The organism is Thermostichus sp. MS-CIW-23 (assembly GCF_054059455.1).
On record NZ_JBSSCC010000027.1, the window covers coordinates 1 to 43907 of the forward strand.

The following is a 43907-nucleotide window of genomic DNA, read 5'->3' on the forward strand; positions in this document are numbered from 1 at the left end:
ACCTGGGGATGGAAGTGATGCACGAGCGGAATGCGCACAACTTCCCGCTGGATTTGGCGGCGGTGGAGGTAGCGCCTGCGGTGCGTGGCTGATGGACTGACCTGACGCTTCAACAGCATTGGTGGATCCCCCGGCTTGGTCTGGGGGATTTTTTTGTTCTCTTTGCTGGGGTGATCTTTCCCAGAGCTTTTCTAGAGTTAAATTGGGGCCATTGCCTCTGTGACTTAGGGATATGGCAATCATTTCTTCTCGGGATACAGGCCAGAACGCTGAGGGCCCCAAGCGGCGGCAGCAAAAGTCTTCAGCCTGGAGAAAAGAAGGCAGAGAGTTGAGCTTTGCTGGGGAAAGGGGAGCGGATCCCTCTGCCCTGTTGCAGCCGCAAGCCCACCCTGGCGAAGCCCAGGAAGAATCCCTGCGCCCGCGCACCCTGGCGGAATATATTGGCCAGACGGAACTTAAAGAAGTGCTCTCCATTGCCATTGCGGCGGCCCGCGCTCGCCAAGAGCCTCTGGATCACCTGCTGTTCTACGGCCCGCCTGGTCTAGGCAAAACCACGGTGGCAGCAGTGCTGGCGGCAGAAATGGGATCCCAGTTCTACATGACCACCGCGCCGGCTTTGGAGAGCCCCCGCGACATTGCCGGGTATTTGGTGCGCTTGAAGCGGGGGGATGTGTTGTTTATTGACGAGATCCACCGCCTGCCCAAGGTTACAGAAGAATTGCTCTATCCGGCGATGGAGGATTTTCGTCTTGATATCACCATTGGCAAAGGTCGCTCTGCTCGCATCACCTCTCTGCCCTTGGAACGCTTTACCCTCATCGGGGCCACAACCCGCATTGGCGCCCTCACTTCTCCGCTGCGGGATCGCTTTGGCCACGTGCAACGGCTGCGCTTTTACGAGCCTCACGAGCTGGTGCAGATCGTGCTGCGCACGGCTCGCCTCTTAAATGTCTCCACCGATCCAGAAGGGGCTGCAGAGATCGCCCGCCGTTCTCGGGGCACGCCCCGCATTGCCAACCGCCTGTTCAAGCGGGTGCGAGATTACGCCCAGGTGCGAGGGGATGGCCACATTAGCCAAGAAGTGGCAGCAGCCGCTCTGGAGCTGTTCCAGGTGGATCCCATGGGTTTGGATTGGATCGATCGCAAGCTGCTGACGGTGCTGGTGGAGCAGTTCGGTGGAGGGCCAGTGGGCTTGGAGACGATGGCCGCGGTGACGGGTGAGGATCCCCAAACCATTGAAGAAGTGTATGAGCCTTATCTGTTGCAGATCGGCTACTTGCAGCGCACGCCCCGGGGTCGAGTGGTTACCCCTGCTGCGCTACGGCATCTGGGCTATGAAGCCCAGTCTCCTCTGCCTTTGTGGAGCTAATTTGTCTTTTCCCTCTCCCACAAAAGGAGAGAAGGGGTTGAGAGCATGCCTCTAACCCCCAAAACCCTGAACTTTGCTGAATTTACTGAGCTTTAGGCGGTTTGGCAAAAGTCATTGAGAGGGATATAGTAGACCAAGTTTCCCCCTGATCCTTGAGTCCACCGCAACGGTTGCCGGGAAGTGAAGGGGGAAAGCGCTCGGGGGGTATTCCTCAGGGCTTTGCGGGATACCGCCTTCCTGCTCAGAGATAGGCAGGATGCGATCGCTTCTTTCCTGAACCATGTTCAGGAGAGTTCAGCGTGAATGTATCAGCTCCATATCTAGCTGCGGTCATTGCCCACAGGGCTGAAGCTGGGCACCACCAGCTCGCGGTTTTGCTTGGTAAGGCGACCGTACAGCTCCTGCGTGTTGGGGAAGTTGGCCGCCGGCAGGGTGGGGAAGCGGCGATAGGGCACCGTGTCCTCGCCGAAGAGATCCCGATACTCCTGGGTGTTCAGCAGGGCGCGCACAAAGGCTTTCACCCCCTGGGTGGCCAAGATCTGGTTGTACTTGCGGATCTCCTGCTGGTTGAGAGGAGCACGGCCCAGGAAGTGCTTGGTGCCCAGCTCGATCACCTTGGTGTTGGGATAGGGGGCATAGAACTCGGAGCGGTACAGCTCGGAACACCCCAGGGCCTCGATGAACTCCTTGACGGTGATCTCGCCGTTGCGCAGCTTGGACTCGGCGGAGCTGAGCTCGGCGCTGATGTTGTAGATGTCCATATCCCGCTCGAAGACCTGCCGGTAGGCGGCGCGGATGAGGTTGTTGACTTCCGCTTTGTTGGCCAGGCTGGTGAGCTTGAAGACAGGGATCTCTTGGCGTACCTTGGGCACCCCCTGCTGGGCCCGCCGCTGGATTTCCAGCTCGCCGGAAGGCATATCCCGAGGCTGACCCAACTTGACAAAGAGAGGGATGTCGTCGTCGGTGCGAATGGGCTTGGTTGCAACAGCCATGTCGGTGGAGCCGGGGCGCATCCGCCGCAGCGCCAGGCCGCCGGGGGTGAGGTAGCGCTCATAGGGCACGATATCTTCCCCGAAGACCTGCTGGTACTCCTCGCTGTCGAGGATGGCGTCCACGACGGCGTAGAACCCCTGCTTGGAGGCAATGTCAAACAGGCGGTTCATCTCCTGGCGCCCGTAGGTGGGTCGGCCCAGCAGCTTGCGGTGGATGAACTCGATGGCTTTGCAGACATACAAGCTGGACCAGTACTTGTTGCGGAAGAGATCCGACTTGGCCAGTTGGCGCACAAACTCTTTGACGGGAATTTCCCCCGACTCCAGCTTGATCTCCCAGCGGGTCAGCCGTTGGCCTTCGTAGGGCACATAGCCGTATACCTGTTGGTAGCAGGCGCGGATCACCGCCTGGGTGGATCCCTCGCTGCCGACAATGCCGGCCCGCACCCCCGGCCGTCGGCTGCGATCTCCCGGAGTCTGGGTGAGCTTGAAAACCTTCGGGCCAAGGCTGCCGGGATCCCCTGCTGCTCTGGGATTGGTGCGCTCGTTGGTCAGGGCAAAGCCGCGCCGGATGAGGATGCGCTTGACATCTTTGTTGAAGGGAGCAGGGCGGGCGCTGAGGGAACGGGTTTCCTTGGGGAAGATGGCCCCAAATTGGATCTCCAGCGGGTCGTTGCCGGAGCCATAGGCATGCTGATCCGGCAGAGGCCGGTTGTAGCGGGCAAAGAGGGTAATGAACTGGGGCACCTTGCGGCGCGGGGCAGCGTAGGTGTAGAGGTCGAACTTGGCTCCCCAGTTGGCGCTGGTTTGGGCTTCTATCCCCAGCTTGCGCAGGTAGGGCACCGTCTCCTCGCCGAAGTAGTCCCCGTACTCGCGGCTGTCCACCAGGGCGTCCACCAGGCCGGCCAGGCCCTTGCTGGAGACGATGGAGAAGTAGGTCTGCACTTCCTCGCGGGTTTCAGGGGCCCGGCCCAGGAAGTGGCGGAAGGCCAGCTCGACAACGCGGCTGTTAATGTAAGGCTCGTAAAACTGCTTGCGGTAGAGCTCCGATTTGCCCAGGCGGCGAATGAACTCCTTCATGGAGATCTCGCCGTTTTTCACCTTCGACTCCAGGTCGGAAAGCTTGAGGCCGTAGGCGCGGCGGATATCCCGCTCAAACACCTGTCGATAGGCGGCCTTGATGACTTCTTCTTTCTCGGCGTTGGACAGCCCCGGCTTCATGGCAAAAACGGGAACTTTTTCGGCAGCCAAGTTGTAGATCTGGGGTAGCTGCAGCCCTTGCAGAGGGATCCCGTCGGCGGTGCTGGCATTGCGCTGCCGCAGCTTGTCGGAAGGGGCGGGGGCGATGAACTCGCTCAGCAAGACATCGAAGTATTGGTTGATGATGGCAACCGCTTCGGCATCTTTGCGGAAGTAGCCAGCCGCCGCCCGTTTCATCTCTTGAATGGCGACAATGGTGGCCTCGGCGGAGCAGGCGTTTTCGATGATCTCCCGCAGGCCGCGGGTGTTGACGGCGATGATGCTGGGATCCCCGGCCACCAGGGCGTAGGTAACGTAGCGCAAAAACCAGCTCAGATCCCGCAGCGATTTGCGCATGTTGGCAGCTCCGTAGCGGGAGATGTTGATGGGGCGGAAATTGGGGGGAATCTCCACACCGCTGGCGCTGAAGATGTTGCGGATGGCCTCAATGAATCCGCCGGTGGATTCCACGTAGAAGGCAGTACCCAGCTTGAAGGCTTCTTTCTCGTCTTGGGTCGCTTCTGGCCGCTCCAGATAGGCCATGGGCGAGCCCCCTGTGAAGATGCGGTTGGCTGCCCGGCTGACGATGATTTCCGAATTGGCCGCAATGACCTCGGCAATCTCTAGCCGTTTCAGGCCGCTGGAGAAAAAGTCCTCGAGGCGATCCAGCTCGGTGCGTCCCAGATAGCGATCCTGCTGTTCCGCCTGGGAGATGGTCGATACAGGCACGGTTTGGTAGAGACGGGGGTTGGAAACGACTGCGCCAGCGGATACGTTGATACCCATCGATCTTTTAAACTCCGTTTTGATCGAAAAAACTGCCGACAAAGGCCGAGGACAGTGCCATCGAAGGGGGTGAAGAGGCTGACCCACGACTGGAGGAGCATCCCTCTCTGAGCTGAGAAGGATCGATGCCCGATCCCTGAGGGGGAAGCCAAGCCTAGAATACTAGGGGCACGGGCCCAGAGTGGGGAGGTTGTTGCAGTTTGTAACACTGTTTCTCATCCACAAAGACATGGCTCTCAACCCAGCTCTACCCTCCCATCTGTTGTCTTCTGCTTTTCTCCTTGAGGATTGGGAGCAGGGGCATTACGAGCACGTCATTCAGGTCTTGCAGCAGCGGCTCGAGCAGGGATCCCCCTCTCCAGAGCTGTATTGGGAGCTGGGAGCCGCCTATCTCCTGCTGGGTCGGGAACTGGAGGCGCAGCTGGTGTGGCAAGAGGGCTTGGCGATGCTGCAAGCGGGGGGGGTGGCCGAATCCGAGGCCGTCTACCACCTGCTGAGGAGCTTGCAGGCTTTGGCGGAAAGCCTGTGGGAGAAGGGCCATTGGCCGCAGGCAGCAGCTCTGTATCGGCAGCTTCTGGAGTTGGGGGATGGACAGCTGGAGCTGTCTTCTGGCCAGGCTTTGGCTGCTCACCGCATTGGCCTGACCCAAGAGCGGAGCCGGCTGTGGGCTGCGGCAGCGGAGTGGTTTGAGCGGGCTTGCCAGCAGGATCCGGCGGCAGCAGAGAGTTTTTGGCGCTGGGGCTTGGCCCTGATGAAGCTGGGCCGTTTGCGAGAGGCGATTTCCCCTCTGCAGGAGGCTGCGCGGCTGCGCCCTGAGTGGGGGGATCCCTGGGTACAGATGGGCCTGGCGTGGCTGGATCTGCAGGATCCAGTTCAGGCTGTGGGGTGTTTCCAGGCGGCTGAGGCGCGGGGCACCGGGACGGCGCAACTCTACAGCTACTGGGCGGAAGCGGAAGTGCGGCTGGATCACCCTGAGGCCGCTTGGGAGAAGGTTTGCCGAGCGGTGGCAGCGGAACGGAATTGGGTGCAGGCGTGGTGCGAGGGCAGCGGCGGGGAAAGCCCTCTGCGATCTGGACTGGAGCAGGCATGCAGGGGAGAGGGATCTGCGAGGATCCCCGATTTCCTGTATTCGGCTTGGCGGCAGCGTTGGGCTCCAGAAGGCGTTGCCCTTCAAGCGGACTCTTTTTCCCAGAACACCCCCCCTACAACCGACTTCTGGCCGGTGCCAACCCAGGGTTACCTCACCACCCGGCAGTGGCATCAGGCCACGGGCGAAGGGGACTACCAACCCCTGGATCCGGTGGGGGTTCTCTGTCTGAAAGCGCCCCCTGCGGCTGATCCCGACATTTTGCAAAAGTTGCGCCCGCAGCGCATCCCCTTGGCAGAGACCTTTGTCGCCCAGATCCCCCGAGGATCCGTCCACGTGGGCCACTATCCCCGCCACCTCTACGCCAGCTTTGCCAGCGGGGTGCTCACCCGCCGGGGAGAATTGCTCGCCGATCTATCCCTGAGCTTGCCGCCGCCGGAGTTCCTCGACTGGGACTACAGGCCAGATCACCTGCGACACCACCCCCTGCTGGGCTTGCCCCATCTCCCCCCACCGATCCCACTGGATGGCCCCGTTGCCCTTTTGCCCTTGGGGGCAGTTAATTACTTTCACTGGATGGTGGATATTCTGCCGGCCCTCGATATCCTGCAGCGGTCGGGCGCCCTGGAAAAGGACATCCCCATCTTGATCCACGGGTATCAAAGAAAGCCCTTTCAGGTGCAGAGCTTGGCTGCTTTGGGGATCCCAGCCGAGCGCATCCTCAGCTTTGAGCAGTTGGGGGGATCCCATCTGCAAGCCCAGAACCTGATCGTGCCCTCGGCAGGCGCTCCGGTGGGGTGTTTGACGCCCAGGGGATTGGAGGTGCTGCGGCAACTGGCCCAGCCGAGTTTATCCATTGACCCCTTACAACCGCGGCGAATTTACATCAGCCGTCGGTCTGCCCGCTGGCGGCGGGTGATCAACGAAGCGGAGGTGCTAGCCTGTTTGCACCCTTGGGGATTTGCACCGGTGCAAATGGAAACCCTTTCTCTTCAAGAGCAAATAGCCCTAATGCAAGGGGCAGAGGCGGTGATCGGGATCCACGGGGCGGGCCTGACCAACCTCGCCTTTTGTCCACCCGGCACCACCGTCATCGAGATCTTGCCCAGCAATGCAGTGCTCCCCTATTTTTGGATCATTGCCCAGGTGGCAGGGTTAAGGTACTTCCCCTTGGTGGCACCTGTTTGCGATCCGGCTTTGGTGGCTCTTCTTTCCAGCCCCGATTTGGATCGAGAAGATGCCTGGGTTCGGATCCCGGACTTGCTGAATGTGCTGGAACAGACAGGGATCAAGGGATGATGGGATCGGAGGGACTCGAACCCTCACGTTCTTGAGGAACAACGGATTTTAAGTCCGTAGCGTCTACCATTCCGCCACGATCCCAATCTGTCGGCAATAGCCGTACTACTCTACCAAACTGCTTGCCTTGGGGGGGCAAGTCTTTAAGTTGGTTCACCCAGCCCTGCAGTGGAGGGTATGAAGTAGGGGATTGCTGCCCCTGCTGATGGGATCCCTGCTGTGCCCGCTGGCTTGAAGCTCCTACAACTTCTCTTTCAAAAAAACGTTGGCCACCCAGATCCCCACCACCGCCAAGGCGGCCATCCCATAAAAGGTATAGCTATAGCTGCCCAGCCTATCGCGAATTTGCCCCGCGATCATCTTTCCCACCAAGGCCCCAACTCCATAGGCGGTAAACACAATGCCGTAGTTCTGGGCGTAGCGTTCGGGATCAAACAAGCGCAGGGTCAGGGCGGGAGCCATGGCCAGCCACCCCCCCAGGCAAAACCAAAGCAAGGAAAAAGTTACCCAGTAGGCCAGAAGGGATCCCTGAGGAGGCAGGAGCATTAGCCCACAGGCCAGCAGGATGAGCCCATAGGATCCCGTAGTGACCTGATGGGGATGTAATCGATCGGCCAACCAGCCAAACAGAGGACGGCTGAGCCCGTTGAAAATGGCGAAGAGAGCCACGCTGTTGGCAGCCGCAGGGGGATCCAGGCCGATCAGCTCTTCCCCCACAGGACCAGAAATCCCAATGGCGCTTAAACCAACCAGGGTGCCGATGGCGTAGCAGATCCACAGGCCATAGAAGGAGGGGTTTCTCAGCAGAGGGAGAGAGCGCCTAGAAGCCGGTAGAGGGTGATCTGGGCTGTCCGTGGATTTTCTTGGAAAAGATGGGGAAGGGATCCAATCGGGGGGAGGAAATCTCAGTTGGGTTGCGATCCCCAGGATCACTGCCGCGAAGAGGATCCCCAAAATCAGCAGCGTAGGCCGAGCCCCCAGTGCCTCGATCAAGCAGTTGGCCAGGGGAGCAGTGAGCAGGGGGGATAGGCCAAAGCCGACAATGGTGGATCCCACGGCCAATCCCTTGCGATCCGGGAACCAACGGGCTGCCACGGCCATTGGCACTCCATAGGCTATTCCCACACCGCTGCCGGCAATGACTCCATAGCAGAGGGCAATCCACCCAATGGAGGGGGCGAAGCTGGCCAGCCCATAGCCCAAACCCACCAAGCTGCCCCCCAGAGCCAGTACTCGGCGGGATCCCCAGCGGGGGATGACAAACCCTGTGATGGGCATGAGGGTAGCGTAAAACACGAGGGCAACGGTGTAGGGCAGCAGGCTCTCACTGGCCCCGATCCCCAGCTCTGTTTCCAGAGGCTTGCGGAAAATGCTCCAGGAATAGACGGTTCCCAGGCAAAGAAGAACCAGGAGCCCCTGGAGGATGAAAAGCCATCTCCCCATATGGGCCGGTTGTCCATACAAAGTAACGGGGAATCCAACCCTTTTCATGGGTATTTGGAGCTTGTTAGCTTGTGGGGGCGTGGGGTAGCTAAGCCCCGCACTGTAACCGTAGCATCAGTGTCGGGATACAGATACCCCCACATGGTGTATGATGCGAGTAGTTGTACAAAACGGCGTTGCCGGAATCTGGTACAACTACGCGGTAGGGCATTCCGTGTCTGCGCGTGGAGGGTTCTTGCGAAGGCTCCCCGATGAAGCGCGAAGCCCACGCTGTACCTGTAGGGTCAGCGATGGGAGTATGTCACAGCTGAGTTCAACCCATTCTCTCAGCCCTTTCGAGGATGAGCCAATAGGAATAGAATTGCTTGAATTGTTCAGCCAACCGTTGGCTAGAGGCGTTTGGCATCTACCGTCTTGGGCAGAGACAAAGGCTCCGGCAGCTCCGGGATGGACAATTCCCAACCGTTGCTCAAGGTGAAAATGGTTTCCCCGGCCTCTGAACGGGTGGCCACAACCGATTCTTCCAGATCTTTTTTGGGAACGTAGACCATCAAATGCCCGTAGGCACTTTCGTGCAGGATGACTTTCATAGCCCTTTCTCCACAAGTTCCAGCTCTTGGGCACGGCACCCCACCACCAAGCCTTTGGCCAAGCAGTGGACGGCATAGACGTAAAACCGTTGTAGAAAGGTGCCAATGGAAATCACGTAACCTTCGTCGCCCGGAACGGCCAAGATTTTCCCCACCGGCTGGCCGAAGAAGGTGCCATCGTTGCGGATGACCTTACGGATGCGGACTTTGTCGCCCAGCTCAAATTGGGGAGGGCGATCCAGCTCCAGTTCGTCGCTCATGGGGTACCTCCTGTGATTTCTGCCAGCACCTGACAAAGCTCTTGGCGGGTTAGGCTGCGGCCTACTTGGCGCGCCCGTCGAGACACGGCTGCCAAAATGGCCTGAGATTTGGAAGTTTCCTTTCCGGACAAGCGGTTAGACAACATCGGGATGGCTCTCCTCTGGGATGGGTTCTGGAGTGTGTTGCGCCCATTGCGTCAGCGTTGCGCGGCAATAACGGGCCAGTTCCGCCGGTGGGATCGGATGCTTGCAGTGGGTGACGTGCTGCCGCACCTGTTCCAGGAGCTTTTCCAGTTGGCCAGGTGGGATCTGCTCGACAGGGATCCCCTGTTCCTTGAGGATCTGGAGCAGCAAATGCCGGCCGGAGTGTTTGCCCAACACCAGCCGCCGCTGGCCGCCCACGGCTTCTGGTGGGAAAGGCTCATAGGTCTGGGGATCCCGTAGCACCCCTGCAGCATGAATGCCCGACTCGTGGGCAAAGGCGTTGTCGCCAACGATGGCCTTCCAGGGAGGTAGGGGAGCACCGCTGGCCCGCGCCACCTGTTGAGACAGCTCCCGCAAACGGCGGGTATCCACCCCAACATCGATCCCCAAGGTGTAGCGCAAAGCCATCACCACCTCTTCCAAGGGGGCATTGCCGGCCCGTTCCCCCAAGCCGTTGACGGTGGTGTTCACCGACTGAGCGCCGGCGCGGATTCCGGCCAAGGCATTGGCAGTGGCCATGCCCAGGTCGTCGTGGGTATGCATCTCCACAGGGATATCGATGGCCCGCACCAGACGGCGAATCTGCTTGTAGGTGCTAAAAGGATCCAAAATGCCCACCGTATCGCAGTAGCGGAAGCGCCGACAGCCCCAGCTCTGGGCCATTTGGGCCAGCTCGATCACCTGCTCCAGGGAGGTGCGGCTGGCATCTTCTGCCCCCACCGAGACCCACAGCCCCTGCTCCAAGGCCATCTCCACGCATTGGCGCAACTGTCGCAGCAGCCGAGGGCGATCCCCTTGGAACTTAGCGGCCATTTGCCGATCCGAGACCGGCACGGAGATGTGGATCCGCTTGAGGCCGCAACGAATAGAGGCGAGGATATCGCTGGGCACAGCCCGGTTCCAGCCCAGCAGCTGAGCCCGCAGCCCCAGGCTGAGCATGGCGCGAATGGCTTCCGTTTCCACGGCGCCCATGGCCGGGATCCCCACCTCAATTTCGGGTACGCCAATGGCATCCAAGAGGGCGGCAATGGAGATTTTCTCGGGGATTTGGAAGGCTACCCCTGCCGCTTGCTCCCCATCGCGTAGGGTGGTGTCGTTGATGGTGATAGAGGAATTCATGGGATCCATCCTCCAAGACCTACGGCCTGACAAGGCAATCGGTAACCGTCGATGGTGCTCCGCACCGCTGGCGCGACCCCGGTTGCGTCAGGGCAATCATGTCCAGGGTAGAAAGCTCAACCAAGTTGCCGCAGAATTCATCAGATTCCTGTAAGGCTTGGCTGTTCCTCTTAGCGGGGTGGAGTCTTTGGAGCAGGGGATCCTTGACAAAGTCCGACAAAGTCCGGCCTTTGGGATCCCGCTGCTCTGGCCATCAACGAATTAAGTCGAAGGAGATGTCGGTTTTGCCGGGGATGATGCTGCGCCGATCTGCCTCATCCAGAATGGTGTTGACAATCCAGTTAAGGAGGTTGAGCGCCCCCACATAGCCATAGGTGGGATAGCGATGCAGATGGTGGCGGTCGAAGATGGGGTAGCCGATGCGCACCAAAGGCGTGCCCGTATCCCGCCACAGGTATTTGCCGTAGGAATTGCCGATCAGCAGATCCACCGGCTCGGTGAACATCAGAGAGCGCAGATGCCAGAGATCCTTGCCCCCCCAGACGGTTGCCCCCTGTCCATAGGGACTGGAGGCCAGCAGTGCCCGCGCCTCGGCTTCGAACTCCTCGTTGCTGTTGGTCACCACCACATGGATCGGCTCCGCTCCCAGCTCCAGCAACAGGCTGAGCAAGCCCATCACCAGATCCGGATCCCCATACAGGGCTACCCGCTTGCCGTGGATCCAGGCTTGGGAGTCGGTGAAAGCATCCACCGCCCGGCCCCGCTCGATCTCCAGCTCGGGGGGAATGGGCTTGCCGGTTAGCTGAGATAGCTGCATCAAAAACTCATCCGTGCCCCGAATACCCACTGGCCGCGCCGTCAGGGTGGGCCGACCCGAGGCCTCTGCTAGAAACTCCAGGGTCTTGGGCGTGGTGTAGCGCTGGAAGGAAAAAGTAGCCTCGGCGTTGAGGCATTGGGCAGCCGCCTCCAAAGGGGTTCCTCCGGGATACATGTGGAAAGTGCCGTCGTTGGGCGAATCCAAATAGTCGGAGTTGTCCGCCAGCAGGGTCAGCGGGATCCCGAATAAGCCGAAGATGCGCTTGATCTCCCGCAAGTTGCCCATGTAGGTATCGAAACCGGGGATGACGTTGATGTAGCCATTGCTACCCGTGCGGCCCACCGGCTCGGTGAGGGTGCTGAGAATGCTCTTGAGCATGTTGTCGTAGCCGGTGATGTGGGATCCCACAAAGCTTGGCGTGTGGGCATAGGGCACCGGGAAGTCGCGGGAAATCACTCCCTCATTTCTGGCCGTGGTGATGAAGGCTCCCAGGTCATCCCCGATCACCTCCGCCATGCAGGTGGTGCACACGGCGATCATCTTGGGCTTGTAGAGGGCGTAGGCATTTTCCAGTCCCTCGATTAGGTTTTTGAGGCCGCCAAACACCGCCGCATCTTCCGTCATCGAGGTGGAGACCGCCGAAAAGGGCTCCTTAAAGTGGCGGGTGAGATGGGTGCGAAAATAGGCCACGCACCCCTGGGATCCATGGACGAAGGGCAAAGTTCCCTCGAAGCCGACAGCGGCGAAGATGGCCCCCAAGGGTTGGCAGGCTTTGGCGGGGTTTACCGTCAGGGCCTCCCGTTGAAAGTTCTTCTCCCGGTATTCCCAAGATTTTGTCCATTCGGCCACCCGAGCCACTTCTTCTGGGGAAGGGAGATCTTCAAAGGTTTGCTTGCACTGCAGAAGCGCCTGATATTCCGGATCTTGAAACAGGCGGGCGTGATCTTTGATGTCTTGGATATCTTGCGGCATGGTCGGTCTCCTAATGAGGGGCAGGGGAAGGAAGGGCCGTTGGCGCCTGGGATCCCGGCGGCAAGCTAGGATTTCCAGGGGGCTTTGACCAGATCCCAGGTGGGGCTATTCAAAGCTAAATCCATATCGCGGGCGAACACGGCAAAGCCGTCGTAGCCGTGGTAGGGGCCGGAGTAGTCCCAAGAGTGCATCTGGCGGAAGGGCAAAGCCATCTTTTGAAAGACGTACTTCTCCTTGATGCCGGAGGCGATGAGATCTGGCTTCAACCTCTTGGCAAATTCTTCAAACTCGTAGCCGGACACGTCATCGTAGATGAGGGTGCCGTCGTCGATGTACTGGGTGGTGCGCTTGTAGTCGTCGCCGTGGCCGAATTCGTAGCCGGTGGCAATCACCTCCATGCCCAGCTCCCGGAAGGCCGGGATGACGTGGCGGGGCCGCAGTCCGCCCACCATCAGCATCACCCGCTTGCCCTCCAGGCGGGGACGGTACTTGGCAATGATGGCCTCGCTCTGGGGCTTGTACTTGGCGATCACCTGCTCTGCCTTGGCCTGGATGGTCTCGTCAAACCGCTGGGCGATGGCCCGCAGGGATTTGGCAATTTGGGTGGGGCCAAAGAAGTTGAACTCCAGCCAGGGGATCCCGTAGGCTTCCTCCATGTGGCGGCAGATGTAGTTCATGGAGCGGTAGCAGTGGATGAGATTCAGCTTCACCCGAGGGGCAAGCAGCATCTCGTTCCAGGTGCCATCGCCGGAGAACTGGGTCACTACCCGCAGGCCCATCTCCTCCAGCAAAATCCGGGAAGACCAAGCGTCGCCGCCGATGTTGTAGTCCCCAATCAGGGCCACATCGTAGGGGCCGGGCTCAAAGTTGAGGGATCCCTCCTTCGCTTTCTTGTCGGCAATGGGCAGAACCCAGTCCCGCACCGTATCGTTGGCGATGTGGTGGCCCAGGGACTGGGAGACCCCCCGAAAGCCTTCGCAGCGCACCGGTACCACCGGCTTGCCAATTTCTTTGGAAACTCTCTTGGCCACTGCCTCGATGTCATCCCCGATCAAGCCGACGGGGCATTCGGACTGGATGGTAATGCCTTTGGCCAAGGGGAAGAGTTCGCTGGCTTCTACCAAGAGTTTGGCCAGTTTTTTGTCCCCCCCGAACACCACATCTCGCTCCTGGAAATCGGAGGTGAACTGCATGGTAACGAAGGTATCTACCCCGGTTGTGCCGACGTAGTAATTGCGCCTTCCCGACCAGGAGTAGTAGCCGCAGCCCACGGGGCCGTGGCTGAGGTGGATCATGTCTTTGACCGGCCCCCACACCACTCCTTTGGAACCGGCGTAAGCACAGCCGCGGGTGGTCATGACGCCGGGGATGGATTTAATGTTAGATTTTACTCCGCAATCTGCTTTGCCCTCGTCATAGACGTTGAGGTGCTTAGCTCTCTTTTTCTGAGCTTTTTCGGGGTAGGTTTCCAGAACCTCCGTTACGATTTTCCGGGTTTCCTCTTTGAGGGTACTTTTCAGAGTAGTCATGAGAACCTCAGCTATTGGGTGTCATGGATAAAAGCCACAGTGCGAAGGGGGGCTGAGGGAGGAAACCAGCTACCCCCAGCCCGTCTTTTCGGGGATCAGACAGGGGCCAGCTCTTTTTCGGTTTTGCCGATGAGGTGGGCGATTTTCTGGTCGTCGTCCAAAACGCCGAACTCTATCAACAACTGCTCCAGCTCATCCATAGAGATGGGGGTGGGGATCCTCAGATCCGTGTTGTTGATGATTTTTTTGGCCAGGGCGCGGTACTCGTCAGCTTGGTTGCAGTCGGGGGAGTACTCGATCACCGTCATGCGGCGCAATTCTGCGTGCTGAACCACATTGTCGCGGGGGATGAAGTGCAGCATCTTGGTGTTGAGCTTTTCGGCCAGAGCCTCGATCAGCTCGATCTCGCGATCCACTTTGCGGCTGTTGCAGATCAAGCCACCCAAGCGCACGCCGCCAGAGTAGGCGTATTTCAGCACGCCGCGGGCGATGTTGTTGGCCGCATACATGGCCATCATTTCGCCGGAGCAAACAATGTAGATCTCTTGGGCCTTGCCCTCCCGAATGGGCATGGCAAAACCGCCGCAGACCACGTCCCCCAGCACGTCGTAGCAGACAAAGTCCAGATCCTCGTAGGCACCGTTTTCTTCCAAGAAATTGATGGCGGTGATGATGCCTCGTCCGGCACAGCCAACACCAGGCTCGGGGCCACCGGATTCCACGCAGCGCACCCCTCGGTAGCCGGTGAGAACCACTTCTTCCAGCTCCACGTCTTCTACGGATCCCCGCTCAGCCGCCAGGTGAAGGACGGTGGTCTGGGCTTTGCAGTGCAACATGAGGCGGGTGGAATCGGCCTTCGGGTCGCAGCCGACGATCATGATCCGCTGCCCCAATTCGGCCATACCGGCAACGGTATTCTGACAGGTGGTGGATTTGCCGATACCGCCTTTGCCGTAGAATGCAATTTGTCTCATGGTTCAGTTCTCCTAATGAAGACTTGAGGAAAAACTTGAGGGCGACTTAAGGGTTAGAAATCTCCTGCCAATGGGCGCAACTGGTCGCATTAGCGAGACGGGATCCTTACTGCAAAGGATTTCAGCTCGCGGGAAGGCAGCCTTGGATCCTGGGCAGGATCTGGAAGCAAACCGGTTGAACGGTGGGGCTCTCCCGAATCGAGGCAGGAGATGGGGGAAGCGACGGGGAGTAACAGTGGGGCAGATCATAGGGCTCTCAGGCTTATCGAGAATGGGGAACTAGAGGGCATGCACGGTTAAAGTGGGCCACACCTGTTCTTGCAGGCGGGTTTCGATGAGCAACCGCAGGGTGTTTTGCTGGCTGGGGCAGGTGGTGCAGGATCCCTTGAGGCGTACCCACACCTGATCCCCTTCCAGGTCGTACAGCTCCACATCGCCGCCATCGGCCAACAGCAGCGGGCGAACTTCCTCGTCTAGGACGGCCTGAATGCGGGCGATCTTTTGCAAGGTGGTGAGGGGAGAGGGAGCAGCGGGAGAGGGCTCTGTCTGGTTTTGGGAGTTCCCTTTTGAATTTCTTGAATCTTCTGAAGGGGTTGCGTCAGTCTCGGCCAGAACAGCGGCGATCAGGTCTTCAATCTGGGCCAGGCAGGAGCCACAACCGCCGCCCGCTTTGCTGTAGGCTGTTACTTCCTCAACGGAGGTGAGGCGGTTTTCCCGGATCAAGCGGCGGATCTTTTGCTCGCTGACGCCAAAGCAGGAGCAGACCAAAGCGCTGTCATCATCCGTGTGGTCAGGCAGAGGAAGGCCGCGATAGCTGTAGATGGCTGCCTCCAGAGCCTCTTGCCCCATCACCGAGCAGTGCATCTTGGCGGGGGGCAGGCCGCCCAGGTAATCGGCGATTTGGCGGTTGTCGATCTGCAGGGCTTCATCCAGGGTGAGGCCGGTGATTAGCTCCGTCAGAGCCGAGGAAGAGGCAATGGCGCTGGTGCAGCCGAAGGTTTGGAAGCTGGCAGCCAAGATGCGCTCGCTGGCCTCGTCCACCTTTAAGTAGAGCCGCAGGGCATCGCCACAGGTGATGCTGCCCACTTCTCCCACCACCACCCGAACACCAGGCTCGGAGCTGGGATCCATTGCCCCTTGGTTTTTGGGGTGGTAGAAGAGTTCCAAAACTTTTTCGCTGTAGTCCCACATGGCTGGATCCTGAGTTGAGGATGCGAACGGTCGAGGGAAGATGAGTTTGAGGGGGGTCAGCGGTGAGCCAGTTCCCGCTCCTGCTGTTGCAGCCAGTCTTCCGCCTCGTGGCTGAAGGGGGAGATGGCCCGCAAATGCTCGATGATCCCCGGCAAAACCTCCAGCACCCGCTCCACCTCTGCCGGCTGGGTAAAGCGAGAGAGGCTGAAGCGGATTGAGCCGTGCAAAACGGTGTAGGGCAGGCCCATGGCCCGCAGCACATGGGAGGGCTCCAGGGATCCGGAAGTGCAGGCGGAGCCGGAGGAGGCGCAGATGCCGTATTTGTTCAGCCAGAAGAGGATCGCTTCCCCTTCCACGAACTTGAAGCCCAAGTTGGTGGTGTTGGGCAGCCGCTGAGTGGGGTGGCCGTTAACCTGGACATCCGGGATCCGCTGTAGCAAGCCCTGCTCCAAGCGATCCCGCAGCAGCCGCTCATGGGGATCCCCGAGGTGGGCTTGGGCCAGCTCCGCTGCCTTGCCCAGAGCGATGATGCCCGGCACATTTTCCGTCCCGGCGCGGCGGCCTCGCTCCTGATGCCCTCCCAGCAGCAACGGACGGAAGCGCAAGCCCCGCCGCACATAGAGAGCGCCGATCCCCTTGGGGGCATGCAGCTTGTGCCCGGAAAGGGTGAGGAGATCCACCGGCAGGCGCTGCAGATCGAGAGGGATCTTGCCCACCGCCTGCACTGCGTCCACATGGACAACAGCCCCATAGCTGCGAGCCAGGGATCCCACCGCCTCGATGGGGAAAAGCACGCCCGTCTCGTTGTTGGCGGCCATGCAGCTCACCAGGGCAGTATCGCCGGTCAGGGCTGCTTCCAACTCCAGCAAGTCCAGGCAGCCTTGCTCATCCACCGAGAGGTAGGTGACGCGGTAGCCTTGCTTTTCCAGGTGCTTGCAGACGTTGAGCACCGAGGCGTGCTCTACCTGCGTGGTGATGATGTGGCGCTTCTGGGGTTGGGCTGCCAAGGCTGCATAAATGGCCGTGGTGTTGCCTTCGGTGCCGCCACTGGTGAAGACGATCTCCGTCGGGTCGGCTCCCAGAAGGGCTGCCACCTGTTCGCGGGCTTGGTTGAGGGAACGCCCCACCTGGCCGCCAAAACTGTGCATCGAGGAGGGGTTGCCGTAGAAGGTCTGCAAATAGGGCAGCATCGCCTCCAGAACCAGGGGATCCACGGCGGTGGTGGCGTTGTTGTCCAGGTAGATCACGGGGTTCATACAGGCTCCGAATCGATACAAGGTAGGGGTTGGGCAACGTTAAACGGCTTGCGGAGCGTGGGAATGGCACTGCTTTGGGCAAATGCGGGCGCAAGCCTGACAGCCGATGCAGAGGGCGGCATTGAGGATGGTCATCACTTTGCGCTCACTTTCTTCTTCCTCTTCGTTGTCGACAAACTCGCCGTCTTCGTTGAGGGCTCTGAGGGCGAACACACCCCGGCCACAGACTTTGAGGCAACGGCTACAGCCGAGGCAGCGGCTGATATCCAGGCTTTCGATAAACTGTGGGATCCAGGGCAGTCCGCCTTTGGTGAGAGCAGTTACAGTAGCCATGGCCGCGTCTCCAAAAGATGAGGTCTCAAGATCGGGAAGATTTGCTGTCCAGGGCCTGGTTGACCAACCAGGTGCGGTAAAACTTGAGGGCCACCGTTTCAATGAGGTCGTAGTCTTCCACCACTTCGATGCCGGCCTCGCGAATACGCTTCATGGGGCAATCGCCGATCTTGGAGACCAGCACGGCTCGGCAATCCCTGATGAGATCCAGGATTTGCTCTAGGTTGTTGTCCTCCCCGGATCCCCCGTGGCAGTACTGCGGAACCTTGCGGTGGCCGACAAACTGCGCCCCACGGGCGTTGACCTCGTAGATCAAAAACTCCCGTGCATGGCCGAAGTGGCGATTGACCAGGCCGCCGCCTTTGCTGGCTACGGCCACCAGGATGGAGGGGCTGTCGGGAGGCAGGTCGGCTGTCCAGTGGGTTGGGGTTGACTGCTGCTGAGCTTGCAGTTGGGCAATGCTTGCCTGGACCTGGCGGCGTTTTTCGGGGTCGTATTCGGGGGTCATCTGCATAAAGCGCTCCTTGGTAAACTCTTGGCTGCGGTCTTCCCCCAGCAGGCCCACCGCGTCCGCCCGACACTGGCGACAGTGGCGCATCATCCGCATGTTGCCGGAGCACCGATCTTGCAGGGCTTTCAACTCCTGAGGGGTGGGGCCCCGCTGGCCGATAAGGCCGAAGTAGGTGCCGTGTTCAGGCGCCGAGATCAGGGGCATGATGTTGTGCAAGAAAGCCCCTTTCTCCTGGATCACCCGGTTCACTTCCAGCAGGTGGGTGTCGTTGATGCCGGGAATGAGAACGGAGTTGACTTTGCAGAGGATGTCTGCCTCCCGCAACAGATCCAGGCTTTCCATCTGCCGTTCGTGCAGGATGCGGGCTGCCTCCACCCCTCGAATGCGCTTGCGTCGCCAGCGGATCCAGGGGTAGATCCTGGCCCCGATCTCCGGATCCACCATGTTGATGGTCAGGGTGACGTGGTCAATGTTCAGCCGTTTGATCTCGTCGATGTAGTCCGGCAACATCAGGCCGTTGGTGGAAAGGCAGAGCTTGAGATCCGGAGCTTTCTCGGCAATGCGGGCAAAGGTCTCGAAGGTTTGCTTGGGGTTGGCCAAGGGATCCCCAGGCCCAGCAATGCCCACCACCGTCAGTTGCGGGATCTTGCCGGCAATCACCAGCACTTTGTGGGCGGCTTCCGCCGGGGTAAGCAGCTCGCTGACCACACCGGGCCGGCTCTCGTTGGCACAGTCGAACTTGCGGTTGCAGTAGTTGCACTGGATGTTGCAGGCGGGGGCTACCGCCACGTGCATGCGGGCGTAGTGATGGTGAGCTGCTTCGCTGTAGCAGGGATGGGTGGCGATGCGTTGCTGCAGATGAGGGGGGAGAGCCTGGCGGGGGCTGCTGCTGCAAGCGCAGGCCGATGGGGAAGGGGATCCCTGGCGGGGCGGAGTTGAAAGGGGCGGCATAGTGGGGTCAACCAGGGGATAGAACGTTACTGGCGGTTATATCAACCGCCCTCTGCCCGCTCCGTTGCACTCAGCCCGGTAGAACTGATCGAGTTTATTGGCTTTGTACTCAAGACCTGCAAAGCCTGATGGCAGGCCAAATCCAACTTTTTTTAGGGGTCAAGGGTCTGGTTTTTCAAGGCCGGGGATGCCGTATTTTGACCCAAAGGGGCGGGGGATCCGGCTGTGGGGAGGATCCCCGGAATCCCTGATTCGACAAGGGCTTGGGGCAATGCTTAGGAAATACTAAAAATCTGCTCAGATGCACTCAAGCGCCGCAGCCTCGGCTGCGTTTTGCATCAATTGCTACGATTTAATATCGTATCAGCCCAAAAGTGTATTGAAAATAGCCGTTTGAGTTTGAGGAAAGATCCCCCTGGGGCAAAGTCCTCGCCAAGGAAGTGAAGACTACTGCGGCGGCAGGCCGTCGGACTTTCTTGTTGTGACAGGGGGGATGTACTCGCTCAAATACCCATACCCTTCCCCAAAAATACCGGATCCCTGCGGGCAAAAGACTCAACCCCCTGCCCTCAGAAAAACTTTTTTTGCCCTCTGGGCCAAGCTTCCAGGGTTTGAGTACATCGGCAATAACTCAATCAATCCTGATCGCCCGCTGCCAAGCCTGAGCCCCTGCAGCCGCTTGCTATAAGCGGGGGATATAAGCGGGGGAACAGAAACCCAACGGTTCTGCCCTCTGCTGAGACTCCCTCCTGCTTCCCAACCGGTGAGCTTATGTCCCCCCTTGTTTCTCCCCCACCGAAAACGGCTGAAGTGCTGCAGGTGCCCCGTTGCGATCGCTGGCGGATTCTCTACCGTCTGCAGGAGCTGGATTTGACCTGTGGCTGTACCCCGACCGGCCAACTGTGGGTGATGATTCGCACCCCCACCGAAGCCCTCCTCGTCCACAGTGTGCTCCGCCTTTTCGCCCTTGACCGCTCTGGCTGGCTGAATTGGTTGGATCGCTGCTGGTCTCTCCAGACCTGGGATCCCCCTGAGAGATCTGCAGGAGGGGATGACCACCCCTGAACCTCTGCCGTTTGCCTCCTTGCTTCTCCTGTTCACCTCGTTTTGGTAGCGCCAATGAGCACTCCATCCCCCTCGACTCGCTCCTTCCAACAAGTCCGAGACAACCCCGTTCACCTGGGACGGGAGATCACGGTTCCCATCTGCGAGGGCCTCAACCTAGTTTGGGCCAGTCTTCAGGGGCTGTATTTGCAGTATCTGAAGCACCATCTGGTTGTCGAAGGAGCAGAGTTCTACTCAATTCACCAATTTTTCAACGAAAGTCTACAGGAAGTTCAGAACCACGCCCATGAGGTGGGGGAGCGCCTGAACGGCCTGGGTGGGATCCCGGCCTCCAGCTTTGCCAAGCTGGCGGAGCTGTGCTGCTTCAGTCCAGAAGGGGACGATGCGTTGGCTGTGCGGCCCATGCTGGAAGCGGATTTGCGGGCCGAGCAAAGCCTAATCGATCTGCTGCGTCGCCAGGCGGCTCTGGCGGAAAGTGTTGGGGATCGCGCCACCCGTCACCTCTACGAGCAGATTTTGCTGCGGACGGAAGAACGGGCCTTTCACCTGGCCCACTTTCTGGCTGCCGACAGCTTGGTTTTGGGCTTGTCCCCATCCTAGCTTGCCCATCTACGCCCACCCCTCGTTTTGGGAGACTCTGCCATGCTTACCCCCGATCGGGCGCCGCTGCTGCAGTTTTTGCAAGTTGAGCTTGGGATCCCGGAATCCGCCCTCACCTTCGCCCTGAAACGGCATGGGTGTGAACAGGGCCCTTTGCCCATGATTCTTTGGCATTACGGGCTGATTTCCTTGGAGCAACTGGAGCAGATTTTTGAATGGTGTGCTCCCCCTCCTCTTGTTACCAATTCTACCCATTCGGAGGTTTAAGCCATGACTTATCCCTACCCTTCTCTTCCCTTTCCCAGAGTCGGCAACCCTTTGGGATGGCTCGGCCTGGTTTTGAACTCAATTTTCAGATCCGCCCTGAAGTGGCCGCGCCGCTGGCTCAACAGCATTGAAATTCGGGGATCCCGGCAGGCCCGTTGGATTTGCCGTTTGATCCCGGCTTCCTGTCCCTTTGAGCGGGATATCCGACTGGGATCCCGCACCGTCCACATTCCGGCCCTCTGTCGCATCAACCCCCTCTACGAGGAGATCATCGCCCTGCGGCTACGGGCGGCGGCTTATCTGGCCGAAGCTGCGGCTCAACCCCAGCCCCCCTCTTCTCAGGAGATCCCATCATGCCTTTGATCAGCCGGACTAAAGTGGCGGAGCTGCTCAACGAGACCGCCTGCGAGCACAACCACAAGAAAGACGGCAAAGGCAAAAACAAAGTCTGTGCCGAGCAAGCCAAGCCAGGAGGAGCGCAGGGAGGCTGTGCCTTTGACGGGGCTTCGATTGCCCTGGTGCCGATCGCCGATGCCGCCCATCTAGTACATGGGCCAATCGCCTGCAGCGGCAACTCTTGGGGGACGCGGGGCAGCCTCTCTTCTGGCCCCCAGCTTTATCGGGTGGGCTTCACCACCGATCTGAGCGAGAACGAGATCATCTTCGGTGGGGAGGAGAAGCTGTTCCAGGCCATCCTTGACTTGCAGGCCAAATACCAGCCTGCCGCCATTTTTGTCTATCTCACTTGTGTAACTGCCCTCATTGGCGACGATGTGGAGGCCGTGTGTCAGCGGGCCAGCCGCCAGCTTGGGATCCCGGTCATTCCGGTGAATGCGCCCGGCTTTGTGGGCAGCAAAAACCTAGGCAACCGTCTGGCCGGAGAAGCCCTGCTGGACTATGTTATCGGCACCGCCTCCCCGGAGTACACCACTCCCCGCGACATTAACCTCATCGGCGAGTACAACATTGCCGGCGAGCTGTGGGATGTCTTGCCTCTGTTTGACGAGCTGGGGATCCGCATCTTGGCCAAGATCACCGGCGATGGCCGCTACCGCGAGATCTGTACCGCCCACCGGGCCAAGCTGAACGTCCTCATCTGCGCCAAAGCCCTGCTCAATGTGGGCCGCAAGATGCAGGAGCGCTACGGGATCCCCTACATTGAGGCTTCCTTTTACGGGCTGCAGGAGATGAACCACTGCCTACGGGCCATTGCCCAAGGGCTGAAGGATCCCGAACTGCAGGAGCGTACCGAGGCCCTCATCGAGCGGGAAACTCGCGCCACCGAGGCGGCTTTGGCCCCCTACCGGCAGCGGCTGGCGGGCAAACGAGTTGTCCTTTATACCGGCGGCGTGAAAAGTTGGTCGATCATCTCTGCTGCCCGAGATCTGGGGATGCAGGTAACGGCCACCAGCACCCGCAAAAGCACCGAAGAAGACAAAGCCCGCATCCGCGAGCTGCTCGGCCAGGATGGCATTCTCTTGGACAAGGGCAGCCCTCAAGAGCTGCTCAAGGTGGTGGAGCGCACGAAAGCGGACTTGCTCATCGCCGGCGGACGCAACCAGTACACCGCCCTCAAGGCCCGCATCCCCTTTCTGGACATCAACCAGGAGCGGCACCATGCCTATGCCGGCTATCGCGGCCTGGTGAACTTGGCGCGGGAGATCGATGCCGCCCTCCACAGCCCCATCTGGGAGCAGTTGCGACGGCCTGCCCCCTGGGAGACTCCAGCCGAAGAGGAGGTGGGATGATGGCCCAGCTCATCCAAGAACGCAAGCCTCTCAGCGTCAACCCCCTCAAACTCAGCGCTCCGCTGGGAGCGGCCCTGGCCTTTCTGGGGATCAAGGGCTGTCTGCCGCTCTTCCACGGTTCCCAAGGCTGTACGGCCTTTGCCAAAGCGCTGCTGGTACGTCATTTCCGCGAGGCCATTCCCATGTCCACCACTGCCATGTCCGAAGTGGACACCATCTTGGGGGGGGAGGAGAATGTCGAAGCTGCCATCCTCACCTTGGTGGAGAAGGCCCAGCCGGAGCTGATTGGTCTTCTGACCACCGGCCTCACGGAAACCCGCGGGGACGATATGCCGCGCATCCTGCGGGAGCTGCGCCGACGCCAGCCGCAATTGCAGGATCTGCCCATCGTCTTGGCCTCTACGCCTGACTTTAAAGGATCCCTGCAAGACGGCTATGCCATCGCCGTCAACAGCTTGGTCAGCACCCTGCCGGAATCGCCGTCGGGATCCGTCCACCCTGCTCAGGTAACGGTGCTGTGCGGGCCTGCCCTCACCCCCGCCGATGCCCAGGAGATCAAGGAAATGGTGGAAGCTTTTGGCCTGGAGCCAATCTTGGTGCCGGATCTCTCAGGCTCCCTAGATGGCCACTTGGGCACTGGCTTTAGGGCAACCCCGGACGGCGGCACCAGCCTCGAGCAACTGCGGCAGCTGGGGCGATCCGGCCTCACCTTGGCCATTGGGGAGAGCATGCGCCCTGCCGCTCAGATCCTGGCCCAGCGCTTTGGCACCCCCTATCGGGTTTTCCCCCACCTGACCGGTCTCAAGGCTGTGGATCCCTTTTTGGCAACCTTGGCCGACTACAGCCAACAGCCGGTGCCCCTGCGCTACCGCCGCCAGCGCAGCCAAGTCCAGGATGCCCTCCTGGATTGCCACTTTTTCTTCGGCAACCAGCGGATTGCCTTGGCCCTAGAAGCCGATCTGCTCTGGGGGTGGGTGGACTGGCTGCTGGATATGGGCTGTCAGATCCAGGCGGCCATCAGTCCCACACCGGATCCCCACTTGAGCACCCTTCCCATTGAGGCGGTGCGGGTGGGAGATCTGGGGGATCTGGAGGAGCTAGCACCCGGGGCTGACCTGCTGGTGGGCAACTCCCACGTGGCGCGCCTGGGCAAGCGGCTGGGGATCCCAGTGCATCGGATGGGGATCCCCATCTTCGACCGGCTGGGGGCCAACCACCTCTGTCAGGTGGGCTATCGCGGCACCCTATCCCAACTGTTTGCTGTCGGCAACCTGCTGATGGAGCAGGAGGAAGCCCGTCACCCCAGCCCACCCCAGGTTTCTGGGCATGGATTCTAAGGGATCCAGAGCTTCGAAGGGCAGCCCAAGTGCCCCTAGCTCCCCCAAACCCTCAAGTTCACGTTTCTAAGGAGAACCCTCATGCAAGTGGCCTTTACAACCCGCGACGGCAAGCACGTCAACGCCCACTTTGGTTGGGCCAACCAGATCGACCTCTACGAAGTCACCCCCGAAGGCTACCGCTTCTGCAAAACCCTTACCTTTGGGGGCAACTTGGAGGCAGACGGCAACGAGGACAAACTGGTGCCCAAGCTACAGGCTTTGGCCGATGTCACCCTCATCTACGTTGCCGCCATCGGCAGCAGTGCCGCCGCCCGCCTGATCAACCGCCGCATCACCCCCATCAAAGTGCAGTCGGAGGAAGAATCCATCGAGAGCTTGTTGCAGCGCCTGGTATCCACCCTGCACAACCCTCCCCCCTGGCTGCGCAAAGTGCTCTTGGCCGAGCGCGCCCGCAAAGCCGAAGCCCCAAATCCCTCTACTTCCCCTGCGGAGGTTTAGCCATGACGGTTACCCCTCTTTCCCCCTCGACCAGCCCCATCTTGCAAGAGATCGTTCGCCAGATGCGGGCGGCGGATCCCTACGGCACCTACCGCGCCTGGAGGGATGAGTTGCTGCTCAAGCCCTTTGTCGTCACCAAAGCCCAGAAGCGCCAAATATCCCTGGAAGGGGAGGTGGATCCGGCAGTGCGGAGCCGCATCCTCATCTACTACCGCGCCATTGCCGCCCTGATCGAAAAGGAGACGGGCCTCCTGGCTCAGGTGGTGCTGGATCTCAACAGTGAAGGTTTTGGTTGGGTGCTGGTCTTCTCGGGGCGGCTGTTGTTGGTGGTCAACACCCTGCGAGACGCCCATCGCTTCGGTTTCGAGTCTCTCGAACAGCTCACTGAAAAAGCTACTGCCCTTATCGACAAAGGGATCCAACTGGCCCGAACCTACCCCGAGGTGGGCCGGCTGTAGCCGCCTGCCTCCCCTTTTGTCTGTGCAGCAATTTCTTTAGCCATCAGGAGTGCCTTGCCCATGTTGAATGAGAGGGATGTTGAAAATGTTGTGAACGACCTGGCTTTCGAGCCCTTCGAACACCTCTCTGCCGACCAGCTCCGCAGCGAGATCAAGCGCCTAAACAGCAAAGCAGGCCAACTGAAAATGGATCTGCACGATCTGGCCGAGGGGCTACCCGACGGGTTCGAGCGACTCCCCGACTTGGCAGCCCGCACCTATGCCCTGTTTGCCCGGCTGCACACCCTCAGACAACGCTTGAAAACCCTGGAGACCTGCCGATGAGTTGGAACCACAACCGCCGTTGGAAAGACTTCCAAGCCCTGATCAATGCCGAAGATTATTTCGCTTTTTTCGAGCTCCCCTACGATCCGCGGGTGGTCAACGTGAATCGCCTGCATATCTTACGCAAATTTGCTCAGTATCTGGCTCCTCTGGAGCACTTCCAGGGCAGCGAAGAAGAGCGATTGGAGCAAGCCCGGCAAGCGCTGGAAAAAGCGTACCAAACCTTTCTCACCTCTACTCCGCAGCAGGAGAAGCTATTCCGAGTCTTTCAAGACTACGGTTGTCCAGATGCTGTCGGCGGCTGTGCCGGCTGCAGCTCTTTGGGAGAGCGGGGCGAATGCAGCCCTGGGATCCCTGCCTAAGCTCCCTTGTTTACCCCTCGTCAACTCTCTGGAGATCTCATCATGGCTACCTACACAGTTCACTTGGTTAACCCAAAACGACGGCTCGACACCTATATCTCAGTAGATGAAGATTCAACCATCCTAGAAGCGGCTGAGGATCAAGATGTGGACTTGCCCTCTTCCTGCCGCTCCGGTAGTTGTTCCTCTTGCGTGGCCAAAGTGGTAGAAGGAGAAGTCGATCAATCGGAGCAAACCTTTCTGGATGAGGAGCAAATAGCCAAAGGATTTGTGCTGCTCTGCGTGGCTAAACCTCGCTCCAATTGTACGATTCGCACTCACCAGGAAGCTTACTTGTTTTGATAGACGGCTGCTCTCCAGTTGCTCGCCGCTAGGCTTAAGCAGCCTTTTTTCTATTTTTTTCTAGAATTAGGGATCCCTATATGTTGGCACCGCCCACCGTCCCTAAGATCTCAATAACCATATCTCCTCTCCAACTCATGAAGGTTGGAGAAGAAGGTCGCATCTACCAACTGCGCGGATCCGAAGCTGCTTGCGCCCAATTGCAGCAAATGGGTCTCACTCCAGGTACCTATCTCCAGGTTATCCAACGTCACCCTGAGTGGATCCTACTCCTACCCAGTGGCCAACTTTCCCTTCCTGCTCATTTAGCTAAACCCATCTGGGTTTACATGGATCCCCGTTGCACCCTAGCGCCTCCCCAAGAACCGAATAAGAAAACAATCTTAAATTTGCCAAGAGCCTTCTAAAATGTAGTCTATTTACCCAATTTTTAACTTGCAATGAGAGACACTCAAGGTAAGCACATCTCTTCATAATCTATCTTGATTTGGGAGCAAAGCTATGAACACCTGTTTGCTACACCTGGGCTCCATCCTTAAAGCTGCTGAAGAGCTTAGCCTTGTGGAAAAGCCATTTCCCAAGTTGCAACACATTCAACTCTGCACAGGGCTCAGCCCAGAAGAAATCGTGCGGGCGCTGGAGCTAGAACCCAATCCCTTGGGTTGGCATCTAGAGCCAAGCCACAACCTTGCCGATGAATCGACGTATTGGGTGGGCGGACGACCTTGTGTCGGCTTGGTTATTGAGCGTTTTGCCTGACACTTGCTGCAGTTCGGATCCCTAAAAGGCTCTCAAGGGGGGAGGAGTAGCCTGCAAAGCCATCTCAAAAGTTCACTGCAAACATTAGAAGTTAAGAGAAAACAAAGCTTTCCAGAAGGTTCACCCTAGACCAAATCTCCCTGGCCTGCCGGGGATCTTTTGAGGTATCGTTCAATCCAGTTCACGAATTGAGCTTAGGAAACAGACCTTAAACTAAGGTCTCTCGCCGGGCTGACACGGCTTTGCGAGGAAGGTCTCCATGGCCGGGTTTAGGGTTTTGCAGATGCGATAGCAGGCGTGAACAAAGGAGAGCTACAGGGAAACGTTATGGAGTTTGAGGGCTATGGCTTATCAAATCTCAGGGGATTGTATCGGTTGCCACGCTTGCGTAGATAGCTGTCCTACAAAAGCTATCGTTGTCCAGGATGGGGAATACTGGATTAATCCTCTGTTGTGCAACGACTGCGAAGGTTTCTTCCCAGAACCTCAGTGCGTTAGCCTGTGTCCCGGTTCTGCCCCGCAGCCTTATGAAGCCATGAAGGGGCGCAACCGCACGGTCACGGCCCGCATTCGCAGCAGTCCACCTCTATTTTTGAACGGCCATAGCCAGGCTTTTGCTTCGTCAATTGTGGTCTGGGAAGCTTGCAATTTCCTATCTCAATTTCAATCTCTCAATCTGCAAAAGCAGGGAGATAACCAGGTTTGCTATCAGAAATCTGTTGGCCACAACCAGGGATCTCTGACCCTAACTCTATGTTTGGACGGGATCCCACAAAGTGCTCCGATCGATGTGCGAACTGCCTGTTTGCATCTTATTTTTGCTGCCTATGCCGCCGGGTTGGATAGCCCCTGGAAGGAATCCTTTGTTTTCACCGACTCACAATTGGAGTCCTATTTGGGCTGGGATAAACGTAAAGATCTGAGCAAGATGACCCGTCTCCACCTGTTCATGACCTGGATAGAGCAGCTCTGTCGGATTCAAGTCTCCATCGATTGGCCGGATCAGGGGCGGGTGAAGGGGTTTTCGGTACCGGCTGGCCCTCTGTGGAGGCTGCTCAAGATGCATCGCCACTTTCAAAAAGATGAGCAGGGCTGCAACCATCTGGTGGGCCTGACTTGGGCGATTCAGCCCGGCGAATGGACACGGTACTTTCTCAATCGACAAGGGTGCCGCCAGGGGCAAGCCTTTTATCAGTACAGCAGCCTGCCCCTATCCCTGCTGCAGGCCGTGATGAGCCATTGGCAACACCATGAAGGAGCCATGCGCCTGCTGCTGTGGCTGTTGTTCAAAGTGAGGATGGGGCGGCAACAGCGTCTGACGGTGCCCACCCTGATGCGAGTGGCCTACGGGGAAGAGCGACTGCAGGAAGCTTATCTCAATCTCCAAGAACGCAAACGGCTGGTGCGCACCTTTGAAAGCGATCTGGAGGTTCTCAACCACTACGGCCTCAAGCCGGAGTTCGATCCCCTCACCTATCCTTCTTCCATTCAACCCCTGTGGGCTCGCCTGGAAGCTGTGCCCGAGGATGCGGACGAGGCATTGAACTTTTGGATTGAAGATGCCAACAACGGTGGCTTGCTGACGGCTGCCGGGCCGCGGGGCAAGTGGGGACTCTTGATGCAGGCTCGCATTCAACGATTTCATCTGCCCTCCGACTGGCATCGTCGAGTAGTTCAAGAAGCCAGATCCCCAACCCGAGAATCGGGATCTCGGCGGCAGCGTAGGGCAAAGTCTGCGCCTGTTGCAACAGACTCGGATCTCCCTGGCCCTCCCGAAAACCCAAAAGACTTCCCCTCAAGCAAAGCTTTGCGTGGAGCGGATATCTCGGCGGCACGCCAGCAAAAGGGAATCAGCCAGCGGGAATTGGCCCAGAGGCTGGGGCGCAGCCAGAGCTGGGTGCGGGATGTAGAGAATGGGCGGCTTCAGATCAGCCTAAACGATCGCCAGCGCCTTATCAAAGCCCTGTATTTGGATCCCAGGCAACAGCAAGTCTAGGCCAGTCACTCAATTTGCTAATCCACCACTAATCCACGGCGATGACCACATCTGAGGCTTTAATGGCAGCATACGCTTCTTTTCCAACTGCTATACCCAACCGTTCGGCAGAGTGCTTAGAAATAATGGCTGTTATTTCTATGCCTGGTGCAACTTCCAGAACAATTTCGGCATTGACCATGCCCACCTGGAAGCTTTTTACAGTTCCTTTAAAAAAGTTGCGAGTGCTGATTTGCATGACTTCTCCTTTGTTGAACAAGCAGAGCAACAGGGGTGTTGACCGAACTGAACAAGAGAGGAGCTTGCCGGATGGTCATTCAACACCGGTTTCAATACTATCAGATGCTTATCGTTGCCTCTGGGGAGGAAGGGCTGCCAATAGTCTAGATTATGTATCCTGAAGATACAAACTGCAACCTCTAATGGTCAAAGTACCGAGCGATTGGTGGATTTTCCTGTTCTGAAAGTCGTCACGGGTCAAAGAAGAATGGCTATGAAACGAAGAACTGCAATGTTATTCCTGGGGATCCTAGCCGCTCTGGCTTTGAGGTGGGGGTCGGCTCCCGGCTTGGCGCAATCTCAGCCCATTTTGGTGGGGGCTGCGGTGAGCTTGCAACCGGCTTTAACGGAAATCGACCGGTTGTTCACCGCCCGCTATCCCGACATCAAGGTTGAGTACAACTTCGCCAATTCCGGCTCTCTCCAGCAACAGGTGGAGCAGGGGGCTCCTTTGGACGTGGTATTTTTCGCAGCCGCCTCTTTTATGGACGCCCTTGCCAAGCAAAACCTGCTGGTGGAGGGATCCCGGCGAGATCTTCTCAGCAACCGCATGGCTTTAATTGTGCCTGCCAATGCCAGAACCAAGGTTCAGGATTTTGCCGACTTGGTGGCGGAAGAGATCCGGGTTCTGTCCATTGGGGATCTGCAGGCCATGCCCGCTGGACGCTATGCCCAGGAAATTCTCACGCAAGCAGGGGTGTTTGAGACGCTGCGGCCCAAGATGGTGTTTGCCAGCACGGTGCGGGAAATTTTGACGGCGGTGGAGCAGGGCAATGCTGACGCTGGGATCCTGTTTACCTCGGATGCTCAGCTTTCAAATCGGGTGCGGGTGGTGGCTACGGCGGATCCCATTACACCGATTGTCTACCCGGTGGCATTGGTGCGCGATACTCCCGCCGGACAGTCTTACTTGGAGTTTTTAACCTCAGGGGAAGCGGCAGAGGTGTTTGTGAAGTACGGCTTTATCCGCCTGTAAGGGATCCCTCTGCAATTGCCCAGATGAGCGACTACGACCTATCCCCGCTTTGGATCTCCCTACGGATTGCCGGCTTGGCCACGGGCATCACCTTTGGGGTGGGGACGCTGGCGGCTTACGGGATGTTGCACTACCGAGGTCGCTGGCGCTCTCTCATCGAGGCCCTCTTGTTGGCGCCGCTGGTGTTGCCGCCCACCATGGTGGGCTTCCTGTTGCTGCTGCTGTTTGGCCGGCGAACCCTTCTGGGACAACTTTTGGCCTCGCTGAACTTGTCGGTCATCTTCACCTGGTATGCCGGGGTGATCACGGCAGCGGTGGTGGCCCTGCCCCTGATGTACCGCACGGCCCTGGGAGCTTTCCAGCAGATCGACCCGACGCTGGTGGCGGCAGCCCGCACCCTGGGAGCAAGTAGGGCCAAGATTTTTACGCGGGTGCTGATCCCACTGGCCTTGCCAGGGATCCTAGCGGGGGTTACCCTCAGTTTTGCTCGCGCTCTGGGGGAGTTTGGCGCCACCTTGATGCTGGCAGGCAATATCCCGGGCCGCACGCAAACCCTGTCCATGGCCATCTTCTTTGCCGTTCAGGCGGGGGATATGCGGGGGGCGGCCATCAGCTCGGCCCTGGTCTTGGGGTTGTCCTTGGGGGTGATGACGGCAGTTAACCTTTGGTTTCAGCGACAGCCTCTGCAGCAGCTTCCCCCTCGCCCCCTGCGGGTTCTGGCCAGAAGGGATCTGGATTTCTCAACTCCGGCCCCCCGCCTCTGGGTGGACATTGACAAGAAGCTGCCCCAATTTGAGCTGCAGGCGCAACTGAGCTGCGACGGGCGGCCATTAGGACTGCTGGGGGCCTCTGGATCCGGCAAAAGCCTACTTTTGCGCTGCATTGCCGGGATCGAAACCCCGGATGGTGGGCGCATTTTGCTCAACGAGCGGGCGTTGTTTGACGCCGAACAGGGGATCCGGCTGCCCCCCGCTCAGCGACGGGTAGGGGTGATCTTCCAGAACTACGCTCTGTTTCCCCATCTCACCGTCGCCCAGAACATCGCTTTTGGGATCCCTGCGGGCTTGAGCGAGGCCGAAAAACAAGAGCGGATCCAGGCCCAGCTGCGGTTGGTCAAGCTGAAGGGCTGGGAAAACCGCTATCCCACGGAGCTCTCCGGAGGACAGCAGCAGCGGGTGGCCCTGGCGCGAGCCTTGGCTTCTGAGCCGGAGATCTTGCTGCTGGATGAGCCTTTTTCTGCTTTGGATGCCCACCTGCGCAGCCAACTGGAGCAGGAGATGGGGGAAATCCTAGCGGGCTACAAGGGAGTCACGCTTTTGGTAACCCACAACATTGAGGAAGCCTTCCGCCTCTGCGGGGATCTGGCTGTAATGGAGCAGGGGCGAATCATTGCCCAGGGGGACAAGCGTCAGCTATTTGAGGCTCCCCCCTGCCTTAGTGTGGCGCAACTGACGGGTTGCAAAAACATCTCGCGGGCCAAGCTCCTGGGCCCTCAACGGGTGCTGGCCTTGGATTGGGGCTGTGAGCTGCAGGTACAGGGATCCCCAGCGGGAGAATACATCGCCATCCGCGCCCACCACCTCACCTTCAGGCCCGACGGGAAGCTGCCCAACACGTTTCCCGCTTGGCTGGTGAAGTGGAGCGAGACCCCCCACCGACTGACTCTCTTCTTTAGGCTGGGCGGTCCTCCTGCCCACCGCCAGGACTATCACCTGCAAGCTGAGGTGTGGCGGGAGCGCTGGCGCGAGGTGGAGACTTGGGGATCCCCCTGGTGGCTACAGTTGGATCCCCGGCATCTGAGGGTGTTTTGAGTCTGGAGCCCAGGAGTCAGGTGGGCTCGCCCAAGCGGTAGCCCCGCGGGGTAATCAGCCGCTCCCCATGGCGAAAGGTCTGGGAGTTGCCGATAAAGACCAGGGTGAGCATGTCCACCTCCTCTGGATCCAGCTCCCCCAGGGTGGTAAGGCGGAGAGTTTCGCCAGGGCGGTAGAGGTTGCGGGCCAAAGCCACAGGGGTATGGGCGGGCCGGGCCTGCAAAAAGATCTGCAGAGCCTTGAGGAAGGGATCCACCCGCTGCCGGGAGCGGGGGTTGTAGAGGGCCACCACAAAATCGGCAGCTGCAGCCGCCTGAAGGCGTTTTGCAATCACTGGCCAGGGGGTAAGAAGATCCGAGAGGGAAATGGCGCAGAAGTCGTGCATCAGCGGAGCCCCCAGCCGGGCAGCAGCCGCCTGGAAGGCAGAGATCCCCGGCAGCACCTCCAGAGAAGGGCGGATCCCATCCCAGCCAGAGCGGACCAAGCACTCCAGCACCAAGCCCGCCATGCCGTAAATGCCGGCATCCCCCGAAGAAATCACCGCCACCTTCAGCCCCTGCTGCGCCCAAGCAATCGCCCGTTCGGCTCGCTGCAGCTCTTGGGTAATGGGAGAGGCCTCCCGGATTTGGCCGGGGTGCAAAAGGGGATCCACCAGATCCAGATAAAGCTGGTAGCCAACAACCACATCGGCCTGAGTTAAAGCCATACGGGCAGCCAAAGTCAATTGACCCAGATCCCCAGGACCAGTGCCGATGAGCCAGAGGTGGCCGCTGCGAGGGGAATACTCCTGCGCCGCGCGGGCAATGGCCAGGGTGCAGGCCCCTTCGGTTTCTGACGTGAAGACCTGCTTGGGGCAGAGAAGAGTTGCCTTCCCCTCCGCAACGCAAGAGGGCCTCTCAAAAGCTCGGTCACCTCTTCCCCAGATCTGAGCCGCCAAAAGAGCAGCCGCCTCCGCTACCGAGGGAGTGCCCACCGCCTGCCGCACCGCCTCCGAAGGGTGGGGAACCGGGATCCCGGCCAAAGCCTCTGCCGGGAAAAACTCAATGGGCCAGCCGTGGGCCTGAGCCAGCTCCAAAAGACCCGGCTCGTCTTGCTTGAGCTCTAGGGTGGCCAAGCCGGCAATGGCCTCAAAAGCCAGCCCATGGGCCTGCAACAGGCGGCGCAGGGATCCCTCTAGCCAAGCGCGGGTGGTGCCCCGCTCGCAGCCCACCCCCACCCACAGCACCCGCGGATGCCAGTGCACTGTCGGGATCCCCGTGGGAGGGGAGAGGTATTCCCCAATCCAGATCTGGGCAACGGGATGGGGAGGAGAGGAGGCCACTAGGGGATGATCTGCCGGCCAAGCTTGTCGCCAAAGCCGCGTGCCGCAGGTCTGGTGAACGGCCACCGGCTCTCCCCGCGTCAAGGCGGCTGCCACCCCGTTCCAATCTCCAGCGCCCCGCCGCCAGCCGTAGGGATCCCCCAGCAAATCCAAAGGCGGGATCCCCAGCCCCTCGGAAGCAGAGGTGAGAACCGGCTGGGCTCCCAAGGTAGCGGCCACCTGCCGCGCCAGGGCATCGGCCCCCCCCACATGTCCCCCGCACAGGCTAATAGCCCAGCGACCGGCTTCGTCCACCACCACCACCGCTGGATCCCGCTGCTTGTCCTGCAAGAGGGGGGCAATGAGCCGCACCACCGACCCTGCGGCCAAGATGAAGAGACAGCCCTGCACCTGGGGCCAGGTTTGGGCAACGGCTTCTGCTAGGGAGCCTGGCGCTGTGGGATCCTTGGGATCCCCGTAAGCCTGCCAGGGGGAGGGCAGCCCCTGCGGGTCAGCTTTGCTCCAGCAGCTCACCTCCTTGCCTAGGAGGGGGATCAGAGAGTTGGCCAACCGGCGGGCGCGCGGGCTGGGGGCAAACAGAGCAAGCTTCATCGAGCGTGGGCCAAGGCCAGGATTCTCCCCGGATCCTATACTGGACATAGAGCCACCCGCGAAGGGACAAGTGCCGATGGTCATCCCACCTGGACTGATGCTGCCCCTAATCCCCCTGGAGGTTTTGCTCTCCACGAAGGGGCTGATGTTTTTGCTGCTATCGGCCTATGGGGGGGCCATGTGGACATTCTTAAGCGGCGCTCCCCGCGTCCACACCATCATCGTGCCGGACTTGGAGCAGGCCAGAGGGTTTTACGAGAAGGTGTTGAAACTGCCGGAAGCGGAGCTGCCCCTGCAGTACTACTACGGCTACGAGCAGAGCATGGTCGGCTACAGCCTAGGATCCGCTTACTTTCCAGGGGATATTGGCCTCAGTCCCCGCTTCGATGCCAAAGCCCGTCCCACCTCTGGGCCCACCCAATTGGATACCCCCGGACTTTGGTACCAACTCTCCGACAATGTTCAATTGCACGTGATCCCTGGCTCTACAGATCCCTATGCGGGGTCCGGTTCCTACGGCAACGCCTCTAGGCCTAGCTCCTCATCTGCTTCTGCTTACGGGACTGTACCGGCAGCGGGCCGCAGCAGCGGCGTTCGCTATCGCCATGTCAGCTATGAGCGGGAGTCCCTTAAGGCCCTTCTGAAGCGAATCAACAAACAAGGGATCCGCAACAGCATTCGCTCCGAGAAGCCCTTCGTCTTTTGGGTGCGGGATCACCAGGGTCAGATTATCGAATTTGCCGAACTGAAAGGCTGACGGGATCCCCTAAGATTGTTAAAAGAAAGCCAAAAGTCGGCGGTGGGGGGATGCCAACGATGAAACGGGTGCTGCTGCTGGTGCTGTGTTTGCTGTGGCTCGGGGTGTGGGGCGCCCAGCCGGCCGTGGCTCTGTCGCGGGCCAAGGACAATCCGGTGGTGAGCGTGCAATCCCCAGCCAAGGACTTCATCACCACCGAGTCGGGATTGCAATACTACGATATTGCTCAAGGCAGTGGGCCTTCGCCTCAGCCGGGGCAAACGGTGGTGGTCAACTACGTGGGCAAGCTACAGGATGGCACCATCTTCGATAGCTCCTACAGGCGCAATCAGCCTTTTGTCTTCACCTACGGAGTAGGGCAGGTGATCCGTGGCTGGGAGGAAGGGCTGGCCACCATGCGAGTGGGGGGCAAGCGCTACTTGCGCATTCCGCCGGAGTTGGCCTATGGCAGCCGCGGGGCAGGCGGGGTGATCCCCCCCAACGCCACCCTGGACTTTGAAGTGGAGCTCCTGGCCATCCAGTAGATTCAGATCTTGCAGAGACCGAATATCCAAGCGGCATTGGGCTTGTGCAGGAACTCCCTTCCCCGGAACTGTCTTCTTCTTGGCGGCCCAGTTCTCTGGCAGCAGATCCTGCCCTAGAAAAAGCTCGCCTGCGCCAGCACTTTCGCCAGCTACGGCAGAGGTTGGACAGATCCCTTATCAGCCAGAAGATCGTGGCTCATTTGGCCTCTTGCCCCCAACTTTTGGCCGCCAAAACCATCCTGGCCTATGTGGCCTTCGGCTCCGAGGTGGACTTGGGATCCCTGTTTGCCCTTTTTCCAGAGAAGCAGTGGGGGATCCCCCGTTGTCTGCCGCGGCGGCAAATGCAGTGGCACCGCTACCAGCCGGCTGAGCTTGTCCCCAACTGCTGGGGCTTGCTGGAGCCTTCTCCCGGCAGCACAGTTATCGACCCTGGCAAGGCGGATTTGATCCTGGTGCCCGCTCTGGCCTGCGATCGTTGGGGAAGGCGTTTGGGCTATGGCGGCGGCTATTACGACCGCTTTTTGGCCGCTTTGCCGGATCCCAGTGTGCCCAAGTGGGGCATCCTCCCCCAAGCCTGCTTGCTGGAGCAGCCCCTGCCTCAGGATCCTTGGGATCAGCGCCTGGATGGGATCCAAACCGAGGAGAGGTTCTACGAGACGGGGATCCCCTAGACTAAAGAGGGTGGGCCTTGGAGGAAAAACGATGAGCCAAGTTTGGAAGCCGGCGCAGTGGCTAACCCAAAAGCTGCGTCTTGTCTGCATGAGCTTTGGCTGTGTGGCATTGGCGGTGCTCTTGATGGGCTTTGGGGCGATCCCCCTGCAACTGAAGGATCTCCACGTCACCCCCTGTCCCGATACCCCCGAATACACCAACCTGGTGACCAGTAACGGCAACCCCATACCGGCCAGGTGCCTGTTCGTCGAAGGCACAGTGGTCAACCGCTCCAAAAATACCCTGCTGAACGCGGATGTCTTCGGTCGGCTTTACGATGCCAACGGCAACGAGGTTCTGCCGGAGCGTACCCGCCTGGGGGCCATTGCAGAAGTTCCTCCCGGCGAGAGCCCTTTTTCAATTCGCATCTCCGTGCCGGTGACCAGCCCCCTGCCCCTCACCCTGGAGCAATTCAAAGCCAGCGGCTTCAGCGGCACCGTGCGTCGTTAACGTCTAAAGCTGGCGGCTGAACTCCACCTGGGTGGGGCGCTCAGGCAAATGGAGTTGCGCAACCACAGGCGGCGTTTGGGCGATCAGCCGGCCCCGGCGGAAGACATACAGGCAAGCCGGTTTCAGGCGAATGGCTTCGACGGCATCAGCAGCCTGGAGCACCACCAGATCGGCATAGCAGCCGGGTTCCAGGCCGTAGCCTTCCAACCCCAGAATGCGGGCCGGGTTTTCTGTTACCGCCAAAAAACACTGGCGCATCTGCTCATAGCCAGTCAGTTGGGCGGCGTGGATGGCCATGTGGGCCACCTCCAGCATGTTGCCGCTGCCCAAAGGGTACCAGGGATCCATCACACAGTCATGACCAAAGGCCACCGTCAAGCCTGCGGCCATCAGCTCGGGCACCCGGGTCAGCCCCCGTCGCTTGGGGTAGGTGTCGTGGCGACCTTGGATGACCATATTGACCAGCGGGTTGGCGATCACCCCCAGCTCTGCCTCGGCCATCAGGGGGATCAGTTTGCTGACGTAGTAGTTGTCCATCGAGTGCATGGAAGTTAGATGGGATCCGGCTACCCGCCCCTGCAAGCCCAGCCGCAGCGTTTCGTAGGCCAAGGTTTCCACATGGCGCGAAAGCGGATCGTCGGTCTCGTCGCAGTGCAGATCCACCCGCAGACCCCGCGCTGCTGCAATTTCACATAGGGCCCGCACCGAAGCTGCTCCCTCGGCCATCGTCCGCTCGAAGTGGGGGATCCCGCCCACCACCTCCACCCCCAAATCCAGAGCCTTCTCCAGAAGCTGCACCGCCCCTGGCGAGCGATAGTAGCCATCCTGAGGAAAGGCCACCAGTTGCAAATCCAAGTAGGGAGCCACTTTTTGCTTGACTTCCAGCAGCGCCCGCACCGCCAACAGGTTGGGATCGCACACATCCACATGAGTGCGGATGGCCAGGATCCCACGCGCCACTGCCCAGTCGCAATAGGTCAAGGCCCGCTCCATCACCGCCTCGGGGGTCAACAGCGGCTTCAACTCCCCCCAGAGGGCGATCCCTTCTAGCAAGGTGCCCGACTGGTTGACGCGCGGGATCCCATAGGTGAGGGTGGCATCCATGTGAAAGTGGGCATCCACGAAGGGGGGCGACACCAAGCGGTTGCTGACATCAATTTCTTGGGGGGCAGTGGCTTGTAAGTTGCTTTCCAGAGCCACAATGCGATCCCCCTGGATACCGATATCGATTCCCTTGCGGCCATCCGGCAAATTGGCCCGGCGCAAAATGAGATCCATATGTTGTGGCTATTTGTTTGAACTTAGGATGGAAAGAAGCAACTACAGTTGACTGAATGATAGGCCAAATCAGATAAAGATGTCTTAAATTACCTCAAAGCCCGAATTTAGGAAACCAGTTGATTGGGTTATTGCTCACTTTATAAAAGAGGGCTGTAGTCCCCAACAGCATCCGGTTGTGCAAGATATCAACCAAGTAGTCAGAGGGATAATCTATCGAGAGCTGATTTGAGAGGACTTGGCCCTTACATCCATTCCAACCGTCAGCGAAACTTCGTTGTCCATTACAAACAAGCTCCTTCTCAAAAAATTGTATTTCAGGATACATATTTTCAGGGATCTCCCCCTTAGGGTAAGCCGAGCAGTAACCCGATCTCGAACTAACCTCAACAGAAGCGACTATGGCACGTTTAGAACTCTCCCGGCGGGACTTCTGCCTGCGTTCTGGGGCTTTCGTGGCTGGCTTGATGGGGAGCCGCTGGTTGGTTCGCGATGCCACGGTGGCTCAAGGAACCAAGCTGAAAGTGGCTGGGGTTTATACGGTTCCCATTGAGCAGCAGTGGGTGAGCCGGATCCATAAAGCGTTGATGGCTGCCCAGAAGCGGGGGGATATTGACTACACCTGGTCAGAGTCAGTTTCCAACACCGACTACCCACGGGTGCTGCGTCAGTATGCCGAGAGCGGCGTCCAACTGCTGGTGGGTGAGGTCTTCGGGGTGGAGCGGGAAGCGCGGGAAGTAGCCAAAGACTATCCCAAAGTCAGCTTTTTGATGGGATCCAGCCTCAAGCCGGATCCTGCCCTGAGCAATTTTGCCGTGTTTGACAACTACATCCACGAGCCTTCCTAAGCGGTGGCGACCCAGAACTTCTTGATATTCTCTGTGTCTCTTGTGATACACCTCAGCCACTACCTCACCAGAGGGAGAACCACGTTATCAATCCAAAGCACCGCTGGAAAAAAGTTGGCCACCTGCCTTGGGAGGATATCAACAGTTGGCTAGACAACCCTGAGAATCTCTGGGGCACTGGCGAGAGCAGCTATGCTGGGTGGAACAACCGGTTAAGTGTCGGGCGAGAAAGCGGAGTTTCTCTTTACCTTGTACCGGTCGAGCATTTGCGTCTGTTGGTTGGTTACAAGGCACCAGGATACCCGAATTCTAAGCGTAGAGTACGCGGCGAGTTTGTATACAAGGGAGTAAAATACTGCATGGATGTTACCGATCCTGTGATTGAACGGGATTTCCTAATGGGCGAAGACGGTCAATATGACATCCCCGATCCGGTGCTGTGTGTTAGCCTTAGCGATCCCTACTTGGGCTATTACTACAAGCTGATAGCGGCTGTTCTCTACTCAGGTCGACTCATATGAAATCAGAGATCTACACGATTGGTCACTCAAACCACGAGATTGATTTTTTCATAGACTTACTGCGCCAGTACAACATCACTGGTATTGGCGACGTTCGCTCACGTCCATATAGCCGTTACGTCCCTCAATATTCACAAGAAAAGTTGAAAAGTGCTTTAGCGTCAGCAGGTATTGCTTACGTCTTTCTGGGCAAAGAATTGTGAGGACGTAGCGAAAATCCGAGCTGCTATGATCAGGGTAGGATTCAGTATGAACGACTGGCAAATGAGCCAGCCTTCCTCGAAGGGATCGACCGCCTGATCCAAGGTTCTAGTCGGTATCGGATCGCACTGATGTGTGCTGAGAAAGACCCTATTGAATGTCATAGATCGTTGCTGGTGGCGCGTAAATTTTTTCAAAGTGGGATTCCGGTCAACCACATCTTGGCCAATGGCTCTTTGGAGACTCATGAGGCTCTAGAATCTCGTCTTCTTGCCCTTTGCAAACTTCCAGAGGGGGACTTGTTTAGAAGTCGGGAAGAGTTTATAGCCGAAGCCTATCTCATTCAAGGCAGGCGTGTCGCCTATCGAGATGAGAAAATGTCAAAAAATGATGAGCGGAGCGCGAGGCCATGAAGATATTTACGATAGGGTTTATGAAGAAAAGTGCAGAGCAATTTTTTAATCGCTTAAAACAGCCTGGTCTGGTTCAAGTTGTTGATACTCGACTTAATAACACCTCACAACTAGCGGGATTCACGAAAAAGAGGGATCTAGAGTTTTTTCTTCACGAGATCTGCAAGCTTGGATATGTTCATTTGCCGGAACTTGCACCAACTCAAGAGATTCTCGATGCTTACAAAGCCAGTGGTGAATGGTCTAACTACGAGAGACAGTTTTTGTCGCTGATGGCCGAGCGTCGCATTGAAGATCAAGTGGATAAAAGTATTCTCGATGGAGGATGTCTGCTTTGTAGTGAAGCTACACCTGAGCACTGTCATCGTAGGCTGGTTGCTGAATATTTGCGCAGAAAATGGGATGATGTTGAAATCGTGCATCTATGATAACTGAGAGCTGGCACTACGGATTTTTCCGATTTATGCAGCTACTCCGAGTTGCAGCAGGATTCCGGCAACACGGAGCGAAAGGGATCCCTGACTGCCCAACCGATTTGGAAACTCTCTCACCGACAGCAAGCTCAATACAGGGATCCCCGCTTGGGCAGATCCAACACTGGGCCAGTGTTTGCCACCGTTGCTTTTGGATCCCAAGTTCCTGCTGTCAGCTAGCGTGTATGGTAGATGAAAGCTTGTTTTTGGGTCTTTCCCCGTCCCTATGCCCAGGGCTAGCACCTCTTGCCATCAGACCGACCCCCGCTTCAGCTCTGCTATCGCTACGCGAGGCTTTCGCGAACAGGCCAAAGGGTTAAAGCCCCACCAACAAAAGCAACTGCAACGGCTTTACCAACTGCGCCTACCCCCCAACCGCCTGGTGACGGTGGAGTTTGCCCAACGGCTGGGATCCCTGACCCAAGAGTTGGAAGGCCGGCCCATCAGCGTTTACCTCAACCGGCGCGGCCAGGTGATCCGCGTAGGGGTGGGATCCCCTTTTGAAACCCAGATTCCTGCTTGGGAATTGCCCCGCCAGGGGGCCGAGCGCCTATCCGGGATCCGCTGCATCACCACCCAAATGGGGGAGGGGGGCCCCGGTCAAAAAGCGCTGACGGCCATGGCCCTGCAGCGTTTGGATGCCCTCATCACCCTTTCCGTGTCCAAGTCAGGAGGGCACCGACGCCGGGGAGGAGCGGCTACGGGCTTTGTTCACCGGGCCTATCTGGCCCATCTGCTGCCGGAGGGAGAGCGCCGTTGGCAGGTTTCTGAGCCTTTGCCTTTGGGGATCCTGGCAGAACAGGATCTGCAGGAGCTGGTGGCGGAGCTGGAGGATGGGTTTCGGCGCCAGTTGACCGCCCGCCAGGTGGATCTGGATCAGGATCGGGCCATCCTGGTGGGGCTGCAGGAGTCCGGGCAGAGCTACGAGGATCTCATGGATGGGTTGGCGGAGCTGAGCCGCCTGGTGGAGAGTGCCGGCGGACAGGTGCTGCAAGCCCTCTGGCAGAGGCGGGAAGGCCCCAATTCGGCCACGGTAATCGGATCCGGTAAGGTGCAAGAGCTGGCTCTGCTGGTCCAGGATCTGGGCGCTAACTTGGTGGTGTTCGACCGGGAACTTACCCCCAGCCAGGTGCGCACCCTGGAAGAGGCCCTGGGAGTGCGGGTGGTGGATCGCAGCGAGGTGATCCTGGATATTTTTGCCCAGCGGGCCAGAACCCGGGCCGGAAAATTGCAGGTGGAGCTGGCCCAACTGCAGTATTTGCTGCCTCGCTTGGCCGGTCGAGGGCGCACCATGTCTCGGCTAGGTGGGGGCATCGGCACCCGTGGCCCGGGGGAAACCCAACTGGAAATGGAGCGGCGGGCCATCCAGCGGCGCATCGGCAAGCTGCGGCAAGAGGTGGAAGAGCTGCGCCGCCACCGCCAGCGGCTGCGCCAACGGCGCGAGGCATCCCAAATTCCCGTGGTGGCCCTGGTGGGCTACACCAACGCCGGCAAATCCACCCTCCTCAATGCCCTCACCCATGCCCAGGTCTACGTGGCCGACCAACTCTTTGCCACCTTGGATCCCACCACGCGGCGGCTGGAGCTGCCCGACCAGCAGGCGGTGCTGTTGACCGACACAGTGGGATTCCTAACCGAATTACCAGACCAACTGGTGGATGCCTTTCAAGCCACCCTGGAAGAGGTGACGGAAGCGGATGCCCTGCTGCATGTGGTGGATCTGTCTCACCCCAACTGGGAGGGGCAAATCGAGGCGGTGGAAACATTGCTGGACGAGATGCCCTTGGCCACCGGCCCCCGGCAACTGGTGTTTAACAAAATCGACCGCCTGGATCCCGAATGGGTAGAGGATGTGCGCCTGCTCTACCCCAAAGCCCTGTTTGTTTCCGCCACCACCGGCCAAAACCTGGATCAGTTGCGCCACACCCTGGCCCAATTTGCTGCAGTTCTAAGCCCCAACCCCTTCGATAGTCAGGAACCCAAGGATCCCTAAAAGCATTCCATAAGGATTTCCAAACCTGCATAGCTCATCTTCATCCGCCGTCAACATAAACATTCAGTTACATTGAGATCAGGATTGTGACCCGACTTAAAGTTAGGGAGAGAACATGGCCACCACTGCAGTTGCACCTCAAGTCGCACCTCGCCTGGCCCAACCCCATCTGACGCTGCAAACTCTGCCTATCGGGGCCGACACCCTTGCCATTCGCTCCCAAGATTGGGATCGGGATCGATTTGACATCGAATTTGCTCTGGAAAATGGCACCACCTACAACTCCTTCTTGATTCGCGGCGAGAAGGTGGCCCTCATCGACACCTCTCACGAGAAGTTTCGCCAGTTGTACCTGGATTGCCTGCAAGGGATCCTAGATCCTGCCCAGATCGACTACCTGGTGGTCAGCCACACCGAGCCAGATCACAGCGGCCTAGTCGGTGATCTGCTGGAGCTGGCGCCCCAGATGACGGTGGTGGCCTCCAAGGTGGCGGTGCAATTTCTGGAAGATCTGGTGCATCGGCCCTTCCGGCGGCTGGTGGTGAAACAGGGAGATCGCTTGGATCTGGGCAAGGGGCATGTCCTGGAATTTATCTCTGCCCCCAACTTGCACTGGCCCGACACCATCCTCACCTACGACCACGGCACCCAGATCCTTTACACCTGCGACGTGTTTGGGATGCACTACTGCGACGACTTTGCCTGGGACGAACATCCCCACCTGTTGCAGGCCGACTTCAAGCTCTACTACGACTGCCTCATGGGGCCCAACGCCCGCTCGGTGTTGTCCGCCCTGAAGCGCATGGAAGCCTTGCCTCCCATCGCTGCCATTGCTACCGGCCACGGCCCCCTACTGCGCCATCACCTGTCCGACTGGGTGGAGCACTACCGCACCTGGAGCCTGGAGCAGGCCAAAGCTGAACGGATGGTGGCAGTGTTCTACCTGTCGGGATATGGCAAGGCGGAAGCGTTGGCCCAGGCCATTGCCCGCGGGATCCAAAAAACCGGCATCCAGGTGGAGCTGGCAGATTTGCGGCTGGTGGATGCCCACGAGGTGCGGGAGCTGATGAGCTTGGCCGCCGGTGTGGTGATAGGCATGCCGCCCCAATCAGGGCCTGAGGCCGCCACCACTCAAGTGCTGCTGAAAACCCTGCTGGCCTCTGCCCACAGCAAGCAGGGCTTTGGCCTGTTCGAGTCAGGGGGAGAAGACGACGAGTCGGTGTACCTCTGCCGCAACACCCTGCAGGAGATCGGCGCCAAAGAGGTGTTTGCCCCCATTCTGCTCAAGCAGCCTGCTGGCGAGGCCCTGCTGCAACTGGCCGAAGAAGCAGGTACCGATCTGGGGCAGTGGCTGACGCGGGATCGCAGCATTCAGCAGATGAAAGCCTTGGATGCCGACCTGGATCGCGCCCTGGGCCGCATTAGCAATGGCCTCTACATCATCACTGCCCGCAAAGGGCAAGCCACCAGCGCCATGCTCGCCTCCTGGGTAGCCCAAGCCAGCACCGATCCGCCAGGGATCAGCATTGCGGTGGCCAAGGATCGGGCCATCGAATCCTTCCTGCAGGTGGGAGATACCTTCGTGTTAAACGTGCTGCAAGAAGGCCATTACCAACCCTTGATGCGCCACTTCCTGAAGCGATTTCCACCGGGAGCCGACCGCTTTGCCGGGATCAAGACCTACCCTGCTGCCAACGGATCCCCCATCTTGGCCGATGCTTTGGCCTACCTGGAGTGCCGCGTGGTGAGCCGCCTGGAAACCAGCGATCACTGGGTGGTGTACAGCACCTTGGAAGCCGGTCGGGTCTCCAGCCCAGAGGGCCTCACCGCCATCCACCACCGCAAGGTAGGGAATCATTACTAGGTTGTGTTGATCTTTCATTTGAGCCAAAAGAGAGCACTGACGAGATAGAGAAAACTCAAGAAGTTCCTGGCCAATTTGTCAAAACGAGAAAATAGATGCCGGTACTGCTTCAACTTATGAAAAAAAGCATTCGATTAAATGCCTTTCTTTATATAAATGCTTGTCATAATACCGCTGCGTCTTTCTATTCCTTTTAGGCGGAATAACCGCTTGAG

42 protein-coding genes, 1 tRNA gene and 3 pseudogenes are annotated in these 43907 nt (G+C 58.9%); 28 read left to right on the forward strand and 18 right to left on the reverse strand.

What is annotated here, in order from left to right; translation table 11 throughout:
• Window positions 1–232 precede the first annotated feature (232 nt).
• Window positions 233–1369, forward strand: a complete 1137-nt coding sequence (gene ruvB / locus ACVW0B_RS10045) for a Holliday junction branch migration DNA helicase RuvB (protein ID WP_011430641.1) — start codon at window positions 233–235, stop codon at window positions 1367–1369.
• A 320-nt stretch (window positions 1370–1689) separates the two neighbouring features.
• On the opposite strand, the gene ACVW0B_RS10050 is transcribed toward ruvB, so the two are convergent.
• Window positions 1690–4386, reverse strand: coding sequence for a phycobilisome rod-core linker polypeptide (locus ACVW0B_RS10050; RefSeq protein ID WP_457491597.1), 2697 nt, complete (start codon window positions 4384–4386; stop codon window positions 1690–1692).
• A gap of 193 nt (window positions 4387–4579) precedes the next feature.
• Between ACVW0B_RS10050 and ACVW0B_RS10055 the strand changes: the two genes are divergently transcribed.
• Window positions 4580–6772, forward strand: coding sequence for a glycosyltransferase 61 family protein (locus ACVW0B_RS10055; RefSeq protein WP_457491598.1), 2193 nt, complete (start codon window positions 4580–4582; stop codon window positions 6770–6772).
• Here the strand turns inward: ACVW0B_RS10055 and ACVW0B_RS10060 are convergent.
• The 13 genes from ACVW0B_RS10060 to nifB all read right to left on the reverse strand — a co-directional run bounded on the left by ACVW0B_RS10060 (window position 6773) and on the right by nifB (window position 18922).
• Window positions 6773–6856, reverse strand: a tRNA-Leu gene (locus tag ACVW0B_RS10060).
• Window positions 6857–7012: 156 nt separating this feature from the next.
• Entirely contained in the window at window positions 7013–8215 is a 1203-nt protein-coding gene (locus ACVW0B_RS10065) for an L-lactate MFS transporter (RefSeq protein WP_457491599.1), read from the reverse strand.
• A gap of 389 nt (window positions 8216–8604) precedes the next feature.
• On the reverse strand, window positions 8605–8805 hold the full coding sequence (gene nifT / locus ACVW0B_RS10070; RefSeq protein WP_457491600.1) for a putative nitrogen fixation protein NifT: 201 nt from the start codon (window positions 8803–8805) through the stop codon (window positions 8605–8607).
• Window positions 8802–9065 (reverse strand): nitrogen fixation protein NifZ, encoded by a 264-nt coding sequence (locus ACVW0B_RS10075; protein ID WP_011430646.1) that lies wholly within the window; start codon window positions 9063–9065, stop codon window positions 8802–8804. The genes nifT and ACVW0B_RS10075 overlap by 4 nt, the downstream gene beginning before the upstream one ends.
• The gene (locus tag ACVW0B_RS10080; RefSeq protein ID WP_011432085.1) at window positions 9062–9211 is read right to left on the reverse strand and encodes a hypothetical protein; all 150 of its coding nucleotides are present in this window, start codon (window positions 9209–9211) and stop codon (window positions 9062–9064) included. Before ACVW0B_RS10080 ends, ACVW0B_RS10075 begins: the two co-directional genes overlap by 4 nt.
• A complete protein-coding gene (gene nifV, locus ACVW0B_RS10085; RefSeq protein WP_457491601.1) occupies window positions 9201–10388 on the reverse strand; it encodes a homocitrate synthase in 1188 nt (395 codons plus the stop codon). Before nifV ends, ACVW0B_RS10080 begins: the two co-directional genes overlap by 11 nt.
• A 253-nt stretch (window positions 10389–10641) precedes the next feature.
• Entirely contained in the window at window positions 10642–12177 is a 1536-nt protein-coding gene (nifK, locus tag ACVW0B_RS10090; protein WP_457491602.1) for a nitrogenase molybdenum-iron protein subunit beta, read from the reverse strand.
• Window positions 12178–12242: 65 nt separating this feature from the next.
• A complete protein-coding gene (gene nifD / locus ACVW0B_RS10095) occupies window positions 12243–13706 on the reverse strand; it encodes a nitrogenase molybdenum-iron protein alpha chain (RefSeq protein ID WP_457403730.1) in 1464 nt (487 codons plus the stop codon).
• 95 nt (window positions 13707–13801) lie between these two features.
• The gene (gene nifH / locus ACVW0B_RS10100) at window positions 13802–14680 is read right to left on the reverse strand and encodes a nitrogenase iron protein (RefSeq protein WP_011430651.1); all 879 of its coding nucleotides are present in this window, start codon (window positions 14678–14680) and stop codon (window positions 13802–13804) included.
• A gap of 279 nt (window positions 14681–14959) precedes the next feature.
• Window positions 14960–15871 (reverse strand): Fe-S cluster assembly protein NifU, encoded by a 912-nt coding sequence (nifU, locus tag ACVW0B_RS10105; protein ID WP_457440177.1) that lies wholly within the window; start codon window positions 15869–15871, stop codon window positions 14960–14962.
• Window positions 15872–15927: 56 nt separating this feature from the next.
• On the reverse strand, window positions 15928–17127 hold the full coding sequence (gene nifS / locus ACVW0B_RS10110) for a cysteine desulfurase NifS (RefSeq protein WP_457388653.1): 1200 nt from the start codon (window positions 17125–17127) through the stop codon (window positions 15928–15930).
• A 39-nt stretch (window positions 17128–17166) separates the two neighbouring features.
• The gene (gene fdxB / locus ACVW0B_RS10115; protein WP_011432079.1) at window positions 17167–17460 is read right to left on the reverse strand and encodes a ferredoxin III, nif-specific; all 294 of its coding nucleotides are present in this window, start codon (window positions 17458–17460) and stop codon (window positions 17167–17169) included.
• A gap of 25 nt (window positions 17461–17485) precedes the next feature.
• The gene (gene nifB / locus ACVW0B_RS10120; RefSeq protein WP_457440175.1) at window positions 17486–18922 is read right to left on the reverse strand and encodes a nitrogenase cofactor biosynthesis protein NifB; all 1437 of its coding nucleotides are present in this window, start codon (window positions 18920–18922) and stop codon (window positions 17486–17488) included.
• A 771-nt stretch (window positions 18923–19693) separates the two neighbouring features.
• Between nifB and ACVW0B_RS10125 the strand changes: the two genes are divergently transcribed.
• The 14 genes from ACVW0B_RS10125 (at window position 19694) to ACVW0B_RS10190 (ending at window position 28681) form a co-directional block, all read left to right on the forward strand.
• Window positions 19694–19987: an Asr1405/Asl0597 family protein gene (locus ACVW0B_RS10125; RefSeq protein WP_011430657.1), complete on the forward strand. Its 294-nt coding sequence runs from the start codon at window positions 19694–19696 to the stop codon at window positions 19985–19987.
• 54 nt (window positions 19988–20041) lie between these two features.
• Window positions 20042–20587, forward strand: coding sequence for a ferritin-like domain-containing protein (locus ACVW0B_RS10130; RefSeq protein ID WP_011430658.1), 546 nt, complete (start codon window positions 20042–20044; stop codon window positions 20585–20587).
• 42 nt (window positions 20588–20629) lie between these two features.
• Complete coding sequence (locus ACVW0B_RS10135; RefSeq protein ID WP_011430659.1) at window positions 20630–20854, forward strand: DUF2949 domain-containing protein; 225 nt, start codon at window positions 20630–20632, stop codon at window positions 20852–20854.
• Between the two features lie 3 nt (window positions 20855–20857).
• Window positions 20858–21217 (forward strand): Mo-dependent nitrogenase C-terminal domain-containing protein, encoded by a 360-nt coding sequence (locus ACVW0B_RS10140; protein ID WP_414342051.1) that lies wholly within the window; start codon window positions 20858–20860, stop codon window positions 21215–21217.
• Entirely contained in the window at window positions 21208–22602 is a 1395-nt protein-coding gene (nifE, locus tag ACVW0B_RS10145) for a nitrogenase iron-molybdenum cofactor biosynthesis protein NifE (RefSeq protein WP_011432073.1), read from the forward strand. Before ACVW0B_RS10140 ends, nifE begins: the two co-directional genes overlap by 10 nt.
• A complete protein-coding gene (gene nifN, locus ACVW0B_RS10150) occupies window positions 22602–23939 on the forward strand; it encodes a nitrogenase iron-molybdenum cofactor biosynthesis protein NifN (protein WP_457491612.1) in 1338 nt (445 codons plus the stop codon). Before nifE ends, nifN begins: the two co-directional genes overlap by 1 nt.
• Window positions 23940–24020: 81 nt before the next feature.
• Entirely contained in the window at window positions 24021–24440 is a 420-nt protein-coding gene (nifX, locus tag ACVW0B_RS10155; RefSeq protein ID WP_011430663.1) for a nitrogen fixation protein NifX, read from the forward strand.
• A gap of 2 nt (window positions 24441–24442) precedes the next feature.
• Window positions 24443–24898 carry a NifX-associated nitrogen fixation protein gene (locus tag ACVW0B_RS10160; RefSeq protein ID WP_457491603.1) on the forward strand — a complete coding sequence of 152 codons (456 nt, stop codon included), beginning with the start codon at window positions 24443–24445 and terminating at the stop codon, window positions 24896–24898.
• Window positions 24899–24958: 60 nt separating this feature from the next.
• A complete protein-coding gene (locus ACVW0B_RS10165) occupies window positions 24959–25222 on the forward strand; it encodes a CCE_0567 family metalloprotein (RefSeq protein WP_099813097.1) in 264 nt (87 codons plus the stop codon).
• Window positions 25219–25584, forward strand: coding sequence for a nitrogenase-stabilizing/protective protein NifW (gene nifW, locus ACVW0B_RS10170; RefSeq protein WP_457444051.1), 366 nt, complete (start codon window positions 25219–25221; stop codon window positions 25582–25584). The genes ACVW0B_RS10165 and nifW overlap by 4 nt, the downstream gene beginning before the upstream one ends.
• Before the next feature lie 42 nt (window positions 25585–25626).
• Window positions 25627–25926, forward strand: coding sequence for a 2Fe-2S iron-sulfur cluster-binding protein (locus tag ACVW0B_RS10175; RefSeq protein WP_011432068.1), 300 nt, complete (start codon window positions 25627–25629; stop codon window positions 25924–25926).
• 137 nt (window positions 25927–26063) lie between these two features.
• A complete protein-coding gene (locus ACVW0B_RS10180; protein ID WP_414390678.1) occupies window positions 26064–26333 on the forward strand; it encodes a ferrous iron transport protein A in 270 nt (89 codons plus the stop codon).
• A gap of 94 nt (window positions 26334–26427) precedes the next feature.
• Entirely contained in the window at window positions 26428–26685 is a 258-nt protein-coding gene (locus tag ACVW0B_RS10185) for a hypothetical protein (RefSeq protein ID WP_011432066.1), read from the forward strand.
• Between the two features lie 343 nt (window positions 26686–27028).
• On the forward strand, window positions 27029–28681 hold the full coding sequence (locus tag ACVW0B_RS10190; protein ID WP_414419367.1) for a helix-turn-helix domain-containing protein: 1653 nt from the start codon (window positions 27029–27031) through the stop codon (window positions 28679–28681).
• Between the two features lie 28 nt (window positions 28682–28709).
• On the opposite strand, the gene ACVW0B_RS10195 is transcribed toward ACVW0B_RS10190, so the two are convergent.
• Window positions 28710–28919, reverse strand: coding sequence for a TOBE domain-containing protein (locus ACVW0B_RS10195; protein WP_011430671.1), 210 nt, complete (start codon window positions 28917–28919; stop codon window positions 28710–28712).
• Between the two features lie 255 nt (window positions 28920–29174).
• Between ACVW0B_RS10195 and modA the strand changes: the two genes are divergently transcribed.
• Both modA and modB read left to right on the forward strand, forming a co-directional pair.
• Entirely contained in the window at window positions 29175–29936 is a 762-nt protein-coding gene (gene modA, locus ACVW0B_RS10200) for a molybdate ABC transporter substrate-binding protein (protein WP_457491604.1), read from the forward strand.
• A 23-nt stretch (window positions 29937–29959) separates the two neighbouring features.
• Window positions 29960–31747 carry a molybdate ABC transporter permease subunit gene (gene modB / locus ACVW0B_RS10205; RefSeq protein WP_457491605.1) on the forward strand — a complete coding sequence of 596 codons (1788 nt, stop codon included), beginning with the start codon at window positions 29960–29962 and terminating at the stop codon, window positions 31745–31747.
• A 16-nt stretch (window positions 31748–31763) separates the two neighbouring features.
• On the opposite strand, the gene cobJ is transcribed toward modB, so the two are convergent.
• Entirely contained in the window at window positions 31764–33659 is a 1896-nt protein-coding gene (cobJ, locus tag ACVW0B_RS10210; protein WP_457491606.1) for a precorrin-3B C(17)-methyltransferase, read from the reverse strand.
• Window positions 33660–33735: 76 nt separating this feature from the next.
• Between cobJ and ACVW0B_RS10215 the strand changes: the two genes are divergently transcribed.
• From ACVW0B_RS10215 to ACVW0B_RS10230, 4 genes are read left to right on the forward strand one after another with little or no spacing between them, the layout of a single operon-like run.
• On the forward strand, window positions 33736–34416 hold the full coding sequence (locus tag ACVW0B_RS10215; RefSeq protein ID WP_011432060.1) for a VOC family protein: 681 nt from the start codon (window positions 33736–33738) through the stop codon (window positions 34414–34416).
• 59 nt (window positions 34417–34475) lie between these two features.
• Entirely contained in the window at window positions 34476–34940 is a 465-nt protein-coding gene (locus ACVW0B_RS10220) for an FKBP-type peptidyl-prolyl cis-trans isomerase (protein ID WP_457491607.1), read from the forward strand.
• Between the two features lie 44 nt (window positions 34941–34984).
• Window positions 34985–35611: a 5-formyltetrahydrofolate cyclo-ligase gene (locus ACVW0B_RS10225; protein WP_414427761.1), complete on the forward strand. Its 627-nt coding sequence runs from the start codon at window positions 34985–34987 to the stop codon at window positions 35609–35611.
• Between the two features lie 31 nt (window positions 35612–35642).
• Window positions 35643–36101, forward strand: coding sequence for an FxLYD domain-containing protein (locus ACVW0B_RS10230; protein WP_457398282.1), 459 nt, complete (start codon window positions 35643–35645; stop codon window positions 36099–36101).
• Between the two features lie 3 nt (window positions 36102–36104).
• Here the strand turns inward: ACVW0B_RS10230 and ACVW0B_RS10235 are convergent, their stop codons facing one another.
• Window positions 36105–37379, reverse strand: a complete 1275-nt coding sequence (locus ACVW0B_RS10235) for an amidohydrolase family protein (RefSeq protein ID WP_457491608.1) — start codon at window positions 37377–37379, stop codon at window positions 36105–36107.
• Between the two features lie 401 nt (window positions 37380–37780).
• Here ACVW0B_RS10235 and ACVW0B_RS10240 point away from each other — a divergent pair.
• From ACVW0B_RS10240 to ACVW0B_RS10265, 6 genes and pseudogenes are all read left to right on the forward strand, one after another.
• Window positions 37781–38224: pseudogene (locus ACVW0B_RS10240) on the forward strand (BMP family ABC transporter substrate-binding protein); the annotation flags it as partial.
• Between the two features lie 29 nt (window positions 38225–38253).
• Complete coding sequence (locus ACVW0B_RS10245) at window positions 38254–38748, forward strand: dual OB domain-containing protein (RefSeq protein ID WP_414342098.1); 495 nt, start codon at window positions 38254–38256, stop codon at window positions 38746–38748.
• Window positions 38745–39362, forward strand: a pseudogene (locus ACVW0B_RS10250) (DUF488 domain-containing protein). The gene ACVW0B_RS10245 and the pseudogene ACVW0B_RS10250 overlap by 4 nt, the downstream one beginning before the upstream one ends.
• Window positions 39359–39790, forward strand: coding sequence for a DUF488 domain-containing protein (locus tag ACVW0B_RS10255; protein ID WP_457491609.1), 432 nt, complete (start codon window positions 39359–39361; stop codon window positions 39788–39790). The pseudogene ACVW0B_RS10250 and the gene ACVW0B_RS10255 overlap by 4 nt, the downstream one beginning before the upstream one ends.
• 271 nt (window positions 39791–40061) lie before the next feature.
• Window positions 40062–41828: a GTPase HflX gene (gene hflX / locus ACVW0B_RS10260; protein ID WP_457491610.1), complete on the forward strand. Its 1767-nt coding sequence runs from the start codon at window positions 40062–40064 to the stop codon at window positions 41826–41828.
• A gap of 115 nt (window positions 41829–41943) precedes the next feature.
• Window positions 41944–43692, forward strand: coding sequence for a diflavin flavoprotein (locus tag ACVW0B_RS10265; protein ID WP_457491611.1), 1749 nt, complete (start codon window positions 41944–41946; stop codon window positions 43690–43692).
• A gap of 14 nt (window positions 43693–43706) precedes the next feature.
• Here ACVW0B_RS10265 and ACVW0B_RS10270 read toward each other — a convergent pair.
• Window positions 43707–43907 (reverse strand): annotated as a pseudogene (locus ACVW0B_RS10270) (IS5-like element ISSoc13 family transposase); the annotation flags it as partial.

Coding starts and splice junctions, on each gene's coding strand:
- ruvB (WP_011430641.1), top strand. CDS start 233: ATGGCAATCATTTCTTCTCGGGATACAGGCCAGAACGCTGAGGGCCCC.
- ACVW0B_RS10050 (WP_457491597.1), bottom strand. CDS start 4,386: ATGGGTATCAACGTATCCGCTGGCGCAGTCGTTTCCAACCCCCGTCTC.
- ACVW0B_RS10065 (WP_457491599.1), bottom strand. CDS start 8,215: ATGGGGAGATGGCTTTTCATCCTCCAGGGGCTCCTGGTTCTTCTTTGC.
- nifT (WP_457491600.1), bottom strand. CDS start 8,805: ATGAAAGTCATCCTGCACGAAAGTGCCTACGGGCATTTGATGGTCTAC.
- ACVW0B_RS10075 (WP_011430646.1), bottom strand. CDS start 9,065: ATGAGCGACGAACTGGAGCTGGATCGCCCTCCCCAATTTGAGCTGGGC.
- ACVW0B_RS10080 (WP_011432085.1), bottom strand. CDS start 9,211: ATGTTGTCTAACCGCTTGTCCGGAAAGGAAACTTCCAAATCTCAGGCC.
- nifV (WP_457491601.1), bottom strand. CDS start 10,388: ATGAATTCCTCTATCACCATCAACGACACCACCCTACGCGATGGGGAG.
- nifK (WP_457491602.1), bottom strand. CDS start 12,177: ATGCCGCAAGATATCCAAGACATCAAAGATCACGCCCGCCTGTTTCAA.
- nifD (WP_457403730.1), bottom strand. CDS start 13,706: ATGACTACTCTGAAAAGTACCCTCAAAGAGGAAACCCGGAAAATCGTA.
- nifH (WP_011430651.1), bottom strand. CDS start 14,680: ATGAGACAAATTGCATTCTACGGCAAAGGCGGTATCGGCAAATCCACC.
- nifU (WP_457440177.1), bottom strand. CDS start 15,871: ATGTGGGACTACAGCGAAAAAGTTTTGGAACTCTTCTACCACCCCAAA.
- nifS (WP_457388653.1), bottom strand. CDS start 17,127: ATGAACCCCGTGATCTACCTGGACAACAACGCCACCACCGCCGTGGAT.
- fdxB (WP_011432079.1), bottom strand. CDS start 17,460: ATGGCTACTGTAACTGCTCTCACCAAAGGCGGACTGCCCTGGATCCCA.
- nifB (WP_457440175.1), bottom strand. CDS start 18,922: ATGCCGCCCCTTTCAACTCCGCCCCGCCAGGGATCCCCTTCCCCATCG.
- ACVW0B_RS10125 (WP_011430657.1), top strand. CDS start 19,694: ATGTCCCCCCTTGTTTCTCCCCCACCGAAAACGGCTGAAGTGCTGCAG.
- ACVW0B_RS10130 (WP_011430658.1), top strand. CDS start 20,042: ATGAGCACTCCATCCCCCTCGACTCGCTCCTTCCAACAAGTCCGAGAC.
- ACVW0B_RS10135 (WP_011430659.1), top strand. CDS start 20,630: ATGCTTACCCCCGATCGGGCGCCGCTGCTGCAGTTTTTGCAAGTTGAG.
- ACVW0B_RS10140 (WP_414342051.1), top strand. CDS start 20,858: ATGACTTATCCCTACCCTTCTCTTCCCTTTCCCAGAGTCGGCAACCCT.
- nifE (WP_011432073.1), top strand. CDS start 21,208: ATGCCTTTGATCAGCCGGACTAAAGTGGCGGAGCTGCTCAACGAGACC.
- nifN (WP_457491612.1), top strand. CDS start 22,602: ATGGCCCAGCTCATCCAAGAACGCAAGCCTCTCAGCGTCAACCCCCTC.
- nifX (WP_011430663.1), top strand. CDS start 24,021: ATGCAAGTGGCCTTTACAACCCGCGACGGCAAGCACGTCAACGCCCAC.
- ACVW0B_RS10160 (WP_457491603.1), top strand. CDS start 24,443: ATGACGGTTACCCCTCTTTCCCCCTCGACCAGCCCCATCTTGCAAGAG.
- ACVW0B_RS10165 (WP_099813097.1), top strand. CDS start 24,959: ATGTTGAATGAGAGGGATGTTGAAAATGTTGTGAACGACCTGGCTTTC.
- nifW (WP_457444051.1), top strand. CDS start 25,219: ATGAGTTGGAACCACAACCGCCGTTGGAAAGACTTCCAAGCCCTGATC.
- ACVW0B_RS10175 (WP_011432068.1), top strand. CDS start 25,627: ATGGCTACCTACACAGTTCACTTGGTTAACCCAAAACGACGGCTCGAC.
- ACVW0B_RS10180 (WP_414390678.1), top strand. CDS start 26,064: ATGAAGGTTGGAGAAGAAGGTCGCATCTACCAACTGCGCGGATCCGAA.
- ACVW0B_RS10185 (WP_011432066.1), top strand. CDS start 26,428: ATGAACACCTGTTTGCTACACCTGGGCTCCATCCTTAAAGCTGCTGAA.
- ACVW0B_RS10190 (WP_414419367.1), top strand. CDS start 27,029: ATGGCTTATCAAATCTCAGGGGATTGTATCGGTTGCCACGCTTGCGTA.
- ACVW0B_RS10195 (WP_011430671.1), bottom strand. CDS start 28,919: ATGCAAATCAGCACTCGCAACTTTTTTAAAGGAACTGTAAAAAGCTTC.
- modA (WP_457491604.1), top strand. CDS start 29,175: ATGAAACGAAGAACTGCAATGTTATTCCTGGGGATCCTAGCCGCTCTG.
- modB (WP_457491605.1), top strand. CDS start 29,960: ATGAGCGACTACGACCTATCCCCGCTTTGGATCTCCCTACGGATTGCC.
- cobJ (WP_457491606.1), bottom strand. CDS start 33,659: ATGAAGCTTGCTCTGTTTGCCCCCAGCCCGCGCGCCCGCCGGTTGGCC.
- ACVW0B_RS10215 (WP_011432060.1), top strand. CDS start 33,736: ATGGTCATCCCACCTGGACTGATGCTGCCCCTAATCCCCCTGGAGGTT.
- ACVW0B_RS10220 (WP_457491607.1), top strand. CDS start 34,476: ATGAAACGGGTGCTGCTGCTGGTGCTGTGTTTGCTGTGGCTCGGGGTG.
- ACVW0B_RS10230 (WP_457398282.1), top strand. CDS start 35,643: ATGAGCCAAGTTTGGAAGCCGGCGCAGTGGCTAACCCAAAAGCTGCGT.
- ACVW0B_RS10235 (WP_457491608.1), bottom strand. CDS start 37,379: ATGGATCTCATTTTGCGCCGGGCCAATTTGCCGGATGGCCGCAAGGGA.
- ACVW0B_RS10255 (WP_457491609.1), top strand. CDS start 39,359: ATGAAGATATTTACGATAGGGTTTATGAAGAAAAGTGCAGAGCAATTT.
- hflX (WP_457491610.1), top strand. CDS start 40,062: ATGCCCAGGGCTAGCACCTCTTGCCATCAGACCGACCCCCGCTTCAGC.
- ACVW0B_RS10265 (WP_457491611.1), top strand. CDS start 41,944: ATGGCCACCACTGCAGTTGCACCTCAAGTCGCACCTCGCCTGGCCCAA.